General features: G+C 72.6%; 41 protein-coding genes and 3 pseudogenes. 27 read left to right on the plus strand and 17 right to left on the minus strand.

Features of this window, described 5'->3' with window-relative positions; genetic code table 11:
• Both MKK82_RS03640 and MKK82_RS03645 read right to left on the minus strand, forming a co-directional pair.
• Positions 1–202, minus strand: a pseudogene (locus MKK82_RS03640) (aminotransferase class I/II); the annotation flags it as partial.
• Positions 203–415: 213 nt separating this feature from the next.
• A complete protein-coding gene (locus tag MKK82_RS03645; protein WP_243984671.1) occupies positions 416–613 on the minus strand; it encodes a hypothetical protein in 198 nt (65 codons plus the stop codon).
• Positions 614–1,165: 552 nt separating this feature from the next.
• On the opposite strand from MKK82_RS03645, the gene MKK82_RS03650 reads away from it, so the two are divergent.
• The 3 genes from MKK82_RS03650 to MKK82_RS03660 all read left to right on the plus strand — a co-directional run bounded on the left by MKK82_RS03650 (position 1,166) and on the right by MKK82_RS03660 (position 3,495).
• Positions 1,166–1,639: a hypothetical protein gene (locus MKK82_RS03650; RefSeq protein ID WP_243984672.1), complete on the plus strand. Its 474-nt coding sequence runs from the start codon at positions 1,166–1,168 to the stop codon at positions 1,637–1,639.
• Between the two features lie 325 nt (positions 1,640–1,964).
• The gene (locus MKK82_RS03655) at positions 1,965–2,375 is read left to right on the plus strand and encodes a hypothetical protein (RefSeq protein ID WP_243984674.1); all 411 of its coding nucleotides are present in this window, start codon (positions 1,965–1,967) and stop codon (positions 2,373–2,375) included.
• A 484-nt stretch (positions 2,376–2,859) separates the two neighbouring features.
• Positions 2,860–3,495, plus strand: coding sequence for an EAL domain-containing protein (locus MKK82_RS03660; protein WP_243984676.1), 636 nt, complete (start codon positions 2,860–2,862; stop codon positions 3,493–3,495).
• Between the two features lie 66 nt (positions 3,496–3,561).
• Here the strand turns inward: MKK82_RS03660 and MKK82_RS03665 are convergent.
• A pseudogene (locus tag MKK82_RS03665) lies at positions 3,562–4,205 on the minus strand (hypothetical protein).
• Between the two features lie 5 nt (positions 4,206–4,210).
• On the minus strand, positions 4,211–4,843 hold the full coding sequence (locus tag MKK82_RS03675) for a hypothetical protein (protein ID WP_243984682.1): 633 nt from the start codon (positions 4,841–4,843) through the stop codon (positions 4,211–4,213).
• A gap of 91 nt (positions 4,844–4,934) precedes the next feature.
• On the opposite strand from MKK82_RS03675, the gene MKK82_RS03680 reads away from it, so the two are divergent.
• Positions 4,935–5,918: a hypothetical protein gene (locus MKK82_RS03680; protein ID WP_238291236.1), complete on the plus strand. Its 984-nt coding sequence runs from the start codon at positions 4,935–4,937 to the stop codon at positions 5,916–5,918.
• A 102-nt stretch (positions 5,919–6,020) separates the two neighbouring features.
• Here the strand turns inward: MKK82_RS03680 and MKK82_RS03685 are convergent, their stop codons facing one another.
• Both MKK82_RS03685 and MKK82_RS03690 read right to left on the minus strand, forming a co-directional pair.
• On the minus strand, positions 6,021–7,205 hold the full coding sequence (locus MKK82_RS03685) for a glycosyltransferase family 4 protein (RefSeq protein WP_238291235.1): 1,185 nt from the start codon (positions 7,203–7,205) through the stop codon (positions 6,021–6,023).
• On the minus strand, positions 7,205–8,245 hold the full coding sequence (locus MKK82_RS03690; RefSeq protein ID WP_238291234.1) for a glycosyltransferase family 4 protein: 1,041 nt from the start codon (positions 8,243–8,245) through the stop codon (positions 7,205–7,207). Before MKK82_RS03690 ends, MKK82_RS03685 begins: the two co-directional genes overlap by 1 nt.
• 60 nt (positions 8,246–8,305) lie before the next feature.
• Between MKK82_RS03690 and MKK82_RS03695 the strand changes: the two genes are divergently transcribed.
• From MKK82_RS03695 to MKK82_RS03720, 6 genes are all read left to right on the plus strand, one after another.
• Positions 8,306–10,357 (plus strand): HAD-IIB family hydrolase, encoded by a 2,052-nt coding sequence (locus MKK82_RS03695; RefSeq protein ID WP_243984683.1) that lies wholly within the window; start codon positions 8,306–8,308, stop codon positions 10,355–10,357.
• Positions 10,347–11,231, plus strand: a complete 885-nt coding sequence (locus MKK82_RS03700) for a glycosyltransferase family 2 protein (protein WP_238291232.1) — start codon at positions 10,347–10,349, stop codon at positions 11,229–11,231. The genes MKK82_RS03695 and MKK82_RS03700 overlap by 11 nt, the downstream gene beginning before the upstream one ends.
• 22 nt (positions 11,232–11,253) lie before the next feature.
• On the plus strand, positions 11,254–12,405 hold the full coding sequence (locus MKK82_RS03705; protein WP_238291231.1) for a glycosyltransferase: 1,152 nt from the start codon (positions 11,254–11,256) through the stop codon (positions 12,403–12,405).
• Positions 12,406–12,443: 38 nt separating this feature from the next.
• Complete coding sequence (locus MKK82_RS03710) at positions 12,444–13,418, plus strand: glycosyltransferase family 2 protein (protein WP_238291230.1); 975 nt, start codon at positions 12,444–12,446, stop codon at positions 13,416–13,418.
• A complete protein-coding gene (locus MKK82_RS03715) occupies positions 13,415–14,500 on the plus strand; it encodes a glycosyltransferase (RefSeq protein WP_238291228.1) in 1,086 nt (361 codons plus the stop codon). Before MKK82_RS03710 ends, MKK82_RS03715 begins: the two co-directional genes overlap by 4 nt.
• Before the next feature lie 64 nt (positions 14,501–14,564).
• Complete coding sequence (locus MKK82_RS03720) at positions 14,565–15,233, plus strand: class I SAM-dependent methyltransferase (RefSeq protein ID WP_238291227.1); 669 nt, start codon at positions 14,565–14,567, stop codon at positions 15,231–15,233.
• A 230-nt stretch (positions 15,234–15,463) separates the two neighbouring features.
• Here the strand turns inward: MKK82_RS03720 and MKK82_RS34150 are convergent, their stop codons facing one another.
• The 5 genes and pseudogenes from MKK82_RS34150 to MKK82_RS03745 all read right to left on the minus strand — a co-directional run bounded on the left by MKK82_RS34150 (position 15,464) and on the right by MKK82_RS03745 (position 22,574).
• Entirely contained in the window at positions 15,464–16,510 is a 1,047-nt protein-coding gene (locus MKK82_RS34150; RefSeq protein WP_238291226.1) for an adenylate/guanylate cyclase domain-containing protein, read from the minus strand.
• A gap of 40 nt (positions 16,511–16,550) precedes the next feature.
• On the minus strand, positions 16,551–16,910 hold the full coding sequence (locus MKK82_RS03730) for a response regulator (protein WP_238291225.1): 360 nt from the start codon (positions 16,908–16,910) through the stop codon (positions 16,551–16,553).
• Between the two features lie 49 nt (positions 16,911–16,959).
• Positions 16,960–19,881: a response regulator gene (locus MKK82_RS03735; RefSeq protein ID WP_243984685.1), complete on the minus strand. Its 2,922-nt coding sequence runs from the start codon at positions 19,879–19,881 to the stop codon at positions 16,960–16,962.
• A 308-nt stretch (positions 19,882–20,189) separates the two neighbouring features.
• A pseudogene (locus MKK82_RS03740) lies at positions 20,190–21,075 on the minus strand (alpha/beta hydrolase).
• 797 nt (positions 21,076–21,872) lie between these two features.
• Positions 21,873–22,574, minus strand: a complete 702-nt coding sequence (locus MKK82_RS03745; protein WP_238291223.1) for a hypothetical protein — start codon at positions 22,572–22,574, stop codon at positions 21,873–21,875.
• 350 nt (positions 22,575–22,924) lie between these two features.
• Here MKK82_RS03745 and MKK82_RS03750 point away from each other — a divergent pair, with 350 nt between their 5' ends.
• Genes MKK82_RS03750 through soxA form a run of 8 tightly spaced genes read left to right on the plus strand, consistent with a single transcriptional unit; the run spans position 22,925 to position 29,313 of the window.
• Positions 22,925–23,392: a (2Fe-2S)-binding protein gene (locus MKK82_RS03750; RefSeq protein WP_238291222.1), complete on the plus strand. Its 468-nt coding sequence runs from the start codon at positions 22,925–22,927 to the stop codon at positions 23,390–23,392.
• An 11-nt stretch (positions 23,393–23,403) separates the two neighbouring features.
• A complete protein-coding gene (locus tag MKK82_RS03755; RefSeq protein WP_238291221.1) occupies positions 23,404–25,599 on the plus strand; it encodes a xanthine dehydrogenase family protein molybdopterin-binding subunit in 2,196 nt (731 codons plus the stop codon).
• On the plus strand, positions 25,596–25,907 hold the full coding sequence (locus MKK82_RS03760) for a c-type cytochrome (RefSeq protein WP_238291220.1): 312 nt from the start codon (positions 25,596–25,598) through the stop codon (positions 25,905–25,907). Before MKK82_RS03755 ends, MKK82_RS03760 begins: the two co-directional genes overlap by 4 nt.
• Positions 25,907–27,190, plus strand: a complete 1,284-nt coding sequence (locus MKK82_RS03765) for an NAD(P)/FAD-dependent oxidoreductase (RefSeq protein ID WP_243984687.1) — start codon at positions 25,907–25,909, stop codon at positions 27,188–27,190. Before MKK82_RS03760 ends, MKK82_RS03765 begins: the two co-directional genes overlap by 1 nt.
• Before the next feature lie 8 nt (positions 27,191–27,198).
• Positions 27,199–27,726 (plus strand): sulfur oxidation c-type cytochrome SoxX, encoded by a 528-nt coding sequence (gene soxX / locus MKK82_RS03770; protein ID WP_373323376.1) that lies wholly within the window; start codon positions 27,199–27,201, stop codon positions 27,724–27,726.
• Positions 27,723–28,190, plus strand: a complete 468-nt coding sequence (locus MKK82_RS03775) for a SoxY-related AACIE arm protein (RefSeq protein ID WP_238291218.1) — start codon at positions 27,723–27,725, stop codon at positions 28,188–28,190. The genes soxX and MKK82_RS03775 overlap by 4 nt, the downstream gene beginning before the upstream one ends.
• A gap of 6 nt (positions 28,191–28,196) precedes the next feature.
• Positions 28,197–28,517 (plus strand): thiosulfate oxidation carrier complex protein SoxZ, encoded by a 321-nt coding sequence (locus MKK82_RS03780; protein ID WP_238291217.1) that lies wholly within the window; start codon positions 28,197–28,199, stop codon positions 28,515–28,517.
• A gap of 7 nt (positions 28,518–28,524) precedes the next feature.
• Positions 28,525–29,313, plus strand: coding sequence for a sulfur oxidation c-type cytochrome SoxA (soxA, locus tag MKK82_RS03785; protein WP_243984688.1), 789 nt, complete (start codon positions 28,525–28,527; stop codon positions 29,311–29,313).
• Between the two features lie 40 nt (positions 29,314–29,353).
• Here the strand turns inward: soxA and MKK82_RS03790 are convergent, their stop codons facing one another.
• On the minus strand, positions 29,354–30,145 hold the full coding sequence (locus tag MKK82_RS03790; RefSeq protein WP_238291215.1) for an alpha/beta fold hydrolase: 792 nt from the start codon (positions 30,143–30,145) through the stop codon (positions 29,354–29,356).
• A gap of 124 nt (positions 30,146–30,269) precedes the next feature.
• Between MKK82_RS03790 and MKK82_RS03795 the strand changes: the two genes are divergently transcribed.
• The 6 genes from MKK82_RS03795 (at position 30,270) to MKK82_RS03820 (ending at position 37,753) form a co-directional block, all read left to right on the plus strand.
• Positions 30,270–30,902 carry a GntR family transcriptional regulator gene (locus tag MKK82_RS03795; protein WP_238291214.1) on the plus strand — a complete coding sequence of 211 codons (633 nt, stop codon included), beginning with the start codon at positions 30,270–30,272 and terminating at the stop codon, positions 30,900–30,902.
• 56 nt (positions 30,903–30,958) lie between these two features.
• Positions 30,959–32,482: an aldehyde dehydrogenase gene (locus MKK82_RS03800; RefSeq protein ID WP_373323375.1), complete on the plus strand. Its 1,524-nt coding sequence runs from the start codon at positions 30,959–30,961 to the stop codon at positions 32,480–32,482.
• Between the two features lie 83 nt (positions 32,483–32,565).
• Positions 32,566–33,972, plus strand: coding sequence for an MFS transporter (locus MKK82_RS03805; RefSeq protein ID WP_238291212.1), 1,407 nt, complete (start codon positions 32,566–32,568; stop codon positions 33,970–33,972).
• A 32-nt stretch (positions 33,973–34,004) separates the two neighbouring features.
• Positions 34,005–35,126, plus strand: coding sequence for an alpha/beta fold hydrolase (locus tag MKK82_RS03810; protein ID WP_238291211.1), 1,122 nt, complete (start codon positions 34,005–34,007; stop codon positions 35,124–35,126).
• 19 nt (positions 35,127–35,145) lie between these two features.
• Positions 35,146–36,201, plus strand: coding sequence for an alpha/beta hydrolase (locus MKK82_RS03815; protein WP_243984690.1), 1,056 nt, complete (start codon positions 35,146–35,148; stop codon positions 36,199–36,201).
• Positions 36,202–36,394: 193 nt separating this feature from the next.
• Complete coding sequence (locus MKK82_RS03820) at positions 36,395–37,753, plus strand: alpha-amylase family glycosyl hydrolase (protein WP_238291209.1); 1,359 nt, start codon at positions 36,395–36,397, stop codon at positions 37,751–37,753.
• 231 nt (positions 37,754–37,984) lie between these two features.
• On the opposite strand, the gene MKK82_RS03825 is transcribed toward MKK82_RS03820, so the two are convergent.
• The 4 genes from MKK82_RS03825 to MKK82_RS03840 form a co-directional block, all read right to left on the minus strand.
• Positions 37,985–40,414 carry a type IA DNA topoisomerase gene (locus MKK82_RS03825; protein WP_243984692.1) on the minus strand — a complete coding sequence of 810 codons (2,430 nt, stop codon included), beginning with the start codon at positions 40,412–40,414 and terminating at the stop codon, positions 37,985–37,987.
• Between the two features lie 223 nt (positions 40,415–40,637).
• The gene (locus MKK82_RS03830; RefSeq protein ID WP_238291207.1) at positions 40,638–41,642 is read right to left on the minus strand and encodes a DUF2891 domain-containing protein; all 1,005 of its coding nucleotides are present in this window, start codon (positions 41,640–41,642) and stop codon (positions 40,638–40,640) included.
• 88 nt (positions 41,643–41,730) lie between these two features.
• On the minus strand, positions 41,731–43,053 hold the full coding sequence (locus MKK82_RS03835) for an MFS transporter (protein ID WP_238291206.1): 1,323 nt from the start codon (positions 43,051–43,053) through the stop codon (positions 41,731–41,733).
• A gap of 311 nt (positions 43,054–43,364) precedes the next feature.
• Positions 43,365–45,401 carry a molybdopterin-dependent oxidoreductase gene (locus MKK82_RS03840; RefSeq protein WP_238291205.1) on the minus strand — a complete coding sequence of 679 codons (2,037 nt, stop codon included), beginning with the start codon at positions 45,399–45,401 and terminating at the stop codon, positions 43,365–43,367.
• 287 nt (positions 45,402–45,688) lie between these two features.
• Between MKK82_RS03840 and MKK82_RS03845 the strand changes: the two genes are divergently transcribed.
• The 3 genes from MKK82_RS03845 to MKK82_RS03855 all read left to right on the plus strand — a co-directional run bounded on the left by MKK82_RS03845 (position 45,689) and on the right by MKK82_RS03855 (position 49,217).
• Complete coding sequence (locus tag MKK82_RS03845; protein ID WP_238291203.1) at positions 45,689–46,732, plus strand: alpha/beta fold hydrolase; 1,044 nt, start codon at positions 45,689–45,691, stop codon at positions 46,730–46,732.
• A 235-nt stretch (positions 46,733–46,967) separates the two neighbouring features.
• Positions 46,968–47,999 (plus strand): aldo/keto reductase, encoded by a 1,032-nt coding sequence (locus tag MKK82_RS03850; protein WP_238291245.1) that lies wholly within the window; start codon positions 46,968–46,970, stop codon positions 47,997–47,999.
• 774 nt (positions 48,000–48,773) lie between these two features.
• The gene (locus MKK82_RS03855; RefSeq protein WP_238291202.1) at positions 48,774–49,217 is read left to right on the plus strand and encodes a DMT family transporter; all 444 of its coding nucleotides are present in this window, start codon (positions 48,774–48,776) and stop codon (positions 49,215–49,217) included.
• A gap of 148 nt (positions 49,218–49,365) precedes the next feature.
• Here the strand turns inward: MKK82_RS03855 and MKK82_RS03860 are convergent, their stop codons facing one another.
• Complete coding sequence (locus MKK82_RS03860) at positions 49,366–49,662, minus strand: hypothetical protein (RefSeq protein ID WP_238291201.1); 297 nt, start codon at positions 49,660–49,662, stop codon at positions 49,366–49,368.
• Positions 49,663–50,239: the final 577 nt, after the last annotated feature.

Genomic DNA, 50,239 nt, shown 5'->3' on the forward strand with positions numbered 1-50,239 from the left:
CGGCGGTGACGCCCGGCAGGCCCGACAGCCCGTCCACCAGGATCGTGCGGGCCTCGGCGCAGCGGTCCACCATGGTGCGGATGAAGCCGTCGCCCTCCGCGAGGGCCGCGATGCAGGCGTGCTGGACGAAGGTCGAGATCAAGGTGGTGCTGTACTGCCCGAGCTTCGCGAACGTGGGTGCGAGGCCGCGGGGATAGATCACCCAGCCGGCGCGCCAGCCGGACCGACACGACAAGGCCCTTGGCCGCCCCCGACATCCGGTAGGGGCGGCGTCGGCCTTCTTGAGTCTTCGCGATCTTGGCCTTCGGGCTGGATAGATGCCGGGTGAGGCTGTCAGGCAGCCGGCGCTTCGCCAGATCGCCACGACGTCGTCGCTTCGGCATATGCACGCCTTCCTCGAAGCGTTGACCTACTGTCAAATCCGTCGACCGTCAGGAATTCTTTCAGCGGCCTGCGCCAACCGCTTGGCACGCAGCTGCGCCGTGCGCTCTTCCAACGCCTGCTTCTCAGCGTCGACGTCTTGGTGAACCTGATCCGCGTTCGACTGGCGCGCTGCCCTTCTGGCCGTCGGCGTTGTTAGGTTGACGCGACGATTGGGTAACAGCTCGGCCATTATTAGTCCTCTCGGCTCGGCATGTGAGGGAAGGCGTTGATCAGCAGTGTCAGGCGCCAGTGCGCCCTGCGCTTCTTCCACGAGGCGGAGGGGCTACCATTCTTCAGCGACAACGACGGTGACCACCGCAATTCCGGCAACGAAAGCGGCGACGAGGACGGCGCTTAGCGCGTTCTGATGACCGTTTGCCTTCAACACAACGACCGACACGAACGCCACGACAGAACTTGCAAGCCCCATAGCTAGCTGGGATCTGCTCACTTCAGATAGCCCTTCGCCTTCAGGTGCTCGGTGAGGGCTACCCGAATAATATCGGGGCGTGACGGCTTCGGATCGGGTTGCGCGTCGATCAAAGCATCGAGGGGCTTAAGGCTCTCAGGATGCAATCGCACCTGTATAGGCGTCCCTTGACCGGTCGGCTTCGGCCCACGCCGTTTCTTTGGTTGCAAAGTTTCTTGCGTCGCCATGAGAACTGTGGTACCAAAAAAACGGCCCGACAGGAAGGTGAGATTTCCAGCCGGGCCTAACCATCAACGGACTGGAGATACGTCAGTGGCTACCCACGCCTATAGCACACGCACGCCCTTATTACCCCTGCCCCGCAGCGTTTCGCCCTTATTAGGCCAGGGGCTCGGCCGGCAGCCGGGCCCCGTCACGCAGGTCCATAACCTGAGCGACGCACAGGTTTCAGTGGCCAAGAGGCAGCAGGGCCCCGTCACCCAAGCCATCCGTGCGATGCGGGCGGCCGATCCGCTGCCGCCCGCCGATGCCGCGATCGAGGCCATCCGCGAAGGGCTGATCCGCTACTTCGTCGAGGACGATGGCGCCAACCGTCAGCTCGTCCGCGAGCTGCGCCGCCGGATCGCCGACCGCATCGAGGCTGACCTCGCCTTATTAGACGCGCTCGACCCGGATCCGGATTTGGAGGACGGCCACGACGCCGAGGGCAACACCGACGACAACGGGCTCGGTGACAGCGACGCGCTCGGCGAGCAAGACTTCCGTGGGTACGGGGGCTGCTTATGAGTGGCCCTACCAACCGCCGCGGCTTCTTACGCGGCCTCACCATGCTCCCGCTCATTGGCGGCGGTGTCACCCTGATCGGGGCGCCTTCTGCCGTAGCCGAGCCGGTCACGGAACGGTTGCTCGCCGAGTACGCCAACTGGGCTGCGTTCGAGCACTACCGAGCTCAGGTCGAACTGCACGGTTCAATGGAGCGCAACTGGTACACGCTTCATGGTCCAGCTTACGAGTGGCATCGAGAGATGAGCGGTACCAACGCTCGGCCGCCTTCAACGCGTGCAGCGCTCGTACTGGCGGCGGTCGGATGCGATTGGCGGGAAGGCGGACGATGAAGGCCTCAACCCGCCGCGCCGCGCTCGGCGCCATCCTTGCCTCCCCACTTACAGGTGGGGCCGTCATGGCCCTTCCTTCCGAGGCAATTGCAGCTCGGTCCGACCTCGCCGAAGCCTGTCTTTGGGCCATCCGGCATGTCGACTACATCAATACGGCTGCCGTCGCCGAGGAATGGGACGATGACCGGATCAGTGATGAAGGCGACTTGTCCGACGCGGTGATAGATCGGGCCATCGCTGAGCCCTCACGCTCGTTGTCAGACCTGCAGGCTAAAGCACAGCTATGCCTCAAGGATTTCTCGGATCACGCCCTACCGTTCAGGAATGACAAGGACGAAAGCAGGCTCGACGTTGGCCAGCAACTCGTCCTGACCGTGCTGCGGGAGGTGATCACGCTATGCGCCTGATCCTCGCCCTTCTCGGCTTCAACCCGCGACCGGTCCATGTGCGAGTGCGACGGCGAACCTGAGCATCCACGCCCGCCTTTGACGCTGAGGGGCGTGCGGTAGGCGGGCGTGGAGGGTCGGCAAAAGCCGGCGACACCTACGTACTACCGCTTAGCCGGTAGGTTCAACCGTTGGTTAAAATCCTACACGCACCAGCCGACAGTTGAGCAAAAAAGCATCCACGCCCGCGGTCCAAGGGACTGAGGGGCCACCAGGTTGCGGGCGTGGAAGATCGACCGAAGCCGATAAATGCATGATATTGCATTCAGCTTGACCGTTCAATCGCGCTTTAGTGCTTATGCGAACGTCACTCGCGCATCTGGTGCGGGCAGATCAGTTCTCCACCGTTCCCTGCCATACCCGACAAGCTGCTCATGCGGCGCGGGCAAAAGTGTGGGTAGAGCGAAATATCAGAGGTCTAAGTATCTGATGAAAAACGATATTATTGAACAATGTCGAGGAGAACATCTCCTCCATCCATGTGCGCATGCCGAGCTTCCACGGGGAGGTGGCGGCGGTCCTGCGCGAAACCGGCCTCGCGCCGGAGCGCTTGGAGATCGAGATCACCGAGTCGGTGTTGCTGGATCACGGGCCGGAGGTGCTGGAGAACCTGAAGCGCCTGCGCGCGACGGGCGTCAGGATCGCGCTGGACGACTTCGGAACGGGCTATTCCAGCCTGAGCTACCTGACCGAGTTTCCGTTCGACAAGGTGAAGGTCGACCGCTCCTTCGTGCGCGACCTTCAGGGCCGCCCCGAGAAGGTTGCGGTGGTCGAGGCCATCGCCCGGATGGCCCGCGCCCTGTCGATGAACGTGACGGTGGAAGGCGTCGAGACCCGCCAGCAACTCGAGGTCCTCCGGGAGAAGCGTTGCGACATCGCCCAGGGCTTCCTCTACAGTCCCGCGCGCCCGGCCTCCGAGATCGCGGCCCTCATCGAGCGGATCGAGGGCGCGGCCCTGCCGCAGGGTGCGAGCGGGGATGGGCCGACGGGCGGCGCGGTCGTACCGGCGCCCGCCGCGGCGGCCGAGGGGCACCCGCCCCCCAACTCGCGCCCGGTCCTGGCGCTGGTTCACACCCTCTGACCCCTCGGGCTCGGCGACCTGCCGTTCGCGCCGGATCCCGCTGCCGAACTGCTCCTCAGCTGCCCCTCAGCTGCGCGTCCACGCCGCACGAACGGCCCCGGTCGCCGTGTCCGGCTTCGCCGCCCCGATGAAGATCACGACCGGGCCATGGACGTCGCGCCGGGGATCGTAGAAATCGAGCAGGCCGGGATGGAGGCGCTGGATGAAATCCGGCTGCCGGCCGCCCCGGCGCAGCAGGTGGTCGATGACGACCTGATCGCCGTGCACCGCGTTCGGCACGGGACCGCAGGACCCCGGGCACATCCAGCGCTCGGGATTGGCCGCGAAGGTCGTGTAGAGCGGGCTGAGCGCGTCCCCGCACCAGCGCAGCAGCGCGCTGGAGAGCCGTCCCTTGTGGAAGTAGTCCTCCATCGCGGCGAGGCCGGGCTCGGCCAGGGCATCCGCCGGTCCGGTCAGGACCGTGTCGAGGTCGCACAGGAGGGTCGGGCCGTCGCTCAGGTCGGGCCGGAACGCCTCATCTTGGCCCACCACGCCGGCCAGTCATGGCGCAGGGATACCCGCTCCACCCCCGCCACGGCGAGCGGCAGGTCCGTGAGGCAGCGGATCCGTCGGAAGGCCGGCGCATGGCGGCGGACGCCGCGCGCGAGGCGTTCGACCCAGGTCGCGTCGTAGCGGCCGCCGCTCCTGAGAACCGTGATCAGCGTGGCCATGAGGTTCAGCCTTCGGGCGGGTGCAGGCGGATCCGCCCGGATGCCTCGGCGGCGGCGAACCAAGCGCGCTCGGCTGCCCAGGGATGGCCCGGCCATCCGGCGAAGCCGAAGCCGTAGGCATCCGCCGGCCGGGCCTGCGCGGGGCGGTCGAGCAGCAGCGCGAGCGTCACGAGGAAGCCGGTGCTGGGGTTCGGGGATCCCTGCGTCCGGGCGGCCAACAGCGCGTGCGCCCGCCCGTGCAGGGCCTGCGGCAGGATGTGGATCGGGCGTCCCAGGGGCCGGAGCAGGCTCGCGATCTCGCGCGTCCAGCAGATCGGCTCGGGGACATTCTGCGCCAGCGGGAGCATCGGGTAGGGCAGAATGAAGGCCTGCGCCTCCCGGACGACCGGGCGCTCCAGGAAGTGGCGGTCCGCCAGCCATTCCCGGGTCTGGCCCCCGCGATTGACCAAGGCGAGGTGCGTGACGCGCCGGCCGGTCGGTCCGCCGAAGCCCGGCGCGTTGTTGAAGCGCACCACGCACGCGGCCGCATCGACCGCGGACCCTACATGACCGGTCCCGGGCGCATTGCCGACGATGGCGAGGGGAGAGCCGGTGGGCAGGCCCACGGTGTCGGCGGGGGGATCGACGGCGGATGGCATCGCTGGCAAGGATCGGAGGAAGCCGTCGAAGTAAGGCCCCGGCCCGGGACGACCAGACCGCGGCCGGACCGGCCGGACCGGGATGAGGATCATGCGACGCTGCTTCGTCTGCGCGGCCGACATGCTCGGACCCAGCGGGCGGAGCGTGGTTTATCCCGATGGCCGCCGCCGCACCTTCCCGCGGGCCTGCGGCTCCTGCGGCGTCCTGGTGGCGGGCGACGCCGACCCGGCCGCGTGCCGGGAACACTTGGCCCGGCACCTCGCCGCGCCAGCCTTCGTGTCCGACCCGGACGCGCCCTACGGCCTGGACATCTACACCCTGCGGACGGCCGCGACCCGCCTCGGCCGCGGCACCCGCCCGCTCGACGGCGCGGGCCGCGCGGCGCTGCTGAACCCCCACGCCGGGCACGCGGCGCGGGCCGAACTCTTCGCGCTCGCGGAGGCCAGCCGGCATCCCGTCTCCCTCGGCCTCCTCTGCCGTCCCGCGGAGCGGGACGCGGTCCTGGCGTCGCTGCCCGGGCAGGCGGGCTGGACGGACGACGTCACGCTCCTCCTCGACGGGCCGGCTGCCGCACCCCGGGCGGTGCCGGTCGCGGGGTTTCCGGACGGCGGGGTCCGTGTCGCCGCCCGGCCCCTCGAGGGCGATTTCGCCGCCCAGCGGAACGCGCTTCAGGACCTCGCGCGCCACGCCTGGATGCTGCAGCTCGACGCCGATGAATCCATCGAACCCGCCACCGGCCGGCTCCTGCCGGCCCTCGCCGCGCTGGCCGAGGCGGGAGACGCGGTCTCGGTCGGGCTCGCGCGGGCGAACCGGGTCGACGGCGTCGTGTCGGACGTCTTCCCGGACGTCCAGTACCGGCTCAACCGGACGCGCACGCGCTTTTCCGGCCGGGTGCACGAGCGCCCGGTTCTCGACGGCGGCTGGCCGCGCGGCTTCATCACTCTGCATGGGGTGATCGCGCATCGCCTGAGCGCGGACCACGTGCGGGCGCGGTCGCGCCGCTACGAAGCCCTCGATCCCGGGCGAGGCCGGCTCGATGAGGAATCGGCGCTGCTGCGTCCCTACGCCGACTGACGGGGCGGCGGCCCCGTCCGGGCCCGCGCCCCGGCCGGCCGCGAGCACCAGCTAGGCCCGTGCCTCTGCCGGGCGCGTGTCTCTGCCGGGCCCGTGCCCCGTTCAGGCCCGGCCGGCCGCCGCGATCGCCCGCCGGTAGAGTGCCAGGGTCGCCTGCCCGAGGTCGGCCCGGCCGAAGCGGCCGGCCGCCGCGAGGGCGCGCGCGCGATAGGTCAGACGCAGGCCGGGATCGACGAGGAGCGGACGCAGGGCTTCTGCCAGGGCCGGCCCGGTCGCGGCCTCGGCCAGGGGGCCGGCGCCCGGCGCCCCGACGAAGGCGCGGGCGCTCGCATCCTCCGCGCAGGCGACCACCGGCCGGCCATAGGCAAGGGCCTCCTGGTAGACCAGGCCGAAGCTCTCGTAGCGGGACGGTGCGATCACCGCGTGGGCCTGCGCGTAAGCCTCTGCCAGGGCGTCGCCGTCGATCCGGCCGCGGGCGCGGATGCGGCTCCGTGTCTCCGCGGGCAGATCGGCCGGGAGATCGTCCGGTGCGACACCGACGAGGTCGAGGCGGAAGGGCGGCAGGCTGCCCCGGTCCTGCTCGCGGCCGAGGAGGGCGACCGCGCGCATGAGCGCGTCGAACCCCTTGCGCGCCTCCGCCCGCCCGACGAACAGCAGGCGCACCGGGTGATCCGCCGCCGGATAGGCGGCACCGCGGGCGCCGGTCGCGATCCCGGGCGGGAGGCTGAGCCCGATCACGGCGGCGGGCTGCCGGCCCGTCAGCCCGTATGCCCGCACGATCACCGCCCCGTGCGCGGCCGTGTTGGCGATGAGGCCGGCGCTGCCCCGGGCCTGCCGGCGTTCGAGGCGATCGGCCGTCCACCCGTCGAGGCGGTTCCGCAGGGTGCCGGCCGGGTCGCGCGTGAAGGCGGCCGGCGTCGAACTGCGCGTCACCAGCGGCAGGCCGGGGCGTCCGGCAAGGAGCGCGGCCGGCGCGTACCAGTTCGTGGCCTCGACCACGGCGAAGGGCGCCCGGCCATGCGCGTCGAGCACGGCGCGCCGGAAGGCGACCGGCGCGGCCAGGTGCCCGGCCGAGCCCCAGGAGCGAAGCCGCGCCAGGGCGCCGCCGGCCGGCAGGGCAAGGCCCACCACCGCGACGCCGCCGACCTGCCGGCGGCCGGTCCGGTCGAGGGTGAAGACCGTGACCTCCGCGCCCGCCTCCGCGAGGCTCTCGGCGATCTCGCGGGCCGCGGTCGAGAGCCCGCTCGGGGCCGGCGGGTAGTCCCAGGCCAGGAGGGCGGTGCGCATCAGGCGGCGAGGAGGCGGCGGTAGAGCGCGACGTAGTCGCGCGCCATGCGCTCGGCGGTGAACCGTTCCTCGAACCGGCCGCGGATCCGGGCGCGATCGAGCCGTCCGACCCGTCCCAGGGCCGCCACGGCCTCGGCCTCGCTGGACACGATGAAGCCCGTCACCCCGTCCTCGACGATCTCGGGGACCGAGCCCCGATCCCAGGCGACGACCGGTGTGCCGCAGGCCATCGCCTCGATCATCACGAGGCCGAAAGGCTCGGGCCAGTCGATCGGGAACAGGAGCGCCCGGGCGCCGCCCAGGAGGTCCCCCTTCCGGGCGTCGTCGACGGGCCCGAGATAGGTCGCGTCGGGGCCGAGCAGCGGGCGCACGCGGCGGTCGAAATAATCCGGATTGCCGACGTCGATCGTGCCGCCGAGGCGGATCGGGACGCCGGCCGCGCGGGCGACCCGGATCGCGGTGTCGGGCCGCTTCTGGTCGGTCAGGCGGCCCACGAAGGCGACATGGGTGTCGGGTTCGGTGCGCAGGGCGTAGCGGTCCCGGTCGATGCCGTGATGCACGACGCCCATGCGGTTCGCGACCGGGATCCGGGCCTCCTGGGCCGCCGAGATGGCCGCGACCGGCAGGTCGGGGAAGCCCGCGAAGAACAGCGCCCGGTCGAGTTCGTCCACCCGCCAGTGCACCGTGGTCAGGCTGCGCCGGCGGCGTTCGCCCAGGAGCGGCGCGTGCGCGAATTCGCCGTGGCAATGGACGATGTCGAACGCGTCGAGCCGCGCGCGAAGTGCCTCCAGCTGCAAGGAATCCAGGGCGGCGGGGACCCCCGGCGACACGCGCCCGTGCCTCCGCTCCAGCGCCGTCAGGCTCGGATATTCGCCCACGCGCGGCAAGTCTGTCGCACTGTCTGACGGGGCGAACAACGTTACTTCCACGCCCAAGCTTCGTAGTGCCGTGCTGAGATCATGCACAATGCGCTCGGTGCCGCCGTGATGGCTTGGGGGAACGGGAAATATGTTCGGTGCGACCTGGGCAACGCGGATCACGGTGTCCTCTTTACATAAGTTAAGTTTTCAGGAGCGGCCGGCAAGCGCGTCCGACGCCTGATGTTCGTCCTGCATATCGCCCTGCAGGGCTGCCTGCGCGGCGACGGCGTGATCTACGGGCTCACCGCCGACACCGGCGGCCACATCCGTTACCTGCTCGATCTCGTGTCGGCCTCCGCGCAGGATCGCGACCTCGAGCGGATCGTCGTGGCGACGCGCCTGTTCCACGGCCAGCTCGGCGCCGCCTACGCCGTGCCCGAGGAGCGGATCGCCGACAAGGTCACGCTCGTGCGGCTCGCGAGCGCGTCGCCGGACTACTGCGCCAAGGAGGCGATGCACGCCGAGGTCGCGTCCTTCGCGGAGCACCTGATCGCGTGGATCGCCGCTCAGGACCGGGCTCCGGATCTCGTCCACGCGCATTACGCGGACGCGGCCACGGTGGCGGCCCTGGTGGAGGACCGCCTCGGCATCCCCTTCGTGTTCACGGCCCATTCCCTCGGGCGCGTGAAGGCGGGGATGCTGGCCCCCTCCCCCGTCCGCCCCGACCTGGCCTGCCGGATCGCCGCCGAGGAGGCCGCCCTGGCGCGGGCCCGGCTCGTCATCGCCTCGTCGCGGGACGAAGCGGAGGTGCAATACGCCGGCTACGCCGCCTACGAACCCGGCCGCGTCCGCGTCCTGCCGCCGGGCAGCGACCTGGCCCGCTTCGCCGCGGCGCGGCCCCGGCCGCAGGTCGACGCCGCGATCGACCGGTTCCTGCACGAGGCCGCCAAGCCGGCGATCCTCGCGCTCGCCAGACCGGTCGCCCGAAAAAATCTCGCGGCCCTGGTGCAGGCCTACGGCGAGAGCCGCGCCCTGCGCGCGCGCGCCAATCTCGTGATCGTCGCCGGCACCCGCGACGACATCGACAGCCTCGACGGCGACATGGCCGCGACGATGCGCGACCTGCTGGTCCTGATCGACCGGTACGATCTCTACGGGTGCGTCGCCTACCCGAAGACGCACCGGCCGGAGGACGTTCCGGCGATCTACGCCTACGCCCGCGCCCGCGGCGGCCTGTTCGTCAACCCGGCCCTCAACGAGCCCTTCGGCCTGACGCTCCTGGAAGCCTCGGCCGCCGGCCTGCCGCTGGTGGCCACCGACAGCGGCGGCCCCAACGACATCGTCGAGACCTGCGGCAACGGGCTGCTGGTGGATCCGCGCGCGCCCGGCACGATCGCCGCCGCCTGTCTGCGGATCCTCGGCGACCCGGCCCTCTACGTCCGCTGCGTGGCGGGCGGCGCGCGGGCGGCGGCGGCCTACGACTGGGATCGGCACGCCGCGCGATACCACGTCCTCCTGCGCGCCCTGCTGGCGCCGCAGCAGGATGCGCCGCCGACGCGGCAGCTCCTCGTCTGCGACATCGACAACACGCTGATCGGCTGCACGGCGGCCCTCGAGATCTTCCGACGCTGGCGCAGCCGGCAGGCCGGTCTCGCCTTCGGGGTCGCCACCGGCCGCTCCTTCCACAGCGCCATGGCGGTCCTCGAGCAGCAGGCCAGCCCGAGACCCCAGGTGATGATCACCTCGGTCGGCTCCGAGATCTACCATCTCGACGCGAACGGCGTGACCTACACGGCCGATGCGGCGTGGCGCCGGGGCATCGCCGCCGACTGGGACCGCGCGGCGGTTCACGACGCGCTGCGCGGCCTCGACGGGCTCGTCCCCCAGGGGCCGCTGGAGCAGCGCGCGCTGAAGCTGAGCTATTTCGGCGACGCGACCGGGGCGCGGCGCGTCCGCGGGCGCCTCGACGAGGCCGGCATTCCCGCCTGCGTGATCCACAGCCACGGTCGCTATCTCGACGTCCTGCCGGCGGCGGCCTCGAAGGGCACCGCGGTCGACCATGTCCGGGCCCTGTACGACCTGCCGGAGCACGCGGTGTTCGTGGCCGGCGATTCCGGCAACGACATCGAGATGCTCCGCGCCCACGTCCAGGCGATCATCGTCGCGAACTACTCGGATGATCTGGCGAGCAACGCGGCCCTGAAGCACTCCTACGTCGCCCGCCGGACGCATGCGCGGGGCATCATCGAGGGCGTCTCGCATTTCCGCCGGATTTTGGCCGATGTCGGCTGAGCCGGCGGGCCCTGCCCCGAGCGTGCTGACCCTGGTCCGCGGCCGCGCGGACCACCTGCGCAACCTGATGCGCGGGCTCGCGGGCCAGACGCTGCGCCCGCGCGAACTCGTCATCGCCTGGATGCAGCCGGCGCCGGCGCCGGACCTGCCCGATCCGGGCTGCCCCGTCCGCCACGTCCCCGTCCCGGGCGACCCGATGCCGCTGGCGGCCGCGCGCAACCGCGCCGCAGCCGCGGCCACCGGCGATCTCCTCGTCTTCCTCGACGTCGACTGCATCCCGTCGCCGACCCTGGTCGCGGCCTACGGGCAGGCCGCCGCGACCGCGCGGGGGCTCTTCCTCGGCGAGGTTCTCTACCTGCCGCCCGGGGCGATCCCCGTCGACGCCCTCGATCCGGCGGCGCTCGACCGCGTCGCCCGCGCCCATCCGGCCCGGCCCGCCGCCCCGGCCGCCGGTCTGCGGCCGGAGCCCGATGCCGGCCAGCTCTGGGGCCTGTCCTTCGCCCTCGCGGCCGCCGCGTGGAGCGCGGTGGGCGGCATGGACGAGGCGTATGTCGGCTACGGCGGGGAGGAGACCGACCTCGCCGCTCGGCTCGCGGCCAGCGGGCTGCCGACCTTCTGGGTCGGGGGCGCCCGCGCCTTCCATCAGCATCACCCGGTCCATGTGCCGCCGCTGCAGCACTTCGCCCCGATCCTGGCGAACGCGGCGCGCTTCCGGGCCCGGCACGGCCGCTGGTGCATGACGTACTGGCTGGAGCAGTTCCGCGGAGCCGGTCTCATCGCCTGGGATGCCGATGCCCCCGCGATCCGCCTCATCCGGCCCCCGACCGAAGCCGAGATCGCCGCCGCGCTGCGGTCCGACGCCCTGTTCTCCTGATCCCGAGGCCGAACCGCACCCCATGAAGAAACCCATCGCGTTCTTCGTCCATCACCAGGGCCGCGGCCACGCCAACCGCACGATGGCGGTGGCGACGGAATTCGCCCGGGACCGCCCCGTCTCGCTCCTCACGGCGGATCCGCGCCTGTTCGACGGCTTCGCCCGCGACGTCGAGATCGTGCCGCTGCCGAACATGATCGGCGCCGCCGTCCCGACCCCGCGGCTCTACGCCGAGCCGACGCCGCAGGTGATGCACTGTGTCCCCCTGGGGCTGAGCGAGATGCGCCGGACCATGCGGCGCATCCTCGACCACCTCGACGAGCGCGAGGTCGGGCTGTTCGTCGTCGATGTCTCGGCGGAGATCGCGCTCCTGTCCCGCATCGCCAGCGTGCCCGCGGTGCAGATCCGGATGCACGGCGACCGCTCCGACATCGGCCACGTGGGCGCCTACGAGGCCTGCGTGGGGATGCTCGCCCCCTTCGACGAGCGCCTCGAGCAGGACGATTATCCGGCGCGCCTGCGCGCCAGGACCTTCTACAGCGGCGGCCTGTGCACCAGTGTCGATCGCGTGCCGGAGCGCGTCGAGGCGCGGGCGCGGCTCGGCCTCGATCCCGACCGCGAGATCGTCGTCGCGCTGACCGGCGGCGGCGGCAGCGGCACGCCCTACGCGCCGCTCACCGTCGCGGCCCGCGCCGCGCCGGACGCGCTCTGGCTCACCCTCGGGCCGACCCATCGCGAGGGCCACGAGACCGACTTCGCCAATCTGCGCGAGCTCGGCTGGGTGCCCTCGGTGACCGACTACCTCGCCGCGGCCGACATCATCATCGCATCGGCCGGCGACAACACGGTGCACGAGGCTGCCCGCGTCGGCGGCCGCCTGATCGTGATGCCCGAATGGCGCTACTTCGCCGAGCAGACGCGCAAGGCCGAGGCGCTGGTCCGCCTCGGTGCCGCCGTGCAGGCCCCCGCCTGGCCGGGAGATCTGACGGGCTGGCGCGACCTCCTCGCGCGCGCCCGCGCCCTCGACGGGACCGCCCTGCGCAGCCTCTACGCCCCCGATGCCGCCGCGCGCGCCGCGGGCTGGCTCGAAGGGCTGGTCGACGCGCTCTGGGATTCCGAATCGGCCGGCGACGGCCCCGAACCCGCCGCGCGCCGTATCGCCGCGGCCGAATGATCGCCCCCTCCCCGCCCCAACCGGAGCCCGAGCGCCGCATGTCCACCGTTTCCGTCGTGACCCTCGCCAAGGGCCGGCCGGCGCACCTGCGCAACGTGCTCCGCGGTCTGGAGCGGCAGACGCAGCCGCCCGCCGAGTTCATCGTCGCGGTGATGCAGGATGCGCCCTACGATCTGCCCGAGGCGCCCTTCCCCGTCCGCCAGATCCTGGTTCCGGGCCGCGAACTCCCCCTGGCGGCCGCGCGCAACCGCGGCGTGGCGGCGGCGCGCGGCAGCGACGTCGTCTTCCTGGATGTCGACTGTATCCCGGCTCCCGATCTGGTCGCCGACTACGCGCGGGCCCTCGTGGCGCTCGACGGCCTGCTGATGGGCGAGGTGCTGCACCTGCCCGAGCGCGCCACGGCCGGCGACTGGGACTACGCGGGCCTCGACACGCTCGCCGAGAAGCACTCCGACCGCCGCGGGCCGCCGGCCGCCGGCATCGAGATCTGCCAGGATTATCGCTGCTTCTGGTCGCTCAACTTCGCGATCCGGCGCGCCACCTTCGCGGCGACCGGCGGCTTCGACGAGCGCTACACCGGCTACGGCGGCGAGGACACGGATTTCGGCAAGCTTCTCGACGCGCGCAAGATCCCGATCGCCTGGATGAAGGGCGCGCGCGCCTATCACCAGTACCACCCGCACCACATGCCCCCGGTCCACCACCTCGACAGCGTGGTGCGCAACGCCGAGCTGTTCGAGGCCAAGTGGGGCTACCGCACCATGGGCCACTGGCTCTACGCGTTCCGCGTCCTGGGCCTGATCGACGACACGCCCGACCGGCCGATCCGGATCCTGCGCCGTCCGGATGCCGCGGAGCTGGCCCTGACAGGCCAGCAGGGCCACCAGCCCTACACCAACTCGGCCTCGGTCATCCGCGCCATCGAGGCCCGAGAGACCCAACAGGCTCGAGAGGCCGGAGAGGCCGCCAGCGCCGGGGACCGGGCCGGCGCCCCCGCGCCGCCGTCGGCATGAGGATCGCCCTCCTCGCGCATCTCCGCCACCCGATCGCGCCGCCCTTCGCGGGCGGCCTGGAAGCCTACACGTGGGGCCTCGCGGACGGGCTGACGGCCCGCGGCCACGACCTCGTGCTGTTCGCTGCCGGGGACAGCGACCGGCGCTTCGTCCTCGACCCGGTGATCCCGCTCCATCAGGAGCGCCGCTTCCCCGGCCTGGAGCATCGCGGCGACGCGGCGCTGAAGGCGCATCTCGACGACGGGTACGCCGCCGCCTGCGACCGGATCGCCGCGGGCGGCTTCGACATCCTGCACAACAACAGCCTGAGCCGGCTGCCTCTGGAGCCGCGGCGCCTGTCGGCCACGCCCACCGTCACCTCGCTGCACGTCCCGCCCTACGATGCGCTCCGCTGGTTCGTGCAGGCCAGCGCGGTGCCGGGCCATCGGATCACCGCGACATCGCGGGCGCAGATGCGGGCCTGGTGGCCGGACGGCGCGCCGCCAGGGGCGTCGGTGCTCCACAACGGCATCGATCCCGCCGCGTGGCCCTACGTCGCCCGCGGGGACGGCAGCGCCGTGTGGTGCGCGCGCATCGCCGCGGTCAAGGGCGCGCACCACGCGATCGCGGCGGCGCGCCGGGCCGGGCTTCCCCTCACGGTGTTCGGCCCGATCGAGGAACCGGATTACTGGTCGGCGCAGATCGCACCGCAGCTCGGCGGATCGATCCGCTACGGCGGCCATCTCGCCGGCCCCGCTCTGGCGACGGAGATCGGCCGCGCCTCGGTGTTCCTGTTCACCCCCTGCTGGGACGAGCCGTTCGGGTTGGCGGCCGTCGAGGCGATGGCCTGCGGCCTGCCGGTCGCCGGCTTCGCCAGGGGCGCCGCTCCGGAGATCGTCGGCGAGGCCGGTCGCTTGGCCCGACCCGGGGACGGGATCAACCTGGCCGACGCCATCGGCCGGGCCCTAGCGATCGACCGCTCCGTCCCGCGGGCCCGGGTCCTACGCCTGTTCACCCGCGACCTGTGGCTCGACCGCTGCGAGGCGCTCTACGCGCAGGTCGCATCCCTGCGCGGTCCGGCCAGATCCGCGGGCACCGGCTGAGGCCGGACACGGCCCCTTACATCCGCCCGCGCGCGACGCGGCAAGAGCGGGATACCATTTGGACATGACCCGACAGGACCTCATCGCCGCCCTGTGGCACGGGCGTGACCCCTTCGCGGATCCCCCGGCGGACCTGCGCCCCGCCGACCTTCAGGGCTGGCGCAGCGTTCACCCCTACCTCGAGGAGGCGGTGACCGAAATCCGGCCCCGCGTGGTCATCGAGATCGGCACCTGGAAGGGGGCCAGCGCCCTCTACCTCGCCCGGACCATGGCCGAGCGGAATGTCGCCGGCACCGTGATCGCGGTCGATACGTGGCTCGGGGCTGTCGATCACTGGGCGGACGAGGCGCTCTTCGCGGAACTCGGCACCGAGCACGGCTATCCGAGCCTCTACCGGACCTTCCTGGCCAACGTGGTGCGCGACGGCATGACGGACCGGATCGTGCCGCTGCCGCTCGACTCGGTGAACGCCGCGGAACTCCTGCGCCTGCGCGGCGTGACCGCCGATGTCATCCATCTCGATGCCGGGCACGAGGAGGCGTCCGTCACGGCGGACCTGCGCGCGTGGTGGCCGGTCCTGCGACCCGGGGGCCTCCTGATCGCCGACGATTACGACCGCCTGGGAGGCCGCTTTCCGGGTGTGACCCGGGCGGTCGATGCGTTCTGCTCCGAGGCCGGTGTGCGGGGACCGTGGTCGCTGCGGGGCAAGTGCAAGTTTATCAAGCGGGACTGACGCGCGCTACGCCGACGCCTGGACCGGTTCGGCGCGGCAGGGCGCGTCGCACCCCGAGCGCGCGCCGTGCCCGACGGCCGCGCGATCCCGAGGGCGATGTCCGCCTCCGGGCGGATGCGCTGCGCCGACGCGACGTCACGCGCCGGATGCGTGCTCGCCGCCGGACGAGCGGTCCCGGGCGCCACGGGGAGACTGGATCGCCCCTGACGAGGTCGCCCGCCGTCGCGCACCTAAACCGTCAGCGGCGCGAAGGCATGGCAGTACACGTCGATCTCGCCTTTCCCCTTGAGCGCGACCCGCCCGATGGGGCTGGCGGACCCCTTGTCGGCCAAGCGTGAGAAGGCCTCGCGCGACAGGTGAAGCCTGCATCCGTCCCCGAGGCCCGAGAGGCGCGCGGCGACGTTGACCGTGTCTCCCCAGAGATCGAAGGTGTACTTGGTCCGGCCCACGATGCCGCCGACCACCGACCCGATGTGGATCCCGGCGCGGATCCGCCAGCCCGGCGCGCCCGCCGCCGCGATATCCACCATGTCGCCGGCGCACCGGATCGCCGCCTCGACGGGATCCGCGTGGGGGCGCAGCAGGTTGGCGGTGGCCATGAAGGCGTCGCCGATCGTCTTGATGTTCTCCAGCCCGTGCGCCTGTGCCACGGTCTCGAACGCCTCCGCCAGTCGGTGGATCTCGGCCACGACCGTCTCCGGGGTCTGGCGGTGGCACCAAGCCGTGAAGCCGACGAGATCGATGAACAGCACCGCGACGTCGTCGAACAGGCGCGGCTTGACCTGGCCGGTCTCCATCAGCTCCGCCACCGCCGACACCGGCAGGATGGCGTGGAGAAGTTCATCGGCGCGGCTGCGCTCGCGCTCGATGGTCCGCAGGTGCGCCATCTCCCGGTCGCGGAAGCGTTTCCTCTCGAGACAGGATCGGATCCTCGCCTCGAGGAGCACCGGTTCGAAGGGCTTGGGCAGGTAGTCCTCGGCGCCCAGTTCGATGCACCGGACGATGCTGCCGACCTCCATCAGAGCGGAGATCATCACCACCGGGGTGTGGCGCCAGACCTCGTGCGCCTTCATCCGTTCGAGGACGGCGTAGCCGTCGAGGGCCGGCATCATCACGTCGAGCAGGACCAGGTCGAACGCGGTCTCGTTCAGCCGATCGAGGGCGGCGAGGCCGTTGGCCGCGCGCACGCTCGTATGCCCGAGCAGTTCCAGCTCCTGCTCGAGGAGGTCGAGATTGAAGGGCTCGTCGTCGACGATGAGGATGCACGCGGGCTCCACGGATCTTCCTCTCTCCGGATCGAAGCCGACCCGTCCACGCTCAGCCGAGCCACCGGTGGAGCGTGGCGAACAGCACGTCCTCGTCGATGGGCTTGGTCATGAAGTCGTCGCAGCCGGCCGCCCGCGCCCGCTCCTCGTCACCGCTCATCGCATTGGCGGTGATCGCCACGACGGGGATGCGCGCCGTCGTCGCGTTCGCCTTGATGCAGCGCGTCGCCTCCCAGCCGTCGAGGAGGGGCAGCGACAGGTCCATGAGGATCAGATCGGGGCGGTGCGCCGCCGCCATCTCCACGCCCGCGGCGCCGTCGACCGCGATGACGAGCTCGTAATCCTCCTCCAGGAGCTGCGTCAGCAGATCGCGATTGAGCGCGACGTCCTCGACGATGAGAATCCGCTTCATGGGCCGTCCCAGGCGCGGGCGGGCGGCCCGGCACGACGCTCCGGACCGGTCATCGGTCGCCCACCGCCTCGGGTTCCGGAAGGGGAAGCACGCGCTGAACCTCCCGGATGAGGGCGGCGCGGTCGAGGCCCTGCTTGTCGATCAGGCCGAGTACGCGCTCCCGCAGCATCTCGCGCTCGGTCGAGTCGAGTTCGGCGGCGGTCAGCACGACGACGGGAATGGTCCGCGCCACCGGGTCGGCCTGGAGGGCGTCGAGGAAGGTCAGGCCATCCATCCGGGGCATGAGCAGGTCGAGCAGGATCACGCTCGGTCGGGCCTGCGCGATGCGCTCCAGGCCGGCGGCGCCGTCCGCCACCCAATCGACGGTGCAGTGCTCGGGGTCCAGCAACTGGCGGACGAGGTCGGGGACATTGGGATCGTCGTCGATCACCAGGATGCGCTCGTTGTCGGGGGCGATGCGCGCCAGGGCCCCGATCAGCGCCTCCCGCTCGAAGGGCTTGACCATGTAGTCGGTGGCGCCGAGCCGGAAGCCGAGTTCCTTCTGGTCGACGATCGAGATCAGCACGACGGGGATGTCGCGGGTCTGCGGATCGGTCTTGAGGGCGTGCAGCACCTGCCACCCGTCCGTGCCGGGCATCATGATGTCGAGCGTGATCGCGCGCGGCTGCAGCGTCCGCGCCATGCGCAGGCCCTCCGGGCCGCTCGAGGCGCCGACCACCGTGTAGCCGGCATCGGCGAGGTTCTCCTGCAGCAGGTAGACGACGTTCGGATCGTCGTCGATCGCGAGCACGAGCTTGGATCCCGACCGGGGCGCGGTCGCGGGGGCGGGCGCCGGCTTCGGCGGGCTCGGCCCCCTCTCGGGCGCGCCGGCGATCCGCGCCGGGATGCTGAGCGTGAAGGTCGATCCCCGCCCCTCCCGGCTCTCGACCTCGATGCGGCCCCCGAGCAGACGGGCCAGCCGGTGGCTGATCGCGAGGCCGAGCCCGGTCCCGCTGTGGGACCGGGTCGCGCTGTTGTCGACCTGGTGGAACTCCTCGAAGATCGCGGAGAGCGCCTCCGCGGGGATGCCGATGCCGGTGTCGATGACGGCGAAGGCGATGTCCTCGCCGGCGGGGCGGACGCGGAGCGTCACCGAGCCGGCCTGCGTGAACTTGATCGCGTTGCTCAGGAGGTTGATGAGGATCTGGCGCAGCTTCTCCTCGTCCGTGCGGAGCATCGCCGGCGGATCCGCGACGTCCCGGACGAGGCGCACGCCCTCGGTCTTGACCAGGGGTTCGACCGTCCTCAGGCAGAGGTCGAGTACCGGCGTGAGGGCGAATTCGGACGGCTTCACCTCCATGCGCCCGGCCTCGACCTTGGCGAGATCGAGGATGCTGTTGATCAGCGAGAGCAGGTGCTCGGAACTCGCGAGGATCTTCTCCAGGTTCTCGAACTGCTTCACCGGCAGGGCCTCCTTGGCCCGCCGCATCACCAGACGGGTGAAGCCGATGATGGCGTTGAGCGGCGTGCGCAGCTCGTGGCTCATGTTGGCCAGGAAGCTGCTCTTGGCGCGGCTCGCATCCTCGGCGGCCTCCTTGGCCTGCCGCAGGGTCTCCTCGGCGCGCCGGCGCTCGATCACCCGGCCCAGTTGCGCCCCGATATTGGTCATCACCTTGAGGAGAGCCGGGTCCGGCGGGGTCGCGTCGCAGGCGAAGAACTCCAGCGCGGCCACGACCTCACGCCCCACCGTCACGGGAAACCCGAAGCCCGCCCGGATTCCGTCCGCCGCCGCGGCCGCGGTCCGGGGATCGTCGGGCGCGGCCCGGTCGCCGAGGATCCATTCCGGCGCCCCGGACAGCAGGGCGCGGCCGGCGGGCCCGACCCCGGCCCCGAGGGGCGTCCCGGCCGTCGCGGCGCGGAACCGGGCGAACCGCTCCGGCGCGTCGCAATGCCAGAGGCCGGTCGGGACCAGCGTGCCGCTCCCGTCGCCGGCCGCCATGTAGGCGTGGCCGAGGGGCCAGCCGGTGTGTTGCGCCACGCGATCCAGGCAGAAGCGCACGGCGTCCTCGACCGTGGACGCCTCGTTGGCGGCCGTCGCGGCGGCCTGCAGCAGCTCGACGAAGCCGGTCTGCTTCTGCAGCGCGAGTTCGGCCTCCTTGCGGACGGTGATGTCGCTCCACGACTCGACGACTTCGACCGGCTCCCCGTCGGCATCGCGCAGGAGGCGCTGCTCGTCCCGCACCCAGCGATAGGTGCCGTCCGCGCGCAGGAACCGGTACTCGATCACGTTGTGTCCCTGCCGGAGCAGGTTCGGGAACTCGGACAGGACCCGGTCCCGGTCCTCGGGATGGAGGCGGTCCAGCCAGAATTCCGGTCCGGCCAGGTAGTCCTCCGGCTCGTAACCCAGCAGGTCGCGCACGTTCTCGCTGATGAAGGTCGGCGCGTTCCGCCCGCCCACCTCGAAGCTGCAGATCATCGACGGGGATGCGGTCAGGAGGTAGCTCAGCCGGCCCTGCGTCGTGCGCACGACCTGCTCGGCGCGCTTGATCTCGGTCACGTCCGTGTAGACGGCGACGACGCCGCCGTCGTTGGTCTTGCGCTCGTTGACCTGAACCCAGCGCCCGTCGGTCCGCTGCTGCAGGAGCGGACCGCTCGGGGCGTGGAAACGGGCCAGCCGCTCCGCGAGCCACGCCGCGACGGTCGCCCCGTCCGGGCGAACGATGCAGGTCTCGGCGGCGGCGCGGGCGATGGACTGGAAGGTCGAGCCCGGACCGATCACCGCCTCCAGCCCCGGATGGAAGTCCCGGAAGTGATCGTTGCAGAGGACGAGGCGGTCGTCGGCATCGAACAGCGCGAAGCCTTCCGAGCTGCTCTCGATCGCCTCGATCAGGGTCTGCGTGGCAACCTCGGGCGTCTTCAAGGATCCGCCGCCCGGGGGCTCGAGGGCGCCGACAGGCTGCGCCTGCGGCGATCCGGTCTGGGCCTGGGACATCTGTCGGACCAACCTCTCGGCGGGGTCGCGCCGCAGCGCTCGCCTGCCGCCCCGGGCCTGACGGTCGCTGCGCCGGCCGCCCGCCGTTTATCAATCGTCACCGTTGCATGGTCTATATTCGGGATCAAGCGAGCGCGGACAATCCTGAAGGTCGGCAGTCACGACAGGCCATTGAAGGCGACATCTGATGTCGTGGGTTCCGGATTCCGCGCCCTGCGGCCAAACCACTGTCCCGCGCCCCGGGCCGGGCATCCGCCCCGGGGCCTCCGGCCGCGGCCGGATCGCGGGCAGGGCCGACCCGCGCCTGCTCAAGCCCTGTCCTCCGGCGCGAGATGGGCATCCACGAAGTTGCCGGCCTCCGCGAGGGCCGCGCGGCCCTCCGCGAGTTGCGGGAAGAACAGGTGCCAGGCGTGGATCATCGCGGGCCAGATCCGAAGCGTGACGTCCACGCCCGCGCTCCCGGCCGCCCCCGCCAGGCGCACCGCGTCGTCGAGGAGCGTCTCGTCGGAGCCGACCTGGATCAGCATCGGCGGCAGGCCGACCAGATCGGCGTACAGGGGCGAGGCCAGCGGGTCCTCAGGATCCGCGCCCCCCAGGTAGGCCGCCGCGAGTTCGGCGAGGTAGAGGCGCTGGATCAGGGGATCGGCGGCAGCCTTCGTCCTGAGGCTGCCGCCACGCAGGGCCAGATCGACCCAGGGTGAGGCGAGCCAGAGGCATCCGGGCAGCGGATCTCCCGCCGCGCGCAGGCGCAGGGCGGCGGCGAGGGCGAGGCCGCCGCCCGCGCTCTCCCCCGAGAGGGCGATCCGCTCGGGCGCGATCCCCTGCTTGAGCACGAACCTGTAGCCTGCGACCGCGTCCTCGAGGGCGGCGGGGAACGGATGTTCGGGGGCGAGGCGATAGGCAAGCGCCAGGGTGCGGGCCCGGGCCTGCCGCCCGGCGCGCGCAACGACGTGGCGATGGCTGTCGAGGGATCCCGCCATGTACCCGCCGCCGTGGAGGAAGACGAGGACGCGTCCGGGATCGGCATCCGGGCAGAGGGTCCACTCCGTCGGCATCGACGGGGGTGACGCGGGTGTCCGGCGGGAGCGCGTCGGGACGGCCGAGACCGTCGAGCCGGGCGCGCCGCGCGGCGAGATCCGCCGGCCGCGGCAGCGCGCGCAGGGCATCCCGGACGGCCTCGATCTCCGTGCTCATCGCTGCTCCGCCCGCTACACCCTGAACCGATCGAAGGAGGACGTCGGCCCGGACGTGGCGGGGCCGCACACGCGCGACGTGCCGGGCCGGCCGCCGGATGCCGCGCAGCGCGACGATGTCCCCGGCCTTCGGATCCGGGCAGGAGATCCTGTCGCGGTCGACGAGGCCGGTGCGTCCCATCGCCCGCGCGTCGAGGACGGAATGATGGCGGCCCGCCGGCCGGGGTTCCGGACGCCCGCCGGCCCGCAGCCGAGGATCGGGCTGTCGACCCGTTCCGGCCGCGTGCCCGCCGGCCCGCCGCCGGAGTCCACCGGTTCCGCGATCGCCGGATCGCCGGGCCTGAAGCCGTCGAGACGGCACTGCATCCGCGCGCTCCCTCGGCCTCATCCCGGAACGCCAGGGCAGTGGGCTACCAGATGTCCGAGTCGATGCTGGTGCCGCGTGTATAATCGGACGAGATCTGCATTCATGGCAAGGATTGTTTCGAGTCTGAAGCTTGGAAAATATATCCGCATCGTTCTGGAATATAGAACGCCGACGGGTCCTGGCTCGAATCGCCCCGGCCGGGCGGTGGGTCCGTCACGCAAGGCGCGATCCGTCCCGGGGGCAGGCGAGGCATCCTGCAGCCGTCCGGAAACGCGAACGGCGGCCCGAAAAATCGGTCCGCTATGGGCGCTGGATTGCAGCGGGACGCGTCTCGTCCGGTTCGCCGGGCCGGACAGTCGGGTCCCTGCCGGCGCCGCGGGACGATCGACCCGCCGTCCCGGTCGGCGCCGCCTCAGGGGGCACGGCCGGTCTCAGGTCGCGTGGGGCTTGCCGCGACAGCGCCGGTCCCTGGGCGGAGCGGCGTCCTCCCATTCGCGATCCCGCTCCGCCAGCAGGGCGGCCCGATGGGCCGCGACGGCCGCGGCGTCGGGGGGCGCCTCCACGCCGTCGGCCGTCGGCGGCGTGAACGGCCTGCCGGCCTCCAGGAAGCGGGCCAGCGTCGCGACGACGCGATCCACCTCGCCCGACGTCACGACCCCTGTCCCGAGGAGTTCTCGCCGCGAGCGACCCGCCATGTCGGCGCAGGTCCCGCCTTCCAAGCCGAGCGCTGCGACCGCCGCGGCGTCCAGGGGCAGACGTCCGACCGGCACCGCCTGCAGGCGGGAGAGCCTGCGTGCGCCCGTGGCTTCGGGCGTGTGCAGAGCCCGCCCGCCCGGTAGACAGCGCGCGATCTCGTCGACGATGAACGCCCGGACGCGCTCGACCCGAACCGGGCCGAACTTCCTGACCCCGGCGATCGCGTCCGGAGAGGATTCGGCCAGATGGCCGAGGTCCCGGAACCCGGCCTTGCGCAGACGCGCGCGCAGGGAGGCGGTGAGGAAGCCGCGGCCGAAACCGGCCTCGGAGAGATGCCGGATCGTGTCGCCGGGAAGGTCCTCGAACAGCGGGAGCGAAGCGCTGACCTCGGCGACGAGGCCGTCGGACGGAGCGTTGCGAGGGGGGCGGCCGGGCATCATCGTCGCCGATACGGCGATCTCCGGACATCGGCAACAGGCGGTCGCGGCGGGTCGTCCGCCGGGCGCCGGGCGCCGGGCGCCGCGGCGGGCCGGGACGGCAGGGCGCCCCTTGGTCCGGGGTGGCGCCGGAGCGGCACGATCCCGTCCGCCGTGGCCGGGGTGAACACCCCGCCCTCGAACGCTCCCGCCGGACCTCCTCGGGGATCGCCTGCCGTCGCCCGCCCCCGCGGAGGGGGCGGTCCGGGCGCGCTGTCACGCCTGCAGGCCCCGCGGCATCGCCGGCCCCTTGTGCCCCGGTTCGGGCCGTTGGATACGGTATACCTGCTGCCCGTCAGAGAGAGGATGCGATGGCGCGACTGACCGTCAACGGCGTGGTGCGCGAGGTCGACGCCGAGCCGGATACGCCGCTCCTGTGGGTGATCCGCGAGCAGATCGGGCTCACCGGCACGAAGTACGGCTGCGGCATCGCGCAGTGCGGCGCCTGCACGGTCCATGTGGACGGGGCGGCCGTGCGCGCCTGCTCCCTGCCGCTGTCGGCGATCGAGCCGGGTCAGAAGATCGTCACGATCGAGGGCTTGGCGCCGGGCGCCGACCATCCGGTCCAGCGGGCCTGGGCGCAGCTCGACGTGCCGCAATGCGGCTTCTGCCAGCCGGGCATGATCATGGCCTCGGCGGCGCTGCTCGCACAGACCCCGAACCCGAGCGAGCAGCAGATCCGCGCCGAGATCACCAACATCTGCCGCTGCGGCACCTACAACCGCGTGCTCGCGGGCATCAAGCTGGCCGCCGAGGGCGGCCGGCCGGGCCGGGGTTGAGGAGGGATCCGATGGGCGTGACCGCACGAAGCTCCCGGCCCTCGCGCCGCTCCCTGCTCGGCGGCGCGGCCGCCGGGATCTTCACCCTCGGCTTCCACATCCCCCTCCCCGCCCCCGCGGACGCCGCGACCCTCGGGGCGGCTCCCGTGGCGCCGGAGGTCAACGCCTGGGTGGTGGTCAGGCCGGACGAGACCGTGGTGATCCGCATCGCCCGCTCCGAGATGGGCCAGGGGACGCTCACCGGCCTCGCCCAGCTGGTCGCCGAGGAACTCGGCTGCGACTGGGCCCGCGTCACGACCGAGTACCCGACCCCCGGCCAGAACCTCGCCCGCAAGCGGGTGTGGGGCGACTACTCCACCGGCGGCAGCCGCGGGATCCGCGAGTCGAACGAGTACGTCCGGAAAGGCGGCGCCGCCGCGCGGATGATGCTGGTCGCGGCCGCCGCGAAGGGCTGGGGCGTCCCGGCCGAGGCGTGCCGGGCCGAGAAGGGCGTGATCACGCATGCCGCCTCGGGGCGCAGCACCACCTACGGCGCCGTCGCCGGCGCGGCCGCCAAGATGGAGCCGCCGAAGGACGTGGTCCTGAAGGACCCGAAGGACTGGACCATCGCGGGCCAGCCGCTGAAGCGCCTCGACACCCTGGCCAAGCTCGACGGCAGCCAGGTCTACGGCCTCGATATCCAGCTTCCCAACCTGCTGAACGCGGCGATCCGCGACTGCCCGGTGGTCGGCGGCACCGTGAAGAGCTTCGACGCGAAGGCCGTCGCGGGGATGCCGGGCGTCCGCCGCGTGCTCCAGGTCGGCGACAGCGCGGTGGCGGTGGTCGCCGACACGTTCTGGCGCGCCAAGACCGCCCTCGACGCCCTGCCGATCACCTGGGACGAGGGCCCGAACGCCGCGGTGTCGAGCCAGACCATCGCGGCGACCCTGCGCGAGGGGCTCGACGCCGAGCAGGCCTTCATCGGCAACAAGGCCGGCGACGTGGCGGGCGCGCTGAAGGGCGCCGCCAAGGTGGTCGAGGCCGTCTACGGGGTGCCGTTCCAGAACCACGCCACCCTGGAGCCGATGAACGCGACCGCGCTGTGGACGCCGGAGCGCTGCGAGGTCTGGACGCCGACGCAGAACGGCGAGGCGGCGCTCGCCGCCACGGCCGAGGCGGCCGGGCTGCCGGCGACGCAGTGCGACGTCTACAAGATCCACCTCGGCGGCGGCTTCGGGCGGCGCGGTGCCACCCACGATTGGGTGCATCAGGTCGTCCTGATCGCCAAGGAGATGCCGGGCACGCCGATCAAGCTGATCTGGACCCGCGAGGAGGACATGACGCACGGCCGGTACCATCCGGTCACCCAGTGCCGCCTGCGCGCCGCCCTCGACGAGAAGGGCGCCCTCACCGGCCTGCACATGCGCATCTCCGGCCAGTCGATCCTGGCGGCGATCGCCCCGCAGCGCATGGTCGACGGCCGCGACCCCGTCACGTTCCAGGGCCTCAACCCCGGCGGGCCCGAGGCGGCGATCGGCTACACGATCCCGAACCTCCTCGTCGATCACGCGATGCGCAACCCGCACATCATCCCGGGCTTCTGGCGCGGCGTGAACCTGAACCCGAACGCGATCTACCTGGAATGCTTCATGGACGAGCTGGCCCACGCGGCCGGCCAGGATCCCCTGGATTTCCGGCTGAAGCTGATGGGCAACCACCCCAAGCACCGCGCCGTGCTGGAGGCGGTGGCGGAGCGGATCGGCTGGCGGACCGCGCCGCCCGCGGGGGTGTTCCGCGGCCTGTGCCAGACGATGGGCTTCGGCAGCTACGTGGCGGGCGCCGCGGAGGTGTCGGTTTCCGACGCGGGCGATCTGACGATCCACCGCATCGTGGCCGCCACCGACCCGGGACACGCCGTCAACCCGCAGCAGATCGACGCGCAGGTGGCGGGCTCGTTCGTCTACGGGCTGTCGGCCGCCCTCTACGGCGAATGCACCGTGAAGGACGGGCGGATCGAGCAGACCAACTTCGACACCTACCCGGTGATGCGCCTGGACGCGATGCCGGCCGTCGAGGCGATCCTCATGCCGTCCGGCGGGTTCTGGGGCGGGGTCGGCGAGCCGACGATCGCGGTGGCGGCGCCCGCCGTGCTGAACGCGGTCTTCGCCGCCACCGGCAAGCGCGTGCGCCAGCTGCCGCTCCGGAACACGGACCTGCGCCGGGCATGATCCGCGCCCGCCGCGCTCGGCTGGCCGCCGCGCTCGCCGTGCTCGGGGCGAACGCGGCGCCCGCGGCCGAGCCGCCTCCGGCGGAGATCCGTCCGCCGGCCGGCGCCGCGTCCTGCACCGGCTGCCACGCCGCCGGGGCGGCGATGGGCGCCCTCGACGGCCGGCCGGAATCCGAGATCGCGGGGGCGCTCGCCGCCTTCCGCTCCGGCGAACGCCCGGCCACGATCATGAACCGCATCGCCCGCGGGTTCGACGAGGCCGAGAGCCGGGCGATCGCCGCGTGGTTCGCGGGCCGGGGGACGCCCTGATGTGCGTAACGCTCTCCGGACCGGCAGGGACGCCCGCGCCGACCCGGCGCGCCCTGATCGGCGGCGCCGCCGCAACCGTGCTGGCATGCCCGGCGCGCGCCGGCACCGCCCCGCGCGTCGTGGTCGTCGGCGCCGGGTTCGGGGGCGCCACCGCGGCGCGCTACCTCGCCCGCGGCGGCGCCGCCGTGAGCCTCGTCGAGGCGTCCCCCACCTACGTGGCCTGCCCGTTCAGCAACGAGGTCGTCGCGGGCCTGCGGGGGATCGAGGCGCAGACCTTCGGGTATGACGGGCTCGGCCGGGCCGGCCTGACGCTGCTGCGCGCCACCGCGAGCGCGGTCGATCCCGATGCGCGCCGGGTGAGCCTCGCGGACGGGGCGAGCCTGCCCTACGACCGCCTGATCCTGTCGCCGGGCATCGACCTGCGCTTCGACGCCGTGCCGGGCTACGACGCACAGGCCGTCACCGCCATGCCGCATGCCTGGAAGGCGGGCGCGCAGACGGTGCTGCTGGCGCGCCAGCTCGCGGCCCTGCCGGAGGGCGGGACCGTCGTCCTGTCGGCGCCCGCCAATCCCTATCGCTGCCCGCCCGGCCCCTACGAGCGCGCGAGCCTGATCGCGCATTTCCTCAAGACCCGGAAGCCGCGGGCCAAGCTGATCCTGCTCGACGCCAAGGACACCTTCTCCAAGCAGAAGCTGTTCGAGGAGGCGTGGGCGACGCTCTACCCGGACGTGCTGGAACACGTGCCGCTGAGTTCCGGCGGGCAGGTCACGGCGGTCGACCCGGCCGCGATGGTCGTGCGCACCGACTTCGCCGAGTACAAGGCGGACGTGGCCTGCATCATCCCGCCCCAGCGGGCCGGCCGCATCGCGGTGCTGGCCGGCTGCGCCGACCGCAGCGGCTGGTGCCCGATCGACCCCGTGACGTTCGAATCGCAGCGCGTCGCCGGCATCCACGTCATCGGCGACGCGGCGGTCGCCGGAGCGATGCCGAAATCGGCCTTCTCGGCCAACGCCCAGGGCAAGGTCTGCGCGCAGGCGGTCCTCGACCTGCTCGCCGGCCGCGCGCCGCAGACCCCGAAGCTGATCAACACCTGCTACAGCCTCGTCGCGCCGGGCTACGGCATCTCGATCGCCGGCGTGTTCCACCCGGCGAACGGGCTCCTGGCCGACGTCCCGGGGGCGGGCGGCACGAGCCCGCTGGGCGCGCCGGCCGCCCAGCGCGCGCAGGAGGCGGCGCAGGGCGAGGACTGGTACCGGACGATCACCCGGGACGCGTTCGGGTGAGCTGCCGGGTGCCCGCCGGCCCCGTCTCCGGCCCCGTCGCCAGCCTCGTCGCCGGCCTCGTCGCGATCCCGCTGGTGACCTCGATCCCGGGCGCGGCGCGGGCCGGGGAAGCCGTGGGTCCACCCGTGCGGCCCGACGCGATCGTCGGCGACGCGATCCCCGAATCCCTCACGGGCCACCCGGGGGATCCGGCGCGCGGGCGCCGGATCGTCGCCGACCGGACCCGCGGGCTCTGCCTCCTGTGCCACGCGGGCCCCTTCCCCGAGGAGCGGTTCCAGGGCAATCTCGCCCCGGACCTCACGGGCGTCGGCGCCCGCCGGAGCGCGGAGGCGTTGCGCCTGCGCCTCGTGGACGGGCGGGTGTTGAACCCGGACACGATCATGCCATCCTACTACAGCCTGACGAATCTCGACCGCGTCGGCAGGGCGTGGCAGGGGCGCCCGATCCTGGACGCGGGGGAGATCGAGGACGTCGTCGCCTTCCTCGCCACCCTGCGCGAGCCCGCGACCGAAGCGAAGCCGAAGGAATCGCCATGACCGCGCAGCGTCCGGATCGCCGCCGCGTGCTGGCCGGGGCGGCCGGGACCGTCCTCGCCGTCGCGCTGCGCCCCGCCGGGGCGGCGCCCCTGCCGCGCACGGAGACCACCGAATCCGCGATCCGGCGCTTCGCGGGCACCAGCGCGATCCGGCCGGGCCGGGTCACCCTCGACCTGCCGCCGCTCGTGGAGAACGGCAACACGGTGCCGCTCAGCGTGAGCGTCGAGAGCCCGATGATTCCGGCCGACCACGTCCGCCGGATCGGCGTGTTCAACGAGCGGAACCCGCAGCCGAACGTCGTCACGGTCCACCTGGGGCCGGAGGCCGGGCGCGCGCAGGTCGCGACGCGCATCCGCCTCGCGGACTCGCAGCGGATCACCGCGATCGCCGAGATGAGCGACGGGACCTACTGGTCCGCCAGCGCCGACGCGATCGTGACGCTCGCCGCCTGCCTGGAGGGCTGAGACCGGATGGCCCGCACCCTGATCAACCTGCCCAAGACCGCCAAGCCGGGCGAGGTCGTGGCGATCAAGACGCTGCTCTCCCACCCAATGGAGACGGGGTTCCGCCCGGGCCCCGACGGACGCATCCTCGCGCGCAACATCGTGACCGAGTTCGTCTGCCGCTTCGAGGGCGATGAGATCTTCCGCGCCGAGCTGTTCCCGGCCTCGTCGGCCAACCCCTACCTGACCTTCACCTGGGTCGCGACGCGGAGCGGCGGCTTCACCTTCACGTGGCGCGGCGACAACGGCTTCGAGCAGACCGAGACCGCGGCGATCGCGGTCGGCTGAGGCGAGGATGCCGCGCCGCTCGACGGTGAAGCCGCTCGCCCTCGTCGCGTGCCTGCTGTGCGGCCCGCCGGCCGGCGCCGGGGATGGGGCCCCGGTCGACCGGCGCTCGGGCTTCGACCAGATGAGCCCCGAGCTTCGCGCGATGCAGCGGGACGACACCGCCAATCCCGGCATGCTCGCGGTCGCCGACGGGGCCGAGCTGTGGGGGCGCCCGCCCGCATCAGGCAAGCCCTCCTGCGCCGGGTGTCACGGCACGGCCGAGGCCGGCATGCGCGGCGTGGCGGCGCGCTATCCCGCCTGGGACGAGCGCACGCATCGGCCGATCGACCTCCAGGGCCGGATCGATCAGTGCCGGCGCGAGCGGCAGGGTGGGGAGCCCCTGCCGCACGAGAGCCCCGACATCCTCGCGCTGACCGCCTTCGTGGCCCTGCAGTCGCGGGGCCTGCCGATCGCCCCGCCCGGCGACACCCGGCTCGAGCCCGCGCGGGCCGCGGGCCGGGCGCTCTTCGCGCGCCGGATGGGACAACTCGGCCTGTCCTGCGCCATCTGCCACGACGACCATTGGGGGCGCCGCCTCGGCTCGGCGACCATCCCGCAGGGGCACCCGACCGGCTACCCGCTCTACCGCCTGGAATGGCAGGCCTTGGGCTCGCTCCAGCGGCGCCTGCGCAACTGCCTGACCGGGATGCGGGCGGAACCGTTCCCCGACGGCGCGCCGGACTACACGGCCCTTGAGCTCTACCTCGCGACGCGGGCCGCGCCGCTGCCGGTCGAGACGCCCGCGATACGCCCCTGAGGCCACCGGCGCCCGTGACGCGCGGGCCCTTCCGGGCGCCTCAGCGGCGCGCGGCCTGCCCCTGGAGGAACGCCCTGACTTCCGTCTCGAAGGCCTCGGGGCTCTGAAGCTGCGGGACGTGGGCGCAGTCCGGCACCATGACGAACGTGGCCTCCGGCAGGCCGGCGGCGAGCTCGCGCCCCATGGTGGGCGGGGTGGCCTCGTCGTGCTCGCCGACCAGCACGAGGACGGGGACGCGCAGCTCGGACAGGCGTCCGCGCAGGTCGAGGCCGGCGAGCGCCGCGCAGGCGGCCTGAAAGACCGCCGGATCGGTGCGCAGGAAGGCGGCGCGCCGCTCCGCCATCAGGTTCGGATGGGCGTCCTGGAAGGCGGGCGCGAACAGGCGGCGCATCGCGGTGTCGGCGATCGCCGCGAGCCCCTTCTCGCCCGCCGCCCGCGCCATGCCGCGGAAGGCCTCGCGCCCCGGCTCCGGGAAGCAGGCGCCGCAATCCGCGAGGACGAGGCGGTCGAACAGGCCGGGATGGCGCAGGGCGCAGAGCAGCAGCACGAAGCCGCCGTAGCCGTTGCCGAGACCGGCCGCGGGCTGCCCGTCCGCCGCCTCGCGCACGGCCTGCGCCACCCGGTCGGCGACGGCCTCGAGCCCGCCCGGCGCCGGCGCGGACCCGCCGAAGCCGGGCAGGTCGGGGATCAGGATCCGGAAGTCCCGTCCGAGCCCGGGCGCGACCCGGTCGAAGCTCGTCGCGTCGGCGAGCAGCGAGTGCAGCAGCACCAGGGGCGGCCCCTCACCGGAGACCGCGAGCGCCACCTGTCCATCCGCGACCATCGATTGCATCCAGACCTCCCCCGCCCGCCCGATCCGCGGTTTCAATCCGCTGTCGCATTCCGATCAGTCGGCATCAACCCGGTTGACGTGATATTTCACGAGTGGCAGCATGGATCATCGAAAGAGGCCGTCCGTGCTGCTCCGAGACAACATCTACGCGGCGATCCGCGCCGATATCCTGGCCTGCACGCTGCGACCCGGCGCGGAGGTGCGCGAGCAGGAGCTGGCCCAGCGCTACGCCGTGAGCCGCCAGCCGGTCCGTGAGGCGCTGCTCCGCCTGGAGCGCGAGCGGCTCGTGACGGTTCACGCCCGCCAGGGATATCAGATCAACGCAATTTCGGTTTCCGACGCGCGCGATCTGCTCCGCATGCGCCTCGCGCTGGAGCCGGCCTGCGCGGCGGAGGCGGCGGCCGATGCGCCCCAGGCCGCCCTCGACGCCCTCGACGCGTTCCGCACGGTCGCCGAGGGAGCCGATTTCATCGCCGAGAACCGCGCCTTCCACATCGCCCTGGCCGAAGCCTCGGGCAACCGGCGCATGGCCGCCACCGTGCGCGACCTCGTCGAGCAGGCCGACCGGCTCGTGCGGGTCAGCCTCGACGGCATCCGCGGGCGCGATCCGGCGCAGCTGGTGGACGAGCACGCCGCCATCATCGACGCCGTGCAGCACCGCGACGGGCGCGGGGCGCGGCGCCTCGTGCGCGCGCACGTCGCCCAGGCCGAGCGCCGCATCCTGACCGCGCTGGAGCGCAGCGCGGTCGTCCTCTGAACCAGCGCCGGCGGGGCCCGCGGGCCGGCCGCGCGACGCGATACGGGAGAGACGCCATGAACATGCGCGAGCCGACACCGGCGATCGAGACCCGGGGCAACTTCATCGACGGGCGCGAGGTCGAGGCCGGGGACGGCACCCTGATCGACGTGCGCAACCCCGCCACCGGCGCGGTCATCGCCCGCATCCCGAATTCGGGGCCGGCCGACGTCGACCGGGCGATGCGCTCCGCCCGGGCCGCCTTCGAGGGCAAGGACTGGGGCGGCATGGACATCCGGGCCCGGGCCCGCCTGGTCAACCGGCTCGCCGACGCCTTCGAGGCGAACCTCGACGCGCTCTACCGGCTGGAGACCACCAACAACGGTCGGCCGGTCAACGAGACCCGGGCCCAGCTCTCGCGGCTGCCGGACTTCTTCCGCTACTTCGCGGGGGTGGCGCTGGCGCGGCGCGACGACGTGATCCCGGTGGAGGGCAACTACCTCAACTACACCCGCCGCACGCCGATCGGCGTCGTGGCCAATTGCACGCCGTTCAACCACCCGCTGATGATCCTGTGCAAGTCGCTGGCGGTGGTGCTCGCCACCGGCTGCACCACGGTGGTCAAGCCCTCCGAGTACACGCCGCTGACGACCCTGAAGCTCGCGCAGATCTTCACCGAGGCCGGGCTGCCGCCGGGCGTATTCAACATCGTGCTGGGCCTGGGCGCCTCCACCGGCAAGGCGCTCGCCGAGCACCGCGACATCAACAAGCTCGTGCTCACCGGCGGTACCGAGGCCGGCCGGATCGCCGGTTCGGCGGCCGCGAAGGTCTTCGCCCACCAGACCATGGAGCTCGGCGGCAAGACCCCCGTGATGGTGTTCGACGATTTCGACGTCGAGCGGGCGGTGAACTACGCGGCCTTCGGCGCCTTCATCGGCGCCGGCCAGACCTGCGTGTGCGGCAGCCGCCACCTCGTCCAGGCCTCCATCTACGACGAGTTCGTGGAGCGGCTGGCCGCCAAGACGGCCTCCATCCGCCTCGGCGACCCCTTCGACACCGCGACCCAGCTCGGGCCGGTCATCTCCGAGCGCCAGCGCGACCGTGTTCTCGCCTATGCCGGCTACGGCCGCGACGAGGGCGCCCGCGCGGTCGCGGGCGGCCAGGCCGCGACGGTGCCGGGCTTCGAGGGCGGCTACTTCGTCGAGCCCACCGTCTTCGCCGACGTCACCGCCGACATGCGCATCTTCCAGGAGGAGGTGTTCGGGCCGTTCACCAGCGTCACCCGCTTCGAGGACGAGGCCGAGGCGCTCCGGCTCGCCAACGACTCGCCCTTCGGCCTCGCCGCGGCGGTGCGCACCCGGGACGTCGCCCGGGCCCACCGGGTCGCGCACGCGGTCAAGGCCGGCATCGTCTGGATCAACGACCACCACCGCCTCGACCCCGCCTCCCCGTGGGGCGGTGTCGGCGACAGCGGGCTGGGCCGCGAGTGCGGCATCGAGAGCTTCAACGACCATTTCGACGTGAAGAGCATCATGGTCGCCACCGGCGACGGGCCCTTCGACTGGTACCGCGACACGGCCGGCCAGCGCCGCCTGAACTGACGCACGACCGCGCGGGGGGATGCGAGGTCCGCGCCAGACGGGCCCCTTCCGCGCCGAACCCGAAGCCCGGAAGGAAACGCCCCATGCCCGAACCCGTGAGCCCGGCGGTCAACGCTGGAGGCCGCCTCGACCGCCTGCCGATCGGCCCGTTCCACCGCCGCATCATGTGGCTGATCGGGATCGGCATGTTCTTCGACGGGTTCGACATCTACATCGCCGCCACCGTGCTGGGCTCGACCCTGAAGAGCGGCTTCTCGACCCTGCCGCAGAACGCGTGGTTCGTCTCGGCGACCTTCGTGGGCATGATGGCCGGCTCGTTCCTCACGGGCTTCTTCGGCGACCGCTACGGCCGGCGCTTCACCTACCAGGCGAACCTCCTGGTCTTCGGCCTCGCCGCCATCGGCGCCGCCTTCGCGCCGAACATGACGGTGCTGATCATCCTGCGCTTCATCATGGGCGTCGGGCTCGGGGCCGAGAACGTGGTCGGCTACTCGACCATGACCGAGTTCGTGCCGGCGCGTTCCCGCGGGCGCTTCCTGGGCCTGATGGCGGTCTTCGTGGTCACCGGCCTGCCGGCCGCCTCGCTGATCGGCTATCTCGTCATCCCGGTCTTCGGCTGGCGGGCGATGTTCGCGCTGGGCGGCCTCGGGGCGCTGGCCGTCTGGTACGCCCGCAAGAACCTGCCGGAATCGCCGCGCTGGCTGGAGGCCGTCGGCCGCCACGCCGAGGCCGAGGCGCTGATGCGGTCGATCGAGGCCGAGGCCGCCCGCGGCGCACCCCTGCCGCCGGCCGCCGTGTCGGCGCCCGTGCCGCAGCTCGGGCTCTTCGCCCTGTTCCGGCCGCCGCTGCTGTCGCGCCTGCTGCTCGGCTGCCTCTGCCTCGTGGTGATCAACACGCTGCTCTACGGCTTCGTGACGTGGCTGCCGACCTTCTTCATCCGGCAGGGCCTCTCGGTGGCGACCTCCTTCGGCTACGCCCTGCTGATGGGGCTCGGCGCGCCGGTGGGCAGCGCCATCGGCGCGCTCACCGCCGACCGCTGGGGCCGCAAGCCGACGATCATCGGCGCCTCGGCGGCCGCCATCCTGTTCGGGATCCTGTACCCGATGACGCAGGATCCGGTGCTGCTGCCGCTGGTCGGGTTCGGGCTCACCGTGCCGATCTACGTGCTGGTGGCGCTCCTGTTCGGGATCTACATCCCCGAACTCTTCCCCACCGAGGTGCGGCTCAGGGCGTCGGGCCTGTGCAACACGGTCGGCCGCGGCGCCACCATCGTGACGCCCTTCCTGGTCGTGAGCCTGTTCGAGGCCTACGGCATCGCGGGCGTGACCGGCCTGATGATCGCCCTCCTGGCCCTGCAGATCGTGGCGGTCGCCGTCTTCGGCGTCGAGCCGCGCCGCCAGAGCCTGGAGAGCCTCGAGCCGGTCCTCGCGCCGGCCGAGGACGGCCCGGCATCGGGCGCGCGCGCGGCGGTGCCGCGCCCGATCGCCTGAGCGCGCGGCGACACCGGATACGGGAGACGGGGATGCGGGCACATCGCGCGACGGCCGGACGGTTGGGATGGTCCCTGGCCGTTTGCCTCTTGGCTGCCGGACTGTCGCCGTCCGCGGCGCACGGTCCGAACGACCCGCCGCACCGGCTGGAGCGGCTGGGCGACCTGCCGCTGGAGAGCGGCGAGACGATCCGGGACTTCTCGATCTCCTACGTCACCCACGGGACGCTGAACGCCGACAAGTCCAACGCGATCCTGATGACCACGGCGATCGGCGGCAACCATCACCGGATCGACTTCCTCATCGGTCCCGGCAAGGCCCTCGACACGGATCGGTACTTCGTCGTCGCCACCGACGCGATCGGCAACGGGCTGTCTACGAGCCCGAGCACCAGCGCGAGCCAGCACGGGACGGCCTTCCCGCACTTCACCATCCGCGACATGGTGGAGAGCCAGAAGCGGCTCCTCGACCGCCTCGGGATCACCCATCTGGTGGCGGTGGCGGGCGCCTCGATGGGCGGCATGCAGGCGCTGCAATGGGGCGTCAGCCATCCGGGCTTCATGGACGCCCTGGTGGCGCTCACCCCCATGGCGCGCACCGCGCCGTGGTCGATCGCCGTCAACGAGGCGACCCGCAGGGCGCTGATGCTCGACCCCGCCTTCAAGGACGGCGCCTACGACCGGCAGCCCGAGCAGGGGTGGCGGCTGCGCGCCGACATCCTGCAGGTGCTGGCCGCCCGGACGCCCGAGGCGTTGCGCGGGATCGCCCCGCAGCCCCTCGACATCCTGCCCTGGATGCGCGCGCAGGAGGAGGCGGTGCTGAAATCCGGCTTCGACGCCAATGACTGGATCGCCCAGACCTGGGCCTACGACCGCCACGACATCGGCCAGACCCCCGGGTTCGGCGGCGATGTCCGGAAGGCGCTCGCCGCGATCAAGGCCCGGACCCTGATCCTCACCGGCGGCAGCCTCGACCTGTACAATCCGGTCGAGGAGGCGCGCGAGGCCGGCGCCTACATCCCGCAGGCGAGCGTCGTCGCCGTGCCGTCCGTGCAGGGCCACACGACGGCCACGGCGACCAAGGCCGCGGACGTGGACTACATGAACCGGACCGTCCGGGATTTCCTGGATGCGGGCGCGCCGCGCGGCCGCTGAGACAGCGAGGGGGCAGGTGATGATCGGGAAGACCACGATCGCGATCGGCGCGGTTCTGGCTGCGGCGCTCGCCGCCGGCCCCGCCGCGGCGCAGCAGCAGGCCGCCCCGCTGCAGGTGCCGGCCAAGTCCGTGCCGGTGCCCGCCGACGTCAGCCCGCAGATGGGCAAGATCATCGGCCTGCCGCTGCGGACCAACTGGGACATCCACCCGAAGGACGGCGCGGCCTGGAAGCCCGTCGCCGAGACCGGCGCGGAGGCGCTCAGGAAGCTCGTGCCCGGCATGATCGAGCGCCTGCACGTGACGGTCGCGCGCACGACGATCGACGGGGTGCGGGCCTTCATCGTGACCCCCGAATTCGTCCCGCCGGAGAACCGCGACCGGGTGCTCGTCCACGTCCACGGCGGCTGCTACGTGCTCAACCCCGGCGAGGCCGGCCTGCCGGAGGCGCTGTTCATGGCCGGGTTCGGCCACTTCAAGGTGATCTCGGTCGATTACCGCATGCCGCCGGAGGCCGTCTATCCGGCCGCCCACGACGACGCCATGACGGTCTGGAAGGCCGTCACGCGGGCGACGGATCCGAGGAAGACGGCGATCTTCGGCACCTCGGCCGGCGGCGCGCTGACCCTCGCCATGGTGCTGCGGGCCAAGCAGGAGGGACTGCCCCTGCCCGCCGCCATCGCGCCGGGCACGCCGATGTCGGACACCACCAAGGTCGGCGACAGCTTCGTGACGAACGCGATGCTCGACAACGTGCTGGTCTCGCCCGACGGCTTCTGCGACGACGGGGCCAAGGTCTACGCGGACGGTCACGACCTCAAGGATCCGATGCTCTCGCCCGTCTACGGCGACTTCAGGGGTTTCCCGCCCACCATCCTGACCACCGGCACGCGCGACCTGCTGCTCTCGAACACGGTGCGCGTGCATCGCAAGCTGCGCGAGGCCGGCGTGGAGGCCTTTCTTCAGGTCGGCGAACGCCAGTCCCATGCCCATTACATCCGGGACGACACCGCGCCCGAGACCCGGGCGGTGTTCGAGGAGATCGCGGGCTTCTTCGACAGGCATCTGGCGCGATAGGGCCGCGCGGCCGGCCGGGGGCGGACCGTCGCGGGCGGATCGGCTCCGTGCCCGACGCGCGTCAGGGCCGGGGCGGTCCGACGCAGGGTCGTACCCCGCGCCCCGGGGCGGACGGGCGGAGCGAACGCGACCGGCGCTGCAACTTTGAGGGCGGAGTGAAGTTCATCCGCAGCTTGAGGTGCACGGAGGTCTGGTGCCAGCCTGGATCCAACACGCTGTCTGGTGGCAGATCTTTCCGCTCGGCTTCGTCGGCGCTGAGCCCGAGGCCGTTGCCGGCGCGCCCGTCGTGCATCGCCTGCCCCAGCTGCATGCCTGGCTCGACTACGCGGTCGAACTCGGCGCCTCGGGCTTGGCGCTCGGGCCGATCTTCGCGGCCTCGACCCACGGCTACGACACGATCGATCCCTTCCGGATCGACCCGCGTCTCGGCGACGATGCCGATTTCGACGCCCTGATCGAGGCCGCGCACGCGCGGGGCCTGCGCGTCCTCCTCGACGGAGTCTTCAACCACGTCGGTCGCGGGCATCCCGCCTTCCAGGAGGTTCTGCATCGCGGCCCGCAGGCGGACCGGGCGCATTGGTTCAAGCTGTCCTGGCCGCGCGGCACCGCACCCGGGACGGAGCCGGACTATGCCTGCTTCGAGGGGCATCGCCAGCTCGTCACCCTCGATCACGACGCGCCGGAGGTGGCGGATTACGTCGCCGCGATCCTGGATCACTGGCTCGCCCGCGGCGCCGACGGCTGGCGGCTGGACGCAGCCTACGCCGTCCCCCGGCGCTTCTGGGCGCAGGTGCTGTCCCGGATCCGCGCCGACCACCCGGACGCCTACATCGTCGGCGAGGTGATTCACGGCGACTATGCCGGCATCGTGCGCGATACCGGCATGGATGCCGTCACCCAGTATGAACTCTGGAAGGCGGTCTGGAGCGCCCTCAACGATCGCAACCTGTTCGAACTGGCCCACGCGCTGGAGCGCCACGACGGCTACCTGGACACCTTCGTGCCGCTGACCTTCGTGGGCAATCACGACGTGACGCGCATCGCCAGCCGGCTCTCCGACGAGCGGCACCTGCCCCACGCACTCGCGATCCTGTTCACCTGCGGCGGGACGCCCTCGATCTACGCCGGCGACGAGCAGGCGTTCCGGGGCGTGAAGGAGGAACGGGTGGGCGGGGATGATGCGATCCGCCCGTCCTTCGCGGCGACGCCGACCGAACTCGCCCCCTACGGCTGGCCGATCTACCGCCTGCACCAGAGCCTCATCGCCCTGCGCCGGCGCCATCCCTGGCTGCATCGGCCCCGTGCGCGGCAGATCCATCTGGCCAACGCGCAGCTCGTGCTCGCGCTGTCGGGGCGGCAGCTGACCGGGACGCATCAGACCGAGGCGCATCAGCCCCTGCTCATCGCACTGAACCTCGACGACGGGCCCGCCCTGCTGCCGGTGCCGGGGGCCCGTCGCGTCGAGGTGGGCGACGGTGACCTCGTCCCCGGCGACGACGGCGCCGCGCGGGTGAGCCTCGGCCCCCACGGCTGGGCGATCCTATCCGCCTGAACCACGGTGCGATCGTGTCCGGACGCCGGTCTCCCTTCGAGCCCCGTCGGCCCCGCCGGAACGGTGATCGCCGACCTGCGGGCCGGCGACCGGCCGGGGGCTCACGGGCGCAGCGGGCCGCGGCAACCCGCCGCGGCTGTCCGGCCAGCGGTCCGGCATGCCGGCCGGGCGCCGGTGGCCCGGTCGCGCGGCACCCGAACCCGCGGCGATCCCGCGCGGCCGCCGCGGATCTCAGGCGCGACGGCGTGCGGCTGCCTCCTTCGGCGCCCGCGCCGCCCTGCCCCGCCGCTTCCCCCGCTCCGTGGGCTCCTGACCCTTGACCCCGCTCGACCGCGGCGCCCCCGACCCGCGCTGCGGCGCGGCGGCATGGGCATCGAGGAAGCGCCGGCACGCGTCGAAGTCGGTCTCGGTCTCCGGCGGACAGTTGATGCCGCGCGCCGCGGCGAGGCTGCGCGCATAGCCGAGCATCGCCGCGCTGGGGACGCGCGGTTGGCCGGGTTGGCCGGCGCTGTCCTCCGGCTGCGCGCGCGGTCCGGCATGGGCGTCGAGAAAGGCCCGGCAGACGCTGATGCTGCTCTTGCAGCCTCGCGGCAGGGTCACGCCCTTTCGGGCCGCCAGGCTCACCGCGAACGCCCTCATGGCCGGCGTCGGCGGCCGATCGTCGGCCTGACCGGGCGGGATCAGGCTCGGATCGAGGTCGATCGCCGGTGAGCGCGAGATCGCGGCAATCAGCTCGTCGAGGCGGGCGCGCGTGCGCTGCCGGAAGGCGTCGGCGCGCTGGACGGCCTCAGCACGCGTGGCCGCCCGGCCGATCTCGGCCAATTCCGCCTCGAACATCGCGCGCCCGACCGGATCGCCGTAGGCCGGGAACACCCGTCGCACCGCCGTGATGAAGGCCAGCCCGACCTCGGTGACCTCGATGGCGGGATCCTTGCCGTTCGCCAGCGCGATGTAGCGGCTCTTCAGGAGCTTGGGCAGGATCGTGTCGCGGGTCGCGGCCGTGCCGAGACCCTTGGGTTCGTTCGGGTTGACGGGGTTCTCCAGGGCTCGCTTCACCGCCGGATCATCCACTTGGTCGATCAGCCGTCCCATCACCACCGGCAGCTCGCCTCGGGTGATCCGCCGTGGCGGCTCGGTCATCGCGGTGACGATGTCGGCGCGCGCGGCCGAGGCGTCTTCGCCGTCGTTCACGTTCGGCAGGCGAGCGGACGGGGCCTCCGCCTCGCGCCGGGCCTTGCCGGGCACGAGGTCCGCCTCCGGCTCGGCCTCGCTGCCATAGACCGCGCGCCAGCCCGGCGCGCGTACGACGCTGCCGGACGTGGCAAACCGTTTCGGGCCGAGCGGCGTCCCGACCTCGGCCGCGACGCTCGTGCGGGCATCGATCCCGTCGGGGAGGTGGGCGGCGAGGTAGGCTTTCGCGACGAGCTCCCACAGCCGGAACTGATCGGCCGAGAGGCGGCCGCGCTCGGGGACCTTGCGCAGGGGCACGATCGCGTGGTGCTCGCCCGGATCCTTGACGTAATGCCCCCGCACACCCCGGCGGATCAGAGGCACGGCGTCCCGCGAAACCACGCTGCGCATGTCGCTCAGCACGGAAGCCACCGCGTCGATCACCGTCGCGGCGTCGGCAGCCTGCCCCTCCGGCAGGACCTCGGACTCGGTGCGCGGGTAGCTGAGGAAGCCCTGATCGTAGAGGTCCTGGGCGAGGCCGGCCGTGTGCTGCGGGTCCCAGCCGAACCGCTTGGCGCAGCGCCGGGCCAGGGTGTCCTTCGAGAACAGACGGGGCGGCGCCCGCCGCACATCCTTGTGCTCGACCGCCAGGGGACCCGACCACGCCGCTGCGGCGGCCCGGATCGTCTCGGCCACGGCCGCGTCGACGATCCGCTCCTTGGGCGCATGCCACAGGGTCAGCGCCGCACCGGACCGGGTGCCGAGATGCAGGGCGGCCTTGAAGAAGTCCTGGGGCACGAAGGCGCGGATGCGGTCTTCCAGATCGGCCAGGATGGCCAAGGTGGGCGTCTGCACGCCGCCGAAGCGCCACGGCTCCCGGAAGGCGGGCGGACGCAGGCGCAGCGAGATGGCCCGCGTGCCGTTCAGGCCGAGGTGGTAATCCTCGTACTGCCTGCAGAGCGCTTCGAGGTAGGCGGCGTAGTCGCGCTCGCCTGACGCCGGCTCCTTGGCCAGGGCCGCGAAGGCGCGGCGGATCGAGACATCGTCGAGCGCGCCGAGCTTGAGCCGGTCGACCCGGCCCTGCCAGCCGAGGTGTTCCAGAACCTCCCAGGCGATCATCGAACCCTCGCGGCCGGGATCGGTGGCGATGATCACGCGCTCGACGCCGTGCAGGGCCTGCCGGATGGCGGCGATCTTCGGCTCGTGCGACTGGCCGGACCGGTTCGTGCCGGAGCTGACAGGAATCGTGGCGAGCACGATCGGCAGGGCGTCGAAGCGCCACGGCTTCCACTCGGGCCGGATGCTGCCCGGCTCCGCCGCCGCCAGCAGGTGACCCTCGGCGGCGACGCAGACGGTGTTCGGCGAACGGAAGAAGCGCTGCAGCTGCCGCATCGCCGAGGGTTTCTCGAAGAAGAACAGCGTGCGGCCGGAGCACGGAGGTGACATGTCGCTGCCCGCGAAGGCGCCCGCTGCACGCGGCCGCGCGTTCATATTTTGTTCCAAGTCCGCCGGACATGCAACCGGTGCCAGGGTCGTGGACGCGCCGGCTCGTGCCGAAGGGGCGTCGGCAGAGGCGTCGGCGGTGTCGCCCTCCGCCGGGAGCGGGAAAGGCCCCGCCGGGAACGGGAAGGGCCCTCGGGGACGGTCTCCGCATCCCTCGATCGGCGCGGGCGCCGACCGGGCGCGCGCGGCAGCCGCTCGGGACGTCCGGGGACTACGCCTCCAGGGCGAGCACCGCGAAACTGGCCAGCCAATGCGCCCCCATGTAGTGCACCGCCAGGTGCGGGAGGCTCGCATCCAGATGGCGTTCGGCCGCGTCCAGCATCGTCGGTCGGCGGGGATCGTCCGGCGGCAGGCCCCCGGCCAGGGCCCGCAGGCACCACGCCCGGCTCAGGTTCAGACCGTCGAGATGGGCGATCTTGCCGTCGCTGCGGTCCGTCACGACGGCCGGCGCGAACAGGGTCGCGGGCTGGCGATCGGCGAGGCGCGGCAGGAAGCGATCGAACCAGGGCCGGAAGCGCGCCGGCGGGAGGAGGCGGCGCATGCACTCCGCCTCGATCAGGGCGGGCGAGTGGAAGTCGTCGCCGCTCGGCTCGCCCCAGGCCGGGCAATCGACATCCGCGTCGTACCAAGCGTCCGCCGCGTCGATGAGGAGCCGGGCCAGAGCCGCGTCGCCCGTGCCCTCGGCATAGTCGAAGGCCATCCGCAGGCCGAAGGCGGTGTTGAAGTGGGTGCCGACCCGCACCGGATAGCGCGCGACGGGGAGGAAGTCCCGGAAGCGCTGGGCGAACAGGCCCGCGAGGGGCTCGAGCGCGCCGGACCATCGCGTCTCCGGCAGATGCGCGAGCGCGTCGGCGAGCTTGAGAAGCCACGCCCAGCCGTAGGGGCGCTCGAACCCCCGCGCGCCCGGCGCGGCGAGGTAGGCGCATTCGCCGGCGACCTTCGCGGGCGTCAGCTGACGATCGAACAGGGCGCGGATCGCCACCGCCTGGGCGCCCTCCGGAAAGCGCCGGAGCACGCGCGCCAGGAGCCAGTAGCCGTGCACGCAGGAGTGCCAATCGTAGCTGCCGTGGAAGATCGGGTGCAGCGCGGACGGCGTGCGGGCCTCCTCCGGTCCCGCCAGCACGTGGTCCGGCTTGTTCGGATATTCCCGGGTGACATGCCCGAGCGTGACGGCGGCGAAGCGGTCCGCGGCCTCGGCGGTCAGGGTGTGGCGCAACACGATTCTCCAGGCGGCGTCCGATCGGAACCGCGAGGGTGGCGCCCGCACGACGCGAGCGCCACCCGGTCAGCTCGAAGCACGGGCGTCACCCGAGGGGCATCCGTCTGGTCTCGACCTCGATCAGCAGCGTGAGCGCGGCGGCGAGGGCGAGCAGCGCGGCGAAGACACCGAGCGCGAGGCCGAAGCCGGTCGCGACCACCGGGGCCAGGACGGTCGGTGCGAGCAATCCCCCCAATCGTGCCGCCGCGCCGGCGCTGCCCATGCCGGTCGCGCGGAGTTGGGTGGGATAGAGTTCCGGCGTGAAGGCGTAGAGGGCGCCCCATGTGCCGAGCAGCGCGAAGCTCATCAGAAGCGTCGCCGCCGCGAGGAGGCCGACCGACGCCCCGAGGCCGTAGGCGAAGCAGCCGCTCGCACTGAGAAGCAGGAAGGCGATGAGGGTCGGGCGTCGTCCCCAGCGCTCCACCCCGTAGGCGGCGAGCGCATAGCCCGGCACCTGCGCGAGCGCGACCAGGACGAGGAAGGCCTCGCCGCGCAGGAAACCGAACCCTTGTCCCGCCAGCCGCACCGGCAGCCAGACGAAGACGCCGTAGTACGAGGCCGAGACGAGCAGCCAGACGGCCAGGATCAGCGCCGAGCGCCGCCGGAGGTCCGGACGGAAGATCGACCCGGCGGCCTCCGGCGGCGCGGGTGCTCCGGCGGCCTTCGCCAGCGCGGTCGCGCGGCCAGGGCGCCCGTTCGTCCGCGCGACCGTCGCGAGCACGGCGTTGGCTTCCGCGATGCGGCCGCGCCGCAGGAGGAAGAGGGGCGACTCGGGGATCAGGAAGCGCAGCCCGAGTCCGATCAGCGCCGGCGCGGCGGTGACCGCGAAGACGAGCCGCCACGCCTCCTCCGGGCGCGCCCCCTGCGCGGCGAGCGAGGCGAGCGCGAGCGCCACGGTGCCGACCGCCCAGAAGCCTTCCAGGGCCACCAGCCACCGGCCCCGCCGGTCGGCGGGCAGGAACTCGGCCATCATCGCGTAGTCCACCGGCAGCGTGCCGCCGACCCCGAGGCCGGTCAGGAACCGCAGGGCCACGAGCCAACCGAAATTCGGCGCGAAGGCCGAGGCGAGGCCGAAGGCGGCGTCGATCAGCACGGTCGCGATCAGGACGGGCCGGCGCCCGAAACGGTCGGCGAGGCGGCCGAACAGGAAGGCGCCGGCCAGCATGCCGAGGAAGAGGGCGGTTCCCGCCTGCAGCGCCTGCTGCACGGGGATGCCGAAGCGGGCGGCGATCGAGGGGGCGGTGAAGCCGATGGCGAGCACCTGCATCGCGTCCGCCGCCCAGACGAGGCCGAACACCGCGAACAGGCGCTTCTGGAACGCACCGACGCCGGTCGAGGCCAGCGCCGCGTCGTACGAGGCCGTGGTCATTCTCATCCCCCGAGCGGCCCATTCCCGGATCGGCCCATTCCCGGATCGGCAGGCCGCCCGTCACCGGCCGGACCGGCCGATCCGTGACGGCGCGCGCGATCCGGCGGCCGCGGCCCCGGGACGCCGCCCTCCGCGATCCGGCGACCGGACCCGCCTGAAGCACGGGAAGCCCGCACTTGGCTACGGTGTCGAACGCCTCGGTGCAGATCGCGCGGTGCCGATGCCCGTCGATCCGGTCATCGCGGCCCTCGGCGCGCGCGTCGCAACTAGACCCGGCGCCGTGCCCGATGGCCACGCGATCGGGTGCGGCCCTAGGCGGCGCGCACCCAGACCGCGGTGTCGTGGAAGGTGGCGCCGTCGTTGGGCGCCGCCGGTTGCGCGCCGATCAGCGTGTTGATCCCGCCGCCGCTGGCGAAGGCCGCGCTCGGCCACAGGCTCTCGACCACCACGACGCCGGGCTGCTGGCCCTCAGCGAGGCGGGCGTGCAGCCGCACCCGGCCGCGCACATTTCCGATCTCGACGGCGCAGCCCGTGGCGATCCCCAGGCGGGCCCCGTCCTCCGGATGGATCAGGCAGGTCGGCCGCCCCTCGCGGCGGATGGATTCCGGGACGTTGGTGAAGGTGGTGTTGAGAAACTGCCGGGCCGGCGGTGCGATGAGACGGAACGGGTGCTCCGCGTCGCCGGGCTCGGCCACGGGCCAGTGGTCGGGCAGGGCCGGCATGCCGGCCGAGCGGGGCCCCAGCGAAGCCCAGTCGGGGGCGAAGCGGAAGCGTCCGCCCGGATGGCCGAACCCCGTCAGGAAATGGCTCTCGGCGAAATCCGGCTGCGCGTCGATCCAGCCCGCCGCCTCCAGCCCGTCGAGGCCGCCCCAGCCGGACCGGGCGAGGGTGGCGTCGGCGAGGTCCCGGGCGTTCAGGCGGAAACCGGCATGATCCGCGCCGAGGCGGTCGGCGAGCGCACCGAGCAGCGCGTGGTTCGAGCGGCATTCCCCCGGCGGCTCCAGGAGCTTCGGTCCCGCCTGGATGTGGCTGTGGCCGCCGGCCCCGTAGATGTCGTCGTGCTCCAGGAACGTCGTGGCCGGCAGCACGAGGTCGGCGAGCGCGGCGGTCTCGGTCATGAACTGCTCGTGCACGGCCACGAACACGTCCGGCCGCGCCAGCCCCGCGCGCACCCGGACGCTGTCGGGGGCCGAGACGGCCGGATTGGCCGACTGGATCAGCATGGCGCGCACCGGCGGGCCGCCCTGCAGGGCGTCGGGATCGTCGTCCAGCACGGCGCCGATCCGGCTCATGTCGAGCTCGCGCACGCCGGGCGCCTTGACGTCGAGGCCCTCCGTCAGGGTCTTGTCCCAGTTGAAGATCGCGGCCTGCTGCCAGAGGGCGCCGCCGCCCGCGTGCTGCCAGGCGCCGGTGACGGTCGGCAGGCAGGTCACCGCGTGGAGGTTCACGGCGCCGTTGCGGGTCCGGGTGAAGCCGAAGCCGCAGCGGATGTAGCTGCGCGGCGTCGCGCCGTAGAGGGCCGCGAAGGCCTCGATCGCCGCGGGTTCGAGCCCGGTGATCGCCGCCGCCCATTCGGGGGTGCGCGACGCGAGATGGGCCTCCAGGGCCGCCGTGTCCTCGGCATGGGCGGCGAGGTAGGCCCGGTCCGCGTAGCCGTCGCGGAACAGGACGTGGAGGATCGCGCAGGCCAGCGCCCCGTCGGTGCCGGGCCGGGGCGCGAGGTGAAGGTCCGCGGCCGCCGCGGTGCCGGTGCGGTAGGGGTCGATCACCACCAGCTTGGCGCCCCGCATCTTGCGGGCGCGGCTGATGTGGCCCATCGCGTTGACCTGGGTGCTCACCGGGTTGCCGCCCCAGACCACGATCAGGTCGGACTGCGCCATCTCGCGGGGATCGGGCCCGGCGATCCGGCCGGTTCCGGCGCTCCAGCCCGCGATGGCGATCGCCGTGCAGATGGTGCGCTTGCGCCGCGAGTAGCCCATCACGTGCGTCAGGCGGTGGATGCCGTCGCGCTGGACGAGGCCCATGGTGCCGCCCGAATTGTACGGCCAGACCGCCTCCGGTCCCCAGCGCTCCGCGGCCTCCGTGAAGGCCGCAGCCACCCGGTCCAGCGCCGCGTCCCAGGTGATCCGCCGCCACTGCCCGCCGCCCTTCGCGCCGACGCGCTCCAGCGGGTGGAGGATCCGGTCGGGATGGTGGACGCGCTCGCCGTAGCGGCTGACCTTCGCGCAGATCACCCCCGCCGTGTAGGGATTGTCACCGCCCCGGACCGAGACGACGCGGCCGTCCGCCACCTGCACGTCGAGGCTGCAGGCGGAGGGGCAATCGTGCGGGCAGACGGTCCGGACCAAGCGACGAACTCCCGTGGCACCGCCAGGGATGATGCAAAGACCATGCGTTTTTCGAGGCGCTTCCGACGATTCGTGAGACGAGACCCGCACGACCTTGACCGACGGCCCGATGCGGCCGCTCATGGGGCCATGCCCGTCCGCTACCTCCCCCCGTCGGTCCCGTTCCGCCGCCCGCCGGACCCCCGCGGGGCGAAGCGCGCGCGGCGCGGCAGCCTGAACGCCCGCCTGAACACCCGCCTGCGCGGCCCAGCCCGCTGGCCCGCCGGCTTCGACCGGACGCTCCGCCCGTGACCGGCTGGCCGACGGCGACCGGCACTTTCGAACTCGGCGACCTGCCCCTGCAGTCGGGGGCGGTGCTGCCCGGCGCGCGCCTGCGGTGGAAGACGCACGGCACCCTCTCCCCTGCGCGCGACAACGTCGTGCTCTACCCGACGAGCTACGCGGCCCGGCACCCGGACCTCGAATGGCTGATCGGGCCCGACGCCGTGCTGGATCCGGGCCGCTGGTTCATCGTGATCCCCGACATGTTCGGCAACGGCCTGTCGTCGAGCCCGTCGAACACGCCGGGCTGGCCCGGGCTCGTCACCGCCTGGGACAACGTCCGCGCCCAGCGCCGCCTGCTCGTCGAGACCTGGGGGATCGAGCGGCTCCAGGCGGTCTACGGCTGGTCCATGGGCGCGCAGCAGGCCTATCACTGGGCCGCCCTGTTCCCCGAACAGGTCGCGCGGGCGGTGATCAATTGCGGGAGCGCCCGCACGGCCACGCACAACCGCGTCTTCCTGAAGGGCCTGATGGCGGTGCTGGAGGCGGCCCCCGAGCACCGCGGCGCGGGCCGCTTCGCGGCCGAGCCCGCGGCCGCCCTGCGGGCTTTCGGGCGGATCTACGCGGGCTGGGCGCTCAGCCAGGACTTCTACCGGGCGGACCTGCACCGCACCGCGCTCGGCGCGCCGGACCTCGACACCTTCCTGCGCACCGACTGGGAGGAGCGCTTCGCCCTCCGGCCCGCCGCCGACCTCTACGCGCAGCTCTGCACCTGGGATGCGGGCGACATCAGCCGCGACCCGCGCTTCGGCGGAGACCTCGCGCGGGCGCTGGGGGCGATCACGGCCCGGCTGCTGCTGATGCCGGGGGAGACCGACCTCTACTTCCGCGTCGCCGACAACGCGGCCGAGCTGCCCCACCTGCGCGATGCCCGGCTGCTGCCGATCCCGAGCATCTGGGGTCATCGCGCCGGCAATCCCTCGGGCAATCCGGCCGACGCCGCCTTCCTGCGCGACACCGTCCGGGCCTTCCTGGCCGCATCGGACGAGTTGCCCCCGCGCGCTCCCTGATCGCTCCCTGAACGTCGCCGCGCGGGACAGGCTTGCGGCGCGGGGGCTCGGACGCCGTCGCCACGCCCGGCCGGGCGGATCGGCCATGCGCCGATCAACGGGCCTCACGGCCGACACGACGCCCCGCCCCTCCCCCGTGCACGGCAGACCTGCCGTGCGCGGGGGAGAACCGAAGCGGCCGGCCGCGTTGGACCGGGAGGCGCGCCCGCGGAGGCGCGGTCGCACGGAGGACATGATGGAATACAGGCAGTTCGGACGCTCCGGCCTGACCGTGCCGGTGCTCAGCTTCGGCACCGGCACCTTCGGCGGGACGAACCCGTTCTTCGAGCGCTGGGGGCAGACGGACGTCGCCGAGGCCACCCGGATGGTCGATCTCTGCCTCGCCTCCGGCGTCAATTTCTTCGACACGGCCGACATCTACTCGGCCGGCGCCTCGGAGGAGATCCTGGGACAGGCCCTCAAGGGCAGGCGCGAGCGGGCCCTGATCTCCACCAAGGCGACGTTCCGCTTCGACGCCGATCCGAACCAGGTCGGCTCGTCGCGCCACCACCTCGTCCGCGCCTGCGAGGCCAGCCTGAAGCGGCTCGGGACCGACCATATCGACGTCTACTTCATGCACGGCTTCGACGCGCTCACCCCCGTGGACGAGACGCTGCGCGCCCTCGACGATCTCACCCGCTCGGGCAAGATCGGCTATATCGGCGCCTCGAACTTCTCGGGCTGGCAGCTCATGAAGGCCCTGGCCACCTCGGAGCGCTACGGGCTCGCCCGGTACGTGGCCTACCAGGGCTACTATTCCCTGATCGGCCGGCATTACGAATGGGAGCTGATGCCGCTCGGGATCGACCAGGGCGTCGGTCTGATGGTGTGGAGCCCGCTGGGATGGGGCCGTCTCACCGGCAAGATCCGCCGCGGCCAGCCCAATCAGAGCGGCCGCATCGCCGCCGGCGGCGCCGAGGGCGGGCCGCCGGTCTCGGACGCGTACCTGTTCGGCGTGGTGGATGCGCTCGACGCCGTGGCGGCCGAGACCGGCAAGACGGTGGCGCAGGTGGCGCTCAACTGGCTCCTGACCCGGCCGACCGTGTGCAACATCGTGGTCGGCGCGCGCACGGAGGCGCAGCTCGAGCAGAACCTCGGGGCGCTGGGCTGGACCCTGACGGCCGAGCAGGTCGGCCGCCTCGACGCCGCGAGCCAGGAGACCCCGATCTATCCCTACTGGCACCAGAAGGGCTTCGACGAGCGCAACCCGAAGCCGACCGCTTGGTGAGGGACCGCCCCCACGGTTTCGGGGCGCGACCGGCCTATGCGCGATCGGCCTGGGCGATCGCCCTGGATACGGCGGCAGGGAGCGCGCGGGCGATCGGCAGACGGGGCCGATGCGAAGAACGGTTCCACGGCGGTCGGTCTGGGCGTAATCTGGCTTCGAATTGCCACCGCGGCCGTGGTGGCTGTGCGCAAAGGGGGTGAACCATGGGCTTGCTCGCCTTCATCCTGATCGGTGGTCCGTGGGTGGCTGCAACAGCGTGGCTGTGGCACCGCGAGGGAGGCCTCGAGGCGTCGCGTCGCGCCCTGCACGGGGACGCTATCAGCGGTCGCTGACGGTCCGGCGCGGCCCGGGGAGCGACGGCCGCGCCGGTCGACGACCCCGGCCGCCGACGGTGTCCGAAGGGCGGGGCTGATCCGCCGCGTCACCCCGGCGCGGGTTGCCGCATGGCAGGCTCCCGCCTCTTGCCCGCCCCCTGCCCGCCCCTCGCCGGAGATCGACGGCCGGGCGGGATGGCAGGGTGGCCCCGCGCCGTCATGCGCTGGCCCGAGACGCGGCCCATCGGCCCCGCATCGGGCGATCCGGCGCTGCGGATCGCCGCCCCGGGGAGCGCGTGTCTCACGACCGCGCCCCGCATCGCGGGGATGTCGCGCAGGGCGAAGCTTGCCGTGCGGCCGTGCCGGAGGGCGAGGATCCCCGGGCCCGATCACCGGGGGCGCGTCAAAGATGTACAGCACCGTCGCGGACCTTGGCCGCACGTCCCGGTGCTAGCCAAGCATGCTGTTCCTCTACGGTCTCACCATCCTCGCCGGCATCGCCAACGCGATCCAGCCCGGCCAGAACGCGACGCTGTCCAAGTCGCTCGGCCTGCCCGTCACGGCGGGGCTGATCACGCTGCTCGTGAGCACGGCCGCGTTGCTGGTCGGCGGCCTCGCCCTCGGCAAGCTCGAGATTCCGACGGGCCAACAACTGACGACGGTGCCCTGGTGGGCGTGGTTCGGCGGGTTCTTCAGCGTCCTGCTGATCCTCGCCCAGCTCTACGCCTCGCCGGCGATCGGCGCGGCGTCGTTCCTGGGCATCATCGTGACGGTGGGCGTCGCCTTCTCGATCGTGCTCGACCATTACGGCTGGGTCGGCTTCGCGGTGCATCCGGCGAGCCTGTGGCGCATCCTCGGCGCCGTGCTGATGGTCGCGGGCGTGGCGATGGTGGCCCTGTTCTGACCGCGCGCCACGGCAGCGTCCGCGGAACAGCCGGCGATGGGCCTCGAAACGCGGGAGGCCCGCTTCCCGGCGATGGAAACGGGCCTCCCATGGTGCGGCTCAGCGTGGTGCGGCTCAGCCTCGCCAGCTCAGCGTGGCTCGCGGTTCACTAGAACCCGCGACGCCCATAGCCGTAGCCTCGGCCGTAGCCGCGACCATAGCCGTAGCCGCGGCCGAAGCGGGGGCCGCCGTGGAAATGTCTGCCGTAGCCGAGGCCCCGACCGCCGTAGAAGCGGCGTCCGTAGTGGGGACGGCCGTAGCCACCATAGCCGTACTGCACCGTCTCGACGGTCGTCGTGGCCTCAGGGATCGCTCCCACGCCGATCTGCGCGGCCGAGGCAGGCAGGGGCGTCAGGAACAGTCCGGCGGCAAGCAGGCCGGTCGTCAGCGATGCGATCTTGAGCAAAGGGTCTCTCCTCATGGAGCCGTGATCGGGCCGTGTCGGCCCTGGCGGCTGTCGACGGCAACACGGGGGATCGGCCGTCGTTCCTGGGCCTCTGGATCCCGGATACCTCGGGAGCGGTCGGGGTCCGCCGGCGTGCCGGGTGCGCGCCACGCGCTGCGACGGGCCGGCCGGTCCCACCTGTGGCGCGCCCGCAACACCGGGCGGGCAGCGCTGCGGCGGCTTGCAACCAATGCGCCGCTGAGATGTTGTGGCGCCCGGCCACGTAAATCTCGCTGTATTGCGGTCGTCGAACGCACGTTAATCGACGGTTTACTATGTCGATCCGGTCAATATGGCTTGGTGTGTCCGTAAAACTACAGCCAATTTCGTCAGGGATCGGTAGCTTTATCGTCAGATCGAAACGTTGGACGGACCCCGATGACCAAGCTGCTGACTTCACTCGCCGCCTTCACGGCCCTGACCGCTGCCGCCTCGGCCGCCGACCTGCCGCGCCGGGCCGCCCCGCCGCCGGTGTTCACCCCCGTCCCGGTGTTCACCTGGACCGGCGCCTACTTCGGTATCAACGCCGGCTACGCCT

This window comes from Methylobacterium sp. E-046 (assembly GCF_022829625.1).
Classification (GTDB): Bacteria; Pseudomonadota; Alphaproteobacteria; order Rhizobiales; family Beijerinckiaceae; genus Methylobacterium; species Methylobacterium longum.

Excerpts from the sequence above, each read along its gene's own strand:
- MKK82_RS03765 (WP_243984687.1), top strand. The coding sequence starts at position 25,907 with ATGTGCGTAACGCTCTCCGGACCGGCAGGGACGCCCGCGCCGACCCGG.
- soxA (WP_243984688.1), top strand. The coding sequence starts at position 28,525 with ATGCCGCGCCGCTCGACGGTGAAGCCGCTCGCCCTCGTCGCGTGCCTG.
- MKK82_RS03730 (WP_238291225.1), bottom strand. The coding sequence starts at position 16,910 with ATGAAGCGGATTCTCATCGTCGAGGACGTCGCGCTCAATCGCGATCTG.
- MKK82_RS03715 (WP_238291228.1), top strand. The coding sequence starts at position 13,415 with ATGAGGATCGCCCTCCTCGCGCATCTCCGCCACCCGATCGCGCCGCCC.
- MKK82_RS03850 (WP_238291245.1), top strand. The coding sequence starts at position 46,968 with ATGGAATACAGGCAGTTCGGACGCTCCGGCCTGACCGTGCCGGTGCTC.
- MKK82_RS03735 (WP_243984685.1), bottom strand. The coding sequence starts at position 19,881 with ATGTCCCAGGCCCAGACCGGATCGCCGCAGGCGCAGCCTGTCGGCGCC.
- MKK82_RS03645 (WP_243984671.1), bottom strand. The coding sequence starts at position 613 with ATGGCCGAGCTGTTACCCAATCGTCGCGTCAACCTAACAACGCCGACG.
- MKK82_RS03815 (WP_243984690.1), top strand. The coding sequence starts at position 35,146 with ATGATCGGGAAGACCACGATCGCGATCGGCGCGGTTCTGGCTGCGGCG.
- MKK82_RS03710 (WP_238291230.1), top strand. The coding sequence starts at position 12,444 with ATGTCCACCGTTTCCGTCGTGACCCTCGCCAAGGGCCGGCCGGCGCAC.
- MKK82_RS03695 (WP_243984683.1), top strand. The coding sequence starts at position 8,306 with ATGTTCGTCCTGCATATCGCCCTGCAGGGCTGCCTGCGCGGCGACGGC.
- MKK82_RS03855 (WP_238291202.1), top strand. The coding sequence starts at position 48,774 with ATGCTGTTCCTCTACGGTCTCACCATCCTCGCCGGCATCGCCAACGCG.
- MKK82_RS03775 (WP_238291218.1), top strand. The coding sequence starts at position 27,723 with ATGACCGCGCAGCGTCCGGATCGCCGCCGCGTGCTGGCCGGGGCGGCC.
- MKK82_RS03810 (WP_238291211.1), top strand. The coding sequence starts at position 34,005 with ATGCGGGCACATCGCGCGACGGCCGGACGGTTGGGATGGTCCCTGGCC.
- MKK82_RS03705 (WP_238291231.1), top strand. The coding sequence starts at position 11,254 with ATGAAGAAACCCATCGCGTTCTTCGTCCATCACCAGGGCCGCGGCCAC.
- MKK82_RS03800 (WP_373323375.1), top strand. The coding sequence starts at position 30,959 with ATGAACATGCGCGAGCCGACACCGGCGATCGAGACCCGGGGCAACTTC.
- MKK82_RS03755 (WP_238291221.1), top strand. The coding sequence starts at position 23,404 with ATGGGCGTGACCGCACGAAGCTCCCGGCCCTCGCGCCGCTCCCTGCTC.
- MKK82_RS03655 (WP_243984674.1), top strand. The coding sequence starts at position 1,965 with ATGAAGGCCTCAACCCGCCGCGCCGCGCTCGGCGCCATCCTTGCCTCC.
- MKK82_RS03780 (WP_238291217.1), top strand. The coding sequence starts at position 28,197 with ATGGCCCGCACCCTGATCAACCTGCCCAAGACCGCCAAGCCGGGCGAG.
- MKK82_RS03790 (WP_238291215.1), bottom strand. The coding sequence starts at position 30,145 with ATGCAATCGATGGTCGCGGATGGACAGGTGGCGCTCGCGGTCTCCGGT.
- MKK82_RS03720 (WP_238291227.1), top strand. The coding sequence starts at position 14,565 with ATGACCCGACAGGACCTCATCGCCGCCCTGTGGCACGGGCGTGACCCC.
- MKK82_RS03700 (WP_238291232.1), top strand. The coding sequence starts at position 10,347 with ATGTCGGCTGAGCCGGCGGGCCCTGCCCCGAGCGTGCTGACCCTGGTC.
- MKK82_RS03675 (WP_243984682.1), bottom strand. The coding sequence starts at position 4,843 with ATGCCATCCGCCGTCGATCCCCCCGCCGACACCGTGGGCCTGCCCACC.
- MKK82_RS03805 (WP_238291212.1), top strand. The coding sequence starts at position 32,566 with ATGCCCGAACCCGTGAGCCCGGCGGTCAACGCTGGAGGCCGCCTCGAC.
- MKK82_RS03825 (WP_243984692.1), bottom strand. The coding sequence starts at position 40,414 with ATGAACGCGCGGCCGCGTGCAGCGGGCGCCTTCGCGGGCAGCGACATG.
- MKK82_RS03760 (WP_238291220.1), top strand. The coding sequence starts at position 25,596 with ATGATCCGCGCCCGCCGCGCTCGGCTGGCCGCCGCGCTCGCCGTGCTC.
- MKK82_RS03750 (WP_238291222.1), top strand. The coding sequence starts at position 22,925 with ATGGCGCGACTGACCGTCAACGGCGTGGTGCGCGAGGTCGACGCCGAG.
- MKK82_RS03680 (WP_238291236.1), top strand. The coding sequence starts at position 4,935 with ATGCGACGCTGCTTCGTCTGCGCGGCCGACATGCTCGGACCCAGCGGG.
- MKK82_RS03685 (WP_238291235.1), bottom strand. The coding sequence starts at position 7,205 with ATGCGCACCGCCCTCCTGGCCTGGGACTACCCGCCGGCCCCGAGCGGG.
- MKK82_RS03835 (WP_238291206.1), bottom strand. The coding sequence starts at position 43,053 with ATGACCACGGCCTCGTACGACGCGGCGCTGGCCTCGACCGGCGTCGGT.
- MKK82_RS03745 (WP_238291223.1), bottom strand. The coding sequence starts at position 22,574 with ATGCCCGGCCGCCCCCCTCGCAACGCTCCGTCCGACGGCCTCGTCGCC.